Raw genomic sequence first — 57,671 nt, 5'->3', positions numbered from 1 at the left:
TCGGCGCTGATGGCGATCGTCATGACCTTCTTCGAGCTGCTGGTCATCTTCCTGCAGGCCTACGTCTTCACCGTGCTGATGGGGACCTACCTCAACGGCTCGATCGAGGCCGAGCACTGACCGGCTGAGCAGGCACAGCCCGGACCGCACCACCCCCCCAAGACCCCCGCAAGCCGCCCGGAGACACCGGGCGACGACACAGGAGGAACACCCCGTCATGGATCTTCTGGCTGAGCTGTCCGGCAGCATCGGCTCCGTGGGCTACGGCCTCGCCGCCATCGGCCCGGGCATCGGCGTCGGCATCGTGTGGGCGGCCTACATCCAGGCCACCGCGCGGCAGCCCGAGTCGGCCGGCCTGACCCGTACCTACGCGTTCCTCGGGTTCGCGCTCTCCGAGGCGCTCGCGCTCATCGGCTTCGTCGTCCCCTTCGTCTTCGGCACCTGATCCGCGCCCGCGGGCCGGTACCGACTGAGACAGGGACACTGAGACCATGAACATCCTCGCAGCGGAGAGCGCGAACCCGCTCCTCCCGCCCCTCGGCGAGATCGTCATCGGGCTGATCGCGTTCGCGGTCGTCATGCTGGTCTTCTTCAAGTTCATCGCGCCCCGCTTCGAGCAGGTCTTCCGGGCCCGCCGCGAGGCGATCGAGGGCGGGATCGAGCGCGCCGAGGCCATGCAGGCCGAGGCGAAGGCCGCGCTGGAGCAGTACCGCGCCCAGCTGGCCGAGGCACGCACCGAGGCCGCGCAGATCCGGGACCAGGCCCGCGCCGAGGGCCAGCAGATCCTCGAGGAGCTGCGCGCCCAGGCGCAGGAGGAGTCGGCCCGCATCGTCGCCCGCGGCGAGGAGCAGCTGGCCGCCAACCGGCAGTCGGTGGTCAACGAGCTGCGCGGCCAGATCGGCACGCTGGCCGTCGACCTCGCCGGCCGTGTGGTCGGGGAGTCCCTGGAGGACGAGGCCCGGCGCCGCGGCACCGTCGACCGGTTCCTCGACCAGCTCGACGGCATGGCCGGCGGTGCGGCGGGCAACGGCCGCACCGGCAGCACGGTGTTCGTCCCCGGCGGCGACCGCTGATGGACGCCTCCAGCCGCGAGGCGCTCGTGGTCAGCCGCGAGCGCCTCGCCGCGACGACGGCCGGTGCCGCCGGCCCGGGCCTGCTGGCCCTGGCCGACGAGCTGTTCGCCGTCGCGCGGCTGCTCGACGGCACCGTGGCGCTGCGCCGGGCCCTGTCCGACCCGGCGGCCAAGCCGGCCGACCGGGCCGGGCTGGCCCGCCGGATCCTCGGCGGGCGGGTCTCCGAGGCCACCGTCGACCTGGTCGAGACCGCCGCCCGCCAGCGGTGGTCGCGGCCGCTGGACCTCGTCGAGGCCGCCGAGATCCTCGCCACCGAGGCCTCGCTGGACGCCGCCGAGGCGCGCGGGGAGCTCGAGGGCGTCGAGGACGAGCTGTTCCGGTTCGGCCGGATCGTCGGCGGCGACCCGGAGCTGTCCCGCATCCTCTCCGACGACTCGGCACCGGCCGAGGGACGCGCGGCGCTGCTCGACCGGCTCCTGTCGGGCCGGGTCAGCCCGGTCACCGAGCAGCTGCTGCGGAACTCGCTGACCGCCCGGCACGTCGGTAACGCGGAGAACCGTGTCGAACGGCTGTCCGTGGCGGCCTCCGCCCGGCGCGGCCGCTCGGTCGCCCACGTGACGACGGCGGTGCCGCTGACCGTGACGCAGGAGCAGCGGCTGCGCGACGTGCTCGGCCGGATCTACGGGCGGACGATCGGCCTGCAGGTGACGGTCGACCCCGAGGTGCTCGGCGGCCTGGTCGTGCGCGTCGGCGACGAGGTCATCGACGGCAGCATCGCCAACCGGCTCGAGTCCGCCGGCCGCCGGCTCGCCGGCTGACCCGCCCCACCCCAGACCACAGACAGCACGACCCAGCAGGGAAGAGGACGCGCGCCATGGCCGAGCTGACGATCTCCGCAGACGAGATCCGCAGTGCCATCCAGAACTACGTCACCGAGTACTCCCCGGACGTGTCCCGGGAAGAGGTCGGGATCGTCACCGAGGCCGGCGACGGCATCGCCCGGGTCGAGGGCCTGCCCTCGGTCATGACCAACGAGCTGCTCGAGTTCGAGAGCGGCGTCCGCGGCCTCGCGCTGAACCTCGACGTCCGCGAGGTCGGCGTCGTCATCCTCGGTGACTTCGCCGGCATCGAGGAGGGCCAGCAGGTCCGCCGCACCGGCGAGGTCCTGTCGGTGCCGGTCGGCGACGGCTACCTCGGCCGCGTCGTCGACCCGCTCGGCAACCCGATCGACGGCGGCGGCGAGATCGCCACCACCGGCCGCCGCGCGCTGGAGCTGCAGGCCCCCACCGTCGTGCAGCGCAAGTCGGTGCACGAGCCGCTGCAGACCGGGATCAAGGCCATCGACGCCATGACCCCGATCGGCCGCGGCCAGCGCCAGCTGGTCATCGGCGACCGCCAGACCGGCAAGACGGCGATCGTGCTCGACACGATCATCAACCAGAAGCAGGCCTGGGCCACCGGCGACCCGAAGCAGCAGGTGCGCTGCATCTACGTCGCCGTCGGCCAGAAGGGCTCGACGATCGCGGCGATCCGCGCCTCGCTCGAGGAGGCCGGCGCGATGGAGTACACGACCATCGTCGCCGCTCCCGCCTCGGAGGCCGCCGGCTTCAAGTACATCGCCCCCTACACCGGCTCGGCCATCGGCCAGCACTGGATGTACGAGGGCAAGCACGTCCTGATCGTGTTCGACGACCTGTCCAAGCAGGCCGAGGCCTACCGCGCCGTCTCGCTGCTGCTGCGCCGCCCGCCGGGCCGCGAGGCCTACCCGGGCGACGTCTTCTACCTCCACTCCCGGCTGCTGGAGCGCTGCGCCAAGCTCTCCGACGACCTGGGCGCCGGGTCGATGACGGGTCTCCCGCTCATCGAGACCAAGGGCAACGACGTGTCGGCCTACATCCCGACCAACGTCATCTCGATCACCGACGGGCAGATCTTCCTCGAGACCGGTCTGTTCAACTCCGGTGTCCGCCCGGCCATCAACGTCGGCATCTCGGTGTCCCGCGTCGGCGGCTCGGCGCAGATCAAGGCGATGAAGTCGGTCGCGGGCCGCCTCCGCCTGGACCTCGCCCAGTACCGCGAGCTCGAGGCCTTCGCCTCGTTCGCCTCGGACCTGGACGCCTCCAGCCGGGCGACCCTCGACCGCGGCCAGCGCCTGGTGGAGCTGCTCAAGCAGGGCCAGTACCAGCCGTACCCGGTCGAGCGCGAGGTCGTCTCGCTGTGGCTGGGCACCACCGGCAAGCTCGACCGCGTGCCGGTGTCCGACGTCCGCCGGTTCGAGTCGGAGTTCCTCGACTACATCGGCCGCAGCGAGAGCGGCGTCTTCGACGAGATCCGCACCTCGCGGGCCCTCGGCGACGACGCGGTGAGCAGCCTCGAGCGCGCCGTCGAGAGCTTCTACCAGCAGTTCACGACGTCGGACGGCACCTCGCTGGTCAACGAGCCCGAGGCCGAGGCCATGGACGCGTCCGAGCGTGGCCAGGAGCGCGTCCAGGTCAAGAAGGCCTGACCGGTGGCCGGTTCCCTTCGCGCGCTGCGGCGCCGCATCCGCTCCACCCAGTCGACGAAGAAGATCTTCTCGGCCCAGGAGCTGATCGCCGGCGCCCGCATCGTGCGCGCCCAGGCCCGGGTGGAGGCGTCCAAGCCGTACGCCCGGGAGATCACCCGGGTCCTGTCCGCGCTGGCGTCGTCCGCCTCGCTCGAGCACCCGCTGCTCACCGAGCGGCAGTCGACGCGGCGGGCCGCGGTCCTGGTGGTCACCTCCGACCGCGGGTTCGCCGGCTCGTACAACGTCAACGTGCTGCGGCGGACCGAGGAGCTGCTGTCGCTGCTGCGGCAGGAGGGCAAGGAGCCGCAGGTCTACGTCATCGGCCGCAAGGGGGAGACCTACTACTCCTTCCGCAACCGGCCGGTGGTGCAGACCTTCACCGGGTTCTCCGAGCAGCCGGCCTATCCCGACGCCCAGGAGGTCGGGCGCGTCCTCATCGACGCGTTCACCGCCGGTGCCGACGACGCGGACGGCGGCCCGGGTGCCGACGGCGTGGCCGGCGTGGACGAGCTGCACATCGTCTACACCGAGTTCCGGTCGCTGCTCGCCCAGGTCCCGGTCGCCAAGCGGCTGGCCCCGTTGGAGGTCGAGGAGGTCGAGGAGTTCGACTTCGAGCGGGAGGACCGCGAGGCCGGCCGCACCGGCGACTCCGGCGTCCCCACCTCGTACGAGTTCGAGCCCTCGGCCGACGCGCTGCTCGACGCGCTGCTGCCGAAGTACGTCACCACCCGCATCTACGCGGCGCTGCTCGAGGCCGCGGCCTCCGAGTCGGCGTCGCGGCGGCGGGCGATGAAGTCGGCCTCGGACAACGCCGAGGAGCTGGCGAAGAACCTCTCCCGCCAGGCCAACCAGGCGCGCCAGGCCGAGATCACCCAGGAGATCAGCGAGATCGTCGGTGGCGCCGACGCGCTGGTCGCAGCCAACGCCGACGACTGACCACCCCGGTCCCCGCCCGAGGCGGGGGCCGCAGGATCTCCGATCCACCTGACCGAGGAGCCCCCTCATGACCGTCACCGAGGACCGTCCGACCACCCAGACGACCGGCCGCGTCGTCCGGGTCACCGGGCCGGTCGTCGACGTCGAGTTCCCGCGCGACGCGATGCCCGACCTGTTCAACGCCCTGCACGTCGACGTGACCCTCGCCGACCTGGGCAAGACGCTGACCCTCGAGGTCGCCCAGCACCTGGGCGACAACGTGGTCCGCACCATCTCCATGGCCCCGACCGACGGTCTGGTCCGTGGCGCCGAGGTCCGGGACACCGGAGGCTCGATCAGCGTCCCGGTGGGCAACGAGGTCACCGGGCACGTGTTCAACGCCCTCGGTGAGTGCCTCGACAAGCCCGGCTACGGCCAGGACCTGCCGCGCTGGTCGATCCACCGGCACGCGCCGCGGTTCGACCAGCTCGAGGGCCGCACCGAGCTGCTCGAGACCGGCATCAAGGTCATCGACCTGCTCACCCCGTACGTGGCCGGCGGGAAGATCGGCCTGTTCGGCGGTGCCGGCGTGGGCAAGACCGTGCTGATCCAGGAGATGATCCGCCGGGTCGCCCAGGAGTTCGGTGGCGTGTCGGTGTTCGCCGGCGTCGGCGAGCGCACCCGCGAGGGCAACGACCTCATCACCGAGATGACCGAGTCCGGCGTCATCGAGTCCACCGCGCTGGTCTTCGGCCAGATGGACGAGCCGCCGGGCACCCGGCTGCGGGTGGCGCTGTCGGCGCTGACGATGGCGGAGTACTTCCGCGACGAGCAGAACCAGGACGTGCTGCTCTTCATCGACAACATCTTCCGGTTCACCCAGGCCGGGTCCGAGGTGTCCACGCTGCTGGGCCGCATGCCCTCCGCCGTGGGGTACCAGCCGACCCTCGCCGACGAGATGGGCGAGCTGCAGGAGCGGATCACCTCGACGCGGGGTCACTCGATCACCTCGCTGCAGGCGATCTACGTGCCCGCCGACGACATCACCGACCCGGCGCCGCACACCACCTTCGCGCACCTCGACGCGACGACGGTGCTCTCCCGGCCGATCTCGGAGAAGGGCATCTACCCGGCCGTCGACCCGCTGGACTCCACCAGCCGGATCCTCGACCCGCAGTACGTCGGGCAGGAGCACTACCAGGTCGCGCAGACGGTGAAGCAGATCCTCCAGCGCTACCAGGAGCTGCAGGACATCATCGCGATCCTCGGCATCGACGAGCTCTCCGAGGAGGACAAGGTCACCGTGCAGCGCGCACGGCGGATCGAGCGGTTCCTCTCGCAGAACATGTTCGTGGCCGAGGCCTTCACCGGTCAGCCCGGCTCGTTCGTGCCGCTGTCGGAGACCCTCGAGGCCTTCAAGGCGCTCACCGAGGGCAACTACGACCACGTGCCCGAGCAGGCCTTCTTCATGTGCGGTGGGCTCGAGGACCTCGAGCGCAACGCGGAGAAGCTCAAGCGCGGCTGATCCCGGGCTGCGCCGTCGATGGCCGGGTGTCCCGCTGGGGCACCCGGCCATCGTGCTTCCCGGGTCTCGTCGTCCGCGGCTGGCAGGATGCCCCGGCCGGTCGCGGGAGCCGGGAACGGGGAGCGTGTCAGTGCAGGAGCAGGAGGTCGTCCGAGGGGACGACGAGTCGTCGGCGACGGTGACGACGGAGCACGAGGGGCGCGACGCCGCTGCTCCAGGTGTGACGGCGGTGCTCGAGCCGCTGCCGGGCTCCGGGCCGGCGGTGCCCGGACTGCTGGCACCGGCAACCCCGGAACCGGCGCCGCGACGGTCACGCCGGTGGGTCGCGCCGGTCCTTGCAGGGGTGGTCGCACTGCTCGCCGGTGGAGTCGGTGGCGGGCTCACGGGGGCCGACGCGGCCGACGACCAGGTCCGCGTCGACGCCCTGACTGCCGAGGTGGGTGATCTGCGCCAGCAGGTGAACGGGCTGCAGACCGAGGTCGAGGACACCCGCGACCAGGCGGAGCGGGACGTCGCCGGTGCCCGTGCGGCGGCCGAGTCGGCGGCGGCCGCGGACTACGCGGCTCGGCAGGCCGAACTCGACGCCCGCTCCGCGGCACTCGACGGACGGGAGGCGGATCTCGTCGCACGGGAGGACGCCGTCTCGGTCCTCGAGCAGCAGGCCGCCGACAACCGGATCTCGGGAAGTGGTGTGCACCTCGTCGGGACAGAGGTCGCGCCGGGCACCTACCGTGCGACCGACCCGGGGGAGTGCTACTGGGAGCGGCTCTCGGGCCTGTCCGGCGACTTCGACGAGATCATCGCGAACGGCATCGGAGCCGGGGACGCCACCGTCACCATCCGGGCCGGCGACCTCGCCTTCTCCTCCGAGCGTTGCGGCTCCTGGGAGCGCATCGGCTGAGGTCCGGCCGCGACGGCCCGGTGTCCCTTGCGGGGGACACCCAGCCGTCGTGCGTCCGGGGTGCCACGTACGTGAAGAAACCGTCACGGACGGTCGGGACGGGCCAGGGCGTGGCGCGGCACGGGGTTGACGTCCCCGGCGTCGTGGGCAGGTGCCTTCCGGGCGCACCTCAAGAGCGGGAGCCTTGCTGCCGATCGGAGAGGGTGGCGCCCGGAGGGACCGGACGCGTCGTGTGGGAGAAGACCATGGAGTGGCTGGACGCGACCAGCACCGACGGCACGGTGACCCGCCTGCCGGCCGGGACCGCCGATCCAGGGTGGACCTGGCCGTCGACGTCCGTACCGCACGTGCACGACATCGCCTACGACACCGAGGAGTGGGCGCCCGCCTCGACGGTGCGTCACCCGTGGGTCCGCGTCGGTCGCTGGACCCTCCTCTACCGCCGCGCCGCCTGAGGAACGGCCACCCTTCCCTCCACGCCTCGCCAGCCCGGCGCGGGCCCCTGACGGGTGGCCGATCCAGCACCTCACCCGGCCCGCGCCGGGTGCCGCGGGTCCCGCGGCTAGAGTGGGTCCGTCCGTCGCCGTGCCCGCTTCCCGGCCGGCGTCCCAGCACCGCCCGTCGGTGGACCCGGAGGAGTGTCGTGGCGACCCTGCAGGTCGAGTTGGTGGCCGTCGAGCGGACCATCTGGTCGGGCGAGGCGAGCATGGTCATCGCCCGCACCACCGAGGGCGAGATCGGCGTCCTGCCCGGCCACGCCCCGCTGCTCGGCGAGCTCGCTCCCGGTGGCGTCGTCACCGTCCGGACGACCGAGGGTCCGGACATGGTCGTCGCCGCCCACGGTGGCTTCCTGTCGGTGACGCCGAAGGGCGTGTCCATCCTCGCCGAGACCGCGGAGATCTCCTCCGAGATCGACGTCGAGCGGGCCCGCGAGGCACTGCGCCGCGCCGAGTCCGCCGGCGACGACCCCGAGGCCCTCGCCGCCGCCCGCCGCGCCCAGTCCCGCCTGCGGGCCGCCGGGCAGGCCGACTGAACCGACCGGACCGCGCCCGTCCCAGCCGCCGGTGACCACCGCCCTGCTCGTCCTCGCCGGGCTGCTGGTCCTCGTCCTGGTGGTCGCCTTCCTCATCCGCCGCCGGCTGCTGCTGTCCGGCCTCGGCGCGGTGACGATGTGGCTGCGTCCGGCGGGCAGCTCCCGGTGGTCGGTGGGCGTCGCCTGGTACGGGGGAGAGGCGCTGCTCTGGTACCGCGCGCTGTCCCTGTCGGTCCGCCCGCAGCAGCGGCTGTGCCGCACGGAGGTGGCGGTCGAGGGCCGGCGGGCCCCCGGGCCGGACGACGTCGCCCTGCCCGACGACGCCGTCGTCCTGACCTGCGTCACCGGCAGCGGCCGCAAGGAGCTGGCCATGGACCCCTCCACGGTGACGGGGTTCCTCTCCTGGGTGGAGTCGGCCCCGCCCGTGCACTGACGCCCGGCGTCAGCCCCGCGCGGCCCGCTGGGCGTGGACGCCGCTGTGCGCCCCGGGCTCCCACAGCACGTCGCCGTCGGGGTTGGCCGCGCGGGCGAGGATGAACAGCAGGTCCGAGAGCCGGTTGAGGTAGCGCGCGGTCTCCGGGTTGGTGCGCTCGCCGTCGGCCTCGAGCAGCGCCCACACGCTGCGCTCGGCCCGCCGGACGACCACCCGCGCCTGGTGCAGCAGCGCCGCCAGCGGCGTCCCGCCGGGCAGCACGAAGCTGGTGAGCTTCGGCAGCGCCTCGTTGTGCTCGTCGCAGGCCGCCTCCAGCCGCTCGGTGTAGGCGGCGGTCACCCGCAGCGGTGGGTGCGCGGGGTCGGGCACCACGGGCGTGGACAGGTCGGCGCCGACGTCGAACAGGTCGTTCTGCACGCTGCGCACCAGCTCCACCAGCCCCTGCGACGGCGACCCCAGCGCCAGCGCCACGCCGAGCACGCTGTTGGCCTCGTCGACGTCGGCGTAGGCGGCCAGCCGCGGGTCGGTCTTGGCCACCCGGCTCATGTCGCCCAGGTGGGTCTGCCCGGCGTCACCGGTCTTCGTGTAGATGCGGGTGAGCCGGACGGTCATGGGGCGAGCGTAGGACGCTGCCCGGAGCCGCCCGCGCACCCGCCGTAGGGTGGTCGGGTGCAGTGCTTCGAGGTGACCGGCGGCACCGCCCTCAGGGGCCAGGTTCGGGTCACGGGGGCGAAGAACAGCGCCCTCAAGCTCATGGCCGCCGCGCTCCTGGCCTCCGGGCGGACGACGATCGACGAGGTCCCCGACATCCTCGACGTCGCGATCATGAGCGAGGTGCTGCGCCGCCTCGGCTGCGACGTCGGCTACGAGCGCTCGGGGCACCCCGGGGGCGGCGGCCGGGTCGTCGTCGACGTGCCGGAGGACCCCACCACCGAGACCGACTACGACCTGGTCCGCAAGATGCGCGCCTCGATCAGCGTGCTCGGCCCGCTGGTCGCGCGCTGCGGCAGCGCCCGGGTGGCGCTGCCCGGCGGCGACGCGATCGGCTCCCGCGGGCTGGACATGCACATCTCCGGCCTCGAGCGGCTCGGCGCCTCGATCCACAGCGAGCACGGCTTCCTCGTCGCCTCCGCGCCGCGGCTGGTGGGCACCTCGATCTGGCTGGACTTCCCGTCGGTCGGGGCCACCGAGAACCTGCTCATGGCCGCGGTGCTCGCCGAGGGGACGACGGTCATCGACAACGCCGCCCGCGAGCCGGAGATCGTCGACATCTGCTCGATGCTCACCGCGATGGGCGCCCGCATCGACGGCGCGGGCACGTCCACGCTCACCGTCGAGGGCGTGGACGTGCTGTCGCCGGTGACCTACTCGACGGTGCCCGACCGGATCGTCGCCGGGACGTGGGCGATCGGCGCGGTGATGACCCGCGGCGACGTCGTCGTCGAGCGGGCCGTCCCCGACCACCTCGCCGTCCCGCTGGACAAGCTGGTGAGCGCCGGCGCCACCGTGGAGGTCGTCGAGAACGGCGTCCGGGTCGCCATGGACGAGCGCCCGCGCGGGGTCGACGTCGTCACGCTGCCGTTCCCCGGGTTCCCGACCGACCTGCAGCCGATGGCGGTCGCGCTGGCCGCGGTGTCCACCGGCACGGCGCTGATCACCGAGAACGTGTTCGAGGGCCGGTTCATGTTCGTCAACGAGCTGGTCCGCCTGGGCGCCGACGTGCGCATCGACGGCCACCACGCCGTCGTCCGCGGGCGGGAGCGGCTGTCCTCGGCACCCGTGCTGGCCACCGACATCCGCGCCGGCGCCGGGCTGGTGCTCGCCGGCCTGCTGTCCGACGGCGTCACCGAGGTGCAGGACGTGCACCACGTCGACCGCGGCTACCCGGACTTCGTCGAGCAGCTGCGCGGCCTGGGCGTGGAGATCCAGCGGGTCGAGCGCCCGGACTGACTCAGGCCGCGGGGAAGGAGGACGCCAGCGCGCGGGCGCGGGCCGCGTCCTCCGGGAAGACCAGCACGTCGGCGCGGTGCGCCTCGGGGAAGCGGACGGTCGAGCGGATCCCCGCGTCGGAGAGCACCGCGCGCAGCGCCAGCGCCGACTCGCGGCGGGACAGGGTGGCGACCCGGGTGAGCAGGCCGTCGTCGGCAGGCGAGGGGCGGCGCCGGCGCATGCCGCCGGTGGAGCTCCCGCCGAAGGCCCAGCGCATGAAGAGGGCGAGCAGCACCATGACGACGATCGCGATGACCGGTCCGGCGATGTAGCTCAGACTGCCCGGCTGCAGCACGGCGCCTCCCCTCGGCGGGTGGCGTCCGGGCCTCTCCCGGCCCGGTCGCACACGACCGAGTGTGCCACCGCGGGGCTCCCGGACCGGTGCTGCTACTGGTCGGTAACACCCTTACACTCCGCTGGCATGCCGTTCCCTTCATCGCCGAAGGAGCGCGACCGCCCCTGGGTCATGCGCACCTACGCCGGCCACTCCTCGCCGGCCGAGTCCAACGCGCTCTACCGCCGGAACCTGGCGAAGGGGCAGACCGGCCTGTCGGTCGCCTTCGACCTGCCGACGCAGACCGGTTACGACCCCGACGACGAGCTCGCCGTCGGGGAGGTCGGCAAGGTCGGCGTCCCGGTCACGCACCTCGGCGACATGCGGGCGCTGTTCGACGGCATCCCGCTCGACGAGATGAACACGTCGATGACGATCAACGCCACCGCCATGTGGCTGCTCGCGCTCTACCAGGCGGTCGCCGAGGAGCACGGGCACGACGTCGCGGAGCTCGCCGGGACGACGCAGAACGACATCATCAAGGAGTACCTGTCGCGAGGGACCTACGTGTTCCCGCCCGGGCCCTCGATGCGGCTGATCACCGACACGGTCGCCTACACCGTGACGGCCATGCCCAAGTGGAACCCGATCAACATCTGCAGTTACCACCTGCAGGAGGCCGGCGCGACGCCGGTGCAGGAGATCGCCTACGCGATGAGCACCGCGATCGCCGTCCTGGACTCGGTGCGCGACTCCGGCCAGGTGCCGCAGGAGCGCTTCGGCGAGGTGGTCGCGCGCATCTCCTTCTTCGTCAACGCGGGCGTCCGCTTCGTCGAGGAGATGTGCAAGATGCGCGCCTTCACCCAGCTCTGGGACGAGCTGACGCAGGAGCGCTACGGCGTGCAGGACCCCAAGCACCGCCGGTTCCGCTACGGCGTGCAGGTCAACTCCCTGGGCCTCACCGAGGCCCAGCCGGAGAACAACGTGCAGCGGATCGTGCTCGAGATGCTCGCGGTCACGCTGTCCAAGGACGCCCGCGCCCGCGCGGTGCAGCTGCCGGCGTGGAACGAGGCGCTGGGCCTGCCCCGGCCGTGGGACCAGCAGTGGTCGCTGCGGCTGCAGCAGGTGCTCGCCTACGAGACCGACCTGCTCGAGTACGACGACCTGTTCACCGGGTCGGTCGTGGTGGAGCGGAAGGTCGCCGAGCTGGTCGAGGGCGCCCGTGCCGAGATCGCCCGGGTGCAGGAGATGGGCGGGGCGGTGGCCGCCGTCGAGTCCGGCTACATGAAGGGGCAGCTCGTCGCCTCGCTGGCCGAGCGGCGGCGCCGGATGGAGAACGGCGAGGACGTCGTCGTCGGGGTCAACCGGTTCGAGGGCACCGAGCCCAACCCGCTGCTGGCCGACCTCGACGCCGCCATCCAGGTCGTCGACCCCGCCGTCGAGAGCGCCGCCCGGGAGGCGGTGCGGAAGTGGCGGGCCGAGCGCGACCCGGCGCCGGTGGAGGCCGCGCTGGCCGCCCTGCGGGAGGCCGCCGGCAGCGACGTCAACCTCATGGAGGCGACCCTGCGGTGCGCCCGGGCGGGCGTGACGACGGGGGAGTGGGCCGGCGTCCTGCGCGAGGTGTTCGGCGAGTACCGCGCCCCCACCGGCGTCGCCGCGGCCACCGGCGGCGGCGAGGCCGACGAGACGCTGAGTCGGGTCCGCGAGCGGGTGCGGGCCACCGGCGAGGAGCTCGGCGGGCGGCTGCGGTTCCTGGTCGGCAAGCCGGGGCTGGACGGGCACTCCAACGGCGCCGAGCAGATCGCCGTCCGCGCCCGCGACGCCGGGTTCGAGGTGGTCTACCAGGGCATCCGGCTCACGCCTGCGCAGATCGTGTCGGCCGCGATCGAGGAGGACGTGCACGTCGTCGGGCTGTCGGTGCTGTCCGGCTCGCACCTGCAGGTGGTCCCGGCGGTGCTGCAGGGCCTGCGGGAGGCCGGCCTGGACGACGTCCCGGTCGTCGTCGGCGGGATCATCCCCGACAGCGACGCGCGCCGGCTGCGCGAGCAGGGCGTGGCCCGGGTGTTCACGCCCAAGGACTTCGGGCTCACCGACATCATGGGCCAGGTCGTCGACGTCGTCCGCGAGGCGAACGGCCTGGACGAGAAGGTGCCGGCCTCCGTCTGAGCCGCCGGCCGGCGCCGCTCACGCGATCGGCGCCGGCCGGCCGAACAGGTGGCCCTGCCCGTAGCGGACGCCGCGGGTGAGCAGGGCGTCGCGCTCGGCGGTGGTCTCGATGCCCTCGGCCACGAGCGTGGCACCGGTGTCGGCGGCGAAGGCCACCATCGCCGCGGTCATCGCCTGCCGGGCCGGGTCGACGTCGACCCCGCTGACCAGCGCGATGTCGAGCTTGATGGTGTCCGGCCGCAGCCGCAGGATGTGCCGCAGGCTGGCGTAGCCGGCACCGGCGTCGTCGATGCTGAGCCGGATCCCGGCCGCCCGCAGCGGCGCCAGGGCGCCCAGGACCGGCCCGTAGTCCGCGATCGGGCTGTGCTCGGTGATCTCCACGGTCAGCGCCGTCCGCCGGACGCCGGCGAGCAGCGCCTCGCCGACCTGGGGGGACAGCAGCGCCTCGGGGGAGAGGTTGACCGCCATCCGCCGGCCCCGCGGCAGCCGGTCCCCGGCCTCCAGGGCGGCGTGCACGGCCAGCAGCTCCAGGTCCACGCCCAGGCCGACGACCGCGGCGTCGGCGAACAGCGTCGCCGGGCCGCCCTCGCTGCCGGGGAAGCGGGACAGCGCCTCGTGGGCGACGACGGTGCCGCTGTGCATGTCGACGACCGGCTGGACGTGCACCTCCAGCGCCCGACGCTCCAGGACGTCGCAGACCCGCGCGCGCCGGGTGGCCAGCTCGGCCTCGGCGGCCTCCTCGGCGGTCAGCCGCTCGCCGATCAGCTCGGCGAGCAGCTCCACCGTCCGCACCGACGAGCCGTCCAGCTGCTCGCCGGCGTCCCGGCTGATGCAGCACAGCATCCCGAGCGGGCGCCGGTCGTCGCCGCGCACCGGGGCGCCGACGTAGGAACCGATCCCCAGTTGGTGGGTGACGGCGAGCTCGCGGGTGACCGGGTTGCGGTCGGCGCCGGTGACCACCGGCGGCAGCTGACCGGAGAGCACCCGCACGCAGAAGGACTCCTCGAGCGGCATCGACATGCCCTCGGAGACGTTCATGGCACCGAGCGCGCCGGTGGCCGAGGCGATCTCCTGGCGGTCCTGGGTGAACACCGACAGCCAGGCGACGTCCATGCCGAGCCGGGCGCGCGCGAGGTCGAGCAGGCGGTGCACCCAGTCCCCGCCGGCGTCGTCGGTCGTCGGGTCGGCGGTCGCGACGGGCTGCGGTGCTCCCACCCGGGCAGTGTCGCCGCTGTGCGCCGTCTTGCCCAGGGGGTTGCGGAACGGCTCCGTGCGTCAGACGCGGGGGCCGAAGCGGACGTCGACGCCGGGGGAGAACAGCACGCTGTCCGGCGGGCCGCCGACGCCGGGCAGCCCGGCCGCGGCGAGCAGGTCGCCGTCCCAGGCCAGGAGCTCGGCGCGGTGCAGCGGCCAGGCGGGGTGCTCGTTGGGCCAGTACCGCGGGCGGCCCCGGCTCGTCTGGTGCAGCCCCCAGCGGCCGGTGAGGAAGCGCTCCAGCGGACCGGGCCGCTCCAGCCGTGGGCCGACCCGCACCTGGACGCGGCCGCCGGCGCCGCGCGGGCCGGGCCAGCGCCGCCGGGAGGTGTAGGTCAGCAGGTCGCCGTCGCGGCTCAGGCGCATCCGCGACCAGAGGTAGGGCAGCCCGGCGGCGCGGGCGACCAGGACCGGGAGCAGCCGGTCGGCGTCGAGGGACCGGAAGACGACGCCGCGCCGGCCCCGCCCGTCCACGGAGTACAGCCGCACGTTGGTCTCGAGGAAGGAGCCGACGTAGGGGAGGCCGGGCGAGCCGAGGACGCCGGTGCGGCGCATGCGGAAGGGCACCAGCCCGACCCAGCTGCGCCCGTCCGGGGTGGTGTCCGGCCGGGTGCCCGGCGGCAGCAGCGGCGCGACGACGTCCGGGTCGACCGCCCAGTGGAGGAACGCGACGTCCCGCCAGCCCTGGCTGAACAGCGTCCGCCCGGCGGCGCGCGGCGCGGTGTCGGTGACCTCCTCGACGTCCCTCCCGGTGTCCACCCCTCCAGCGTCCCAGCCGCGTTGCCGCCGACCGGCCGCCCGTGGTGAGGTCGGTCACGTGACCGCCGAGGGAGCTCCCCGCGTCGAGCGCGACGAGGACGTCGTCCGCATCACCATGTGCCGGCCGCAGCGGCGCAACGCGCTGTCCCGCGACCACCTGACCCTGCTGCTGGCCGCCGTCACCGAGGCCGGCGGCACCGACGCGGCAGGCATCGTCCTGGGCGCGGAGGGGCCGGTGTTCAGCGCCGGGCACGACTTCCGGGACGTCGTGGACCGGCCGGTGACCGAGGTGCGCAGCCTGCTCGCCCTGTGCACCGAGCTGGTGCAGACGCTGCAGGACGTGCCGCAGGTCGTCGTCGCGCGGGTGCACGCCCTGGCCACCGCCGCGGGCTGCCAGCTCGTGGCCTCCTGCGACCTCGCGGTGGCCGCGGAGTCGGCCGGCTTCGCCGCCCCGGGCGGCAAGGGCGGCTGGTTCTGCCACACGCCGATGGTGGCGATCGCCCGCAACGTCGGCCGCAAGCGGGCGATGGAGCTCGCGCTCACCGGCGACGTCATCGACGCGCGGACCGCGCTGGACTGGGGCCTGGTCAACCGCGTGGTGCCCGACGGCGAGCTCGACGCCGCCGTCGACGAGCTCATGGCGCGGGCCACCCGCGGCTCCCGGGCCAGCAAGGCGTGGGGCAAGCAGACGATGTACGCCCAGCTCGACCGGCCCGAGCGGGACGCCTACGGCGTCGCCGTCGAGGTGATGGCGTCGGCCAGCCAGATCGACGGCGCCCGCGAGGGCATGCGGTCGTTCCTGGAGAAGCGCCCACCGGTCTGGGAGGACTGAGAGGACCCCGTCCTCCCCACCCTCCGCAGGCTCAGGGCGGCCCCCGGGACGGGGCCGGACCGAGCGGAAGAGACTCAGTCCAGGTCCGCGCAGCCGGTCTCGTGCGGCAGCACCGGCCGGAACGCGATCGACCAGCGGGTGCCGTCCGGCGTGGTCCACGGCGTGAGCACGTTCGCCGGGGCGGCCGCCGCGAGCACGTCGGCCGCCTGCTGCCCGGTGGCGCTCACGCAGGTCAGGCCGGCGCCGATCGGGGTGCCGGGCAGCCCGGGCCCGGGCCAGGCGACGTCGGGCTGGGGGAACTCCGGGTCGCCGCCGGCGAACGGCTGGACCACCACGGCCACCGTCTGCGGCACGTAGGACTCCGCCGGGCCCGCGGCGGCCAGACCGGTGAGCTCGTCCACCAGGTCGTGGAGCCGGCCGCGGGCCTCGGCCTGCTCCGGGGTCAGCGACTCGTCGGGGGTCTCGGCCAGCGCGTAGACCTCGCGGACCGCGGTGCCCTCGGCGGTGGTCAGGGTGATGCGGGTGGTGGGCGCGTCGGCCACCGGCGGCTCGCCGAGGTCGGCGTCGTCGGTCACCCCGGCGTCGACGGCGCGGTCGAGCAGGTCGCGGACGGTGGCCTCGTCGACCTCGGTCACCTGCACGTTCGGCAGCGCGGGGGAGGGCCAGATCTCGATCTGCGGGCCCTCGGTGAACACCCGGCCGTCGCCGTACACGGTGACCAGCGGCAGCCGGGTGGCCAGGTCCTCCGGGGGCACGAAGCCGCCGGTGTGCTCGACCTGCAGCACGGGCCCCGCGGGCAGGGGGTCGGGCGACGGCGCCGCGGCGTCGGTCCCGTCCCGCGCACACCCCGCCAGCGCCAGCGCACCGGCCAGCAGGGCGGCCGCGCGCACCGTCGACGTCGTCGTCACGGTCCTGCGACGCGCGACCCGGCGCCGCGGTTCCCGTCGTGACCGGACCGGTACCGTCGGCCCCCGTGCGTCTGGTCATCGCCCGCTGCTCGGTCGACTACATCGGGCGGCTGACCGCCCACCTGCCCATGGCCTCGCGGCTGCTGCTGGTCAAGGCCGACGGGTCGGTGTCGGTGCACGCCGACGACCGCGCCTACAAGCCGCTGAACTGGATGAGCCCGCCGTGCACCCTGAAGGACGAGCTGGTCGACGGGTCCGGCACCTGGACGGTCACCAACAAGGCCGGTGAGCAGCTGGTCATCACCATCGAGTCGGTCGAGCACGACTCCGCGCACGAGCTGGGCGTGGACCCCGGCCTGCAGAAGGACGGCGTCGAGGCCGAGCTGCAGCGGCTGCTCGCGCTGCACGTGGAGACCTTCGGGCAGGGCTGGTCGCTGGTCCGCCGCGAGTACCCGACGGCGATCGGCCCGGTCGACCTGCTCTGCCGCGACGCCGACGGGCGCACCGTCGCCGTGGAGGTCAAGCGGCGCGGCGAGATCGACGGCGTCGAGCAGCTGACCCGCTACCTCGAGCTGCTCAACCGCGACCCGCTGCTGGCCCCGGTCAAGGGCGTGTTCGCCGCGCAGGAGATCAAGCCGCAGGCGCGGGTGCTGGCCGGCGACCGCGGCATCGAGTGCGTGACGGTCGACTACGCCGTCCTCAAGGGCACCGACGACCCCACCCAGCGGCTGTTCTAGGGCGCTACCCGCCGGTAGGCCGGCCTCCCGCGGGGTGGGAGACTGCCCCGGTCAACGCACGGGAGGAGATGGCAGCGTGGCCAGAGAACTGACCGAGGTCGGCGTGGTGGGCCTGGGCACCATGGGTGCGGGCATCGCCGAGGTGCTGGCCCGCGCGGGCCTGTCGGTGACCGCCGTGGAGGTCGGGGACGAGGCGCTGGCCCGCGGCCGCGGGCACGTCGAGCAGTCCACCGGGAAGGCGGTCGCGCGCGGCAAGCTCGACGACGCCGAGCGCGAGGCGATCCTCGGCCGCATCCGCTTCACCACCTCACTCGAGGACCTCGCCGCCGCGGAGCTGGTCATCGAGGCCGTCCCGGAGCGGATGGAGCTCAAGACCGAGCTGTTCGCGAAGCTGGACAAGATCTGCCCGCCGGACACCATCCTCGCGACCAACACCTCCAGCCTGTCGGTGACCGAGCTGTCGGTGGCCACCGGCCGGCCGAGCAAGGTCATCGGGATGCACTTCTTCAACCCGGCGCCGGTCATGAAGCTGGTCGAGGTCGTGCGCACCGTCGTCACCGAGCCCTCGGTCATCGAGGACGTCGAGGCCCTGGCCGAGCGGCTGGGCAAGGTCGACGTGACCATCGGCGACAAGGCCGGCTTCATCGCCAACGCGCTGCTGTTCGGCTACCTCAACCACGCGGTCTCGATGTACGAGAACCGCTACGCCAGCCGCGAGGACATCGACGCCGCCATGCGGCTGGGCTGCGGCCTGCCGATGGGCCCGCTCGCGCTCATGGACCTCATCGGCATCGACACCGCCTACGAGATCCTCGACACGATGTACAAGCAGTCGCGCAACCGGCTGCACGCGCCCAGCCCGGTCATCAAGCAGATGATGACCGCGGGCCTGCTGGGCCGGAAGTCCGGGCGCGGCTTCTACACCTACGCCGAGCCCGGCTCCGCCGAGGTCGTGCCCGACGAGCGCACCCCGGCCGCCGGCGGTGCCGCCCAGGGCGCCCGCCCGGTGTCGAAGGTCGGCGTCGTCGGCTCCGGGACGATGGCCACCGGCATCGTCGAGGTCGCCGCCAAGGGCGGCTACGAGGTCGTCTTCGTCGCCCGCACCCTCGACAAGGTCGAGGCCGTGCACACCGCGCTGCAGAAGTCGCTGGACAAGCAGGTCGCCCGCGGCCGGCTCGACGAGGCCGGCCGGGACGAGGTCCTCACCCGGGTCACCGGCACCGCGTCGCTGGACGATCTCGCCGACGTCGACCTGGTCGTCGAGGCCGTCGTCGAGCACCTGGCCACCAAGCAGGCGCTGTTCGCCAACCTCGGCGAGATCTGCAAGCCCGGCGCGGTGCTGGCCACGACGACGTCGAGCCTGCCGGTCATCGAGTGCGCCAAGGCCAGCGAGCGCCCCGCCGACGTCGTCGGCCTGCACTTCTTCAACCCCGCACCGGTGATGAAGCTGGTCGAGGTGGTCAGCACGATCGCCACCGCTCCCGACGTCGCGGCCACCGCGCACGCGGTCTGCGCCCGGCTGGGCAAGCACGCGGTGTCCTGCACCGACCGGGCGGGGTTCATCGTCAACGCGCTGCTGTTCCCCTACCTCAACGACGCGGTGAAGATGCTCGAGGCGCACTACGCGACCGCCGACGACATCGACGCCGCCATGAAGGTCGGCTGCGGCTACCCGATGGGCCCGTTCGAGCTGCTCGACGTCGTCGGTCTCGACGTCTCGCTGGCCATCGAGCGGGAGCTGTACACCGAGTTCCGCGAGCCCGGGTTCGCGCCGGCCCCGCTGCTCGAGCACCTGGTCACCGCCGGCTACCTGGGCCGCAAGACCGGCCGCGGGTTCCGGGACTACTCCCGGCGCTGAGGTGCCCCGCAGGGGACGACGCAGCGGGGGGCGGTCGGCCGGCCGCCCCCCGCTCCCGCGCCGGGGCGAGGACGTCGAGGAGGCCGCCGACGGCGACTGGGTCGTCCGCCGGCTGACCGGGGCGGCGAGCACCAAGCCCTACCGCTGCCCGGGCTGCGACCAGGAGATCCGGCCGGGCACGCCGCACGTGGTCAGCTGGCCGGCCTACGCCCGCGACTCGGACCTCGAGCCCTGGGACACCGACTCCGCCGCCGACCGGCGCCGGCACTGGCACACCGCCTGCTGGCAGGCCCGCGATCGCCGCCGCTGATCGAAGGACCAGCCCGCCCCTCGCGAGCTCGCGGCGGGCCCCTGCGGGGAGGCCGCGCCGATCGGGCGAGTCATCCCGTCTGCGCGAACACCACCACGTTGTCCTCGTAGCTGCGCACCGCGCGGTCGAAGTCGCCGCCGCAGGTCACCAGCCGCAGCTGGGCGTCGGCGGTCGGCCGGTACACCGCGTCGGTCGGGAACGCGTCCTTCGGGTGCCGCTCGACCCGGGTGACGGTGAACCGGGCGGTGCTGCCGTCGGCGCGGTCGACGAGCACCTCGTCGCCGGAGGTGAGCTCGCGCAGGCGCCAGAAGACCGCCGGGCCGCTGCGGGAGTCGACGTGCCCGGCCAGCACCGCCGGCCCGACGTCGCCCGGTGCCGGGCCGCCGGTGTACCACCCCGCCGTCGCGGGGTCGGCCGGGGCCGCCAGCGCGCCGGTGGCGTCGAGGCCCAGGTCGACCAGCCCGCTGTCGAGACCGATGGCCGGCGCCCGCACCCGGACGGGCGCCGCGGCCGCGGGGGCGGACCGCTGCGCCAGCACGACCGGCCCCGGCACGGCCGCGGTGCCCGTCCCGGCGGTGGCCGGCGGGGGAGCGGCCGGCCCCAGCAGCGCGACCGCCGCCGCGACGAGCGCGAGGACGGCCAGCGCGGGCCGCAGCAGGCCCGCCCGGCTCCGTGGCGCGCGGTGCCGGGACCGGCGCCCGGGCGCTCGGTGGCGGGCGGCCGGCCCGGTCACCGGCGCCGGCGGCCCGCGGCGTGCCGGCCCGGCGCGGCGCCGGCCGCCGTCCGCCGCGGGGCGAGCAGGACCAGGCCCGCGCCGGCGGCGAGGACGGCGGCACCGGCCACGGCCAGGACGGGCGGCGACGCGGTGCCCGCCGCGCCGCCGGCGCCGGCCTCCACCCCGCCCGTGGGGACGACCCCGGGGCCGGCGGCGTCGAGGGCGGTCCGGACGGTCAGCCCGCCGCCGGCCCGGTCGAGCACCAGCACGCTGTACACCGACCCCGCGTCGACGTGCACCGGCAGGTCCGTGGCCTGGCCGCCCTGCGGCGTCACCGTGACCGCCGTGGCGCCCGCGGGCACGTCGACGTAGCCGGTCGTGTCGGCGAAGGCCAGGCCGGTGGCCAGCGACGGCCCGCCGGGGACGGCGACGTCGAGGGTCTGCGCGCCCGCCGCCGCGGCGACGACCCGCATCCGCGCGGTACCCGGCGGCGGCGGGGTGAGGTCGTCGTCGAGCACCTCGAGGCCGAGGTCGGCGAAGGGGCCGACGCCGGCCACGGTGTGCGCGCTGTCCGCGCCGACCTGCACCGTCGTCGACAGCACCGGCGGGCTCTCCGGGTCCGCACCGGCGGCCCGCATGCTGACCGCGTAGGTGCCGGCCGGGACCGACCGGTAGTCCGACACCGTGCCGTAGCCGACCGCGGGGAACACCTGGCCGGCCGTGGGGTCGGCCACCGAGTCGACGTAGACGTCGACGGCGGGGGTGTCGGGCGACAGGTGCGCCAGCCGGAGCAGGCCGCCGTCGTCCGCGGCCGCCGGGCCGGCGGGCAACCCCGCCACGGCCGCGGTCAGGGCCACCACTGCCAGGACCCGGCTCGTCCTGCTCACTCACGCCTCCCGGTGCAGGGTCGGACCCCGCCGTCGTCAGGGGATGACTCCACGTCTACCTCGTCCGCCCGGGGGCCACACCCGCGGGGGTCCGCCGGGCGCGCCGTCAGCCGGTGGCGGCCGTCACCAGGGCCTCCGGGGCGGAGACGTAGCGGAAGGACACGAGCACCCCGGCGTCGGTCACCTCGACGTCGTCGGGCGCGAACGGCGCGAGCTGGGCGGCGAGCCACGCCCGGAGCCGCTCGGTGGCCTCCGGGTCCCCGGGCACCGGCGCGCCGCCGACGGCGTCGACGAGCGCCCGGCGGGCCGGCGCCTCGGCGCCCTCCTCGCGCGGCAGCGCGGGGAACGACGCGATGCCGACGCCCTCGGTGGCGGCGACGGCGGCCAGCACGGTGAGCAGCCGCTCGTCGACGGCGGCGTCCTGGAGGACGGCGGCCGCCGCGCCCACGGCCCGGGTGGTCGGGTTGGCGAGCAGCGCCCGGGCGAGGTCCTGCCGGCGGGCCAGCTCCCCGGCGGTGGGCTCGCCGGGCGCGGGGTCGACGACGAGCAGCTCGCTGCCGTCCCCGTGCCGGTCGAAGCGGGCCACCACGCGCGAGCCGGCCGGCGCGGCGCCGACGACGGCGAGCAGCGTGCCGGGCGGGACGCCGCCCTCGGCCGGACGCAGCCGGTCGGCCGGGACGCCGGCGTCGGTGAGCTCCTGCCGGACGGCGGCCGTGGCGGCCAGGTCGGTCTGCGGCGGGAGCGCGGCACCGAGCCAGCCGGCCACCGGCTCGGCGCCGTCCGGGGGCGTCGCGTCGTCCCCCGGCGCCGAGGCGCTCGCGGCGGACGGGCGGGCCGCCGGGCCGGCGTCGTCGCGGCCGGCCTGCACCAGCCCCATGCCGCCCAGGAGGGCGGCCAGGCCCGTGGCGAGCAGGGTGCCGCGGACGGCGGGACGCCGCAGGCCCGAGGGCTGCGCGCGGTGCCGGTGCCGGTCGCGCCGCCGGCGGGGGATGGCGGGCGGGGCGTCCGGACCGGGGGCACCCGGTCCGGACGCGTCTGCCACGTGCCCTGCCTACCTCGCCGCGGGCCGCGGCGCGCGGGCAGGAGTCAGTGACGCCCGGGGACGGCGGGCTGGCCGCCGGTGTCGCCGCTGCGGACGGCAGGCTGCACCGCGGTCTGCGGGCCCTGGGACTCCGGGGCGCCCTCGGGGGACGGCTGCTCGGCGCGGCTCGACCCGCCGACCTGCCGGCCCTCCTCCTGGCCCGCGGTGTGCACCGGGCGGATCTGCTGGGTCTCGGCCACCGAGGGCCGGCCGGGCTCCTGCGCGGCCGGCGGCTGCACGGCGGGCATCGTCTGCGGCGACGACGGCCGGGTGGGCTGCCGGGCGGCGGCGGCCTCGCCGGCCGGGGCTTCGGCGGGCCGGGTGTGCGGCGTCGGGCGCGGCGCCGCCGGCTGCCCGCCGCTCTGCGGGCCGACGGCGCGCTGCACGGCCGTCTGCGGCCCGACGGCGGGCTGCACGAGCGTCTGCGGCTCCCCGGCGGGGCGGCCGACGGCCGGCTGCACCGCGGTCTGCGGGCCGTCGACGTCGCGGCGGGCGGCGGGCTGCTGCTCCTGCGGCGGCTGCGGGGCCGGGGGCGCCGGCTGGGGCGCCTGCGCGGCGGGCTGCGGGGCCTGCGCCGCGGGCTGGGGCGCCGGGGCGGCGGGCTGACGGTCCTGCGGCGCGGCCGGTGGGCGGGCGGCCTGCTGCGGCTGCGCACCCGGGCGCTGCGGCTGGGGCTGGGGCCGGTCGGCCAGGTCCGGCAGGGTGGCCAGCACCCGCCGGGCCTCGTTGAGCCGGGCGGTGAGCTCGTCGCGCACCCGGCGGACGGCGGCGGCGGAGGCCTCGGCGTCGGCGACGACGCCGGTCGCGTGCGCTTCGGCGGCGGCGACGCGCTCCTGCGCGGCCCGCACCGACTGCTGGTCACGCTCCTCCTCGATCCGCGCGGCCTCGGCGCGGCGGGCGCGCTGCGCGATCTCGAAGTCCTCCTCGATCTTCGCGCGGCGGGCCTGCGACTCGGCGTCGAGCCGGGCGACCTTCTCCTGCGCCTTGGCCACCAGCTCGTCGGCGCGGATCTGCGCCTTGCTGGCGATCTGCTCGGCGTTCTGGCGGGCCTCGGCGAGCATCCGCTCCACCTCGGCCCGGCCCGCCGCGTGCCGCTCGAGCATCGCGCGCTCCTCGGCGGCGGTCTGCTCGCGCAGCGCCCGGGCCTCCTGCTCGGCGGCCGCGCGGATGTCGGCGGCCTCCTCCTCGGCCAGGCGGAGCATGTGCGAGATGCGCTCGCTCATGTTCTCGAAGGTGGCCGGGCCGGAGGTGGCGGCCTTGCGGCGCAGCTGGTCGATCTCCGCGTGCATCGCCGACAGCTGGCCGGCCAGGTCGCTGACGCGGGCGGCCGCGGCGTCCCGGTCGGCGAGCGCGACCCGGATGTCGGCCTCGAGGCGCTCGATGGTCTCGGCCACCTGGTGGCGGTCGTAACCCCGCAGCACCACGTCGAACGAGTGCTGGGCCTCGCGCATCGGCAGCAGGTCGCGGCGGGGATCGGTCATGCGGGTCATCCTCGCAGAGTCGGGGGAGGGTCGTCAGCGTGTCGAGGCGGTCCGGCCGTTCGGCGTGTGGCGCCCCGGGTGGTGCCGGTGGGGCCCCCGGACCGCGCCCCGTCGGACAACGAGGCGGCTCCCCCCAGGGTGCCCGGACGCCGCGGTGGCGTCCGGGCACCCCCGTCCGGGGACCCGTCGGATCAGATCCCGCGGAAGCGGTTGATCGCGGGCAGGTGCTTCTCCCGCTTCTCGGTGTCCTTGACGCCGAGGCCCTCCCCGGGGGCGAGGGTCAGCACGCCGACCTTGCCCTGGTGGAGGTTGTGGTGGACGTCGTAGGCGGCCTGGCCCACCTCGTCCATCGCGTAGGTCTTCGACAGCGTCGGGTGGATCAGCCCCTTGTCGATGAGCCGGTTGGCCTCCCACGCCTCCTTGTAGTTGGCGAAGTGCGACCCGACGATCCGCTTGAGGTTCATCCACAGGTAGCGGTTGTCGTAGGAGTGCATGTAGCCGCTGGTGGAGGCGCAGGTGACGATCGTGCCGCCCTTCTTGGCGACGTAGACGCTGGCGCCGAAGGTCTCCCGGCCGGGGTGCTCGAAGACGATGTCGACGTCGTCCCCGCCGGTCAGCTCGCGGATCCGCTTGCCGAACCGCTGCCACTCCCGGGGGTCCTGGGTCTGCTCGTCCTTCCAGAACCGGTAGCCCTCGGCGGAGCGGTCGATGACCAGCTCGGCGCCCATCCGCCGGACGATGTCGGCCTTCTCCGGGCTGGACACCACGCACACCGGGATGGCGCCGCCGTTGAGGGCCATCTGGGTGGCGTAGGAGCCCAGCCCACCCGACGCCCCCCAGATCAGGACGACGTCGCCCTGCTTCATGTCCGCGCCGTTGCGGGACACGAGCTGCCGGTAGGCGGTGGAGTTGACCAGCCCGGGGGCGGCCGCCTCCTCCCAGGACAGGTGCGCGGGCTTGGGCATGAGCTGGTTGCTCTTGACCAGCGCCAGCTCGGCGAGGCCGCCGAAGTTGGTCTCGAAGCCCCAGATCCGCTGCTGGGGGTCCATCATCGTGTCGTCGTGACCGGCCGGGTCCTCGAGCTCGACCGACAGGCAGTGCGCGACGACCTCGTCGCCGGGCTTCCACTTGTTCACGCCGGGGCCCACCCGGAGCACGACGCCGGCCAGGTCGGAGCCGACCACGTGGTAGGGCAGGTCGTGCCGCTTGGTCAGCTCGGAGACCCGGCCGTAGCGCTCGAGGAACCCGAAGGTCGAGACCGGCTCGAAGATCGACGTCCAGACGGTGTTGTAGTTCACCGACGACGCCATGACGGCGACGATCGCCTCGCCCGGGCCGAGCTCCGGGGTGGCGACCTCCTCCACGTGCAGCGACTTGCGCGGGTCCTTCTCCTTGGTCGGCATCCCCGCGAACATGTCCTGCTCGTCCTTGCGGACGAGGACCGCCCGGTAGGACTCCGGCACCGGCAGACCGCCGATGTCGCTGAGCTGGTCGGCGAGGATGGCGTCCCTGATCTCGTCCACGTGTCTCTCCCGGGTCTTCGTCGGCTCGGAGGGGTGGTAGCGCGGTGCGCGGCAGGTTACCGGCCGGTAACCCACGGGTCGTGCGCAGGTCGGGGTGGTCCTCCCCGGGTGAGTCAGTGCGGGGTGCGGGCGGGCTCGACCAGCTCGACCAGCACGCCGCCGGCGTCCTTGGGGTGCACGAAGTTGACGCGGCTGTCCGACGTGCCGCGCTTCGGGGTGTCGTAGAGCAGCCGCAGACCGCGCTCGCGCAGGGTGGCGCTGACCGCCTCGACGTCGTCGACGCGGAAGGCGAGCTGCTGCAGGCCCGGGCCCGACCGGCCGATGAACCTGGCGATCGTCGACTCCGGCGTCAGCGGGGCGAGCAGCTGGATGCGGGTGTCGCCGGAGCCGACGGCGAGCATCGCCTCGCGGACGCCCTGCTCCTCGTTGATCTCCTCGTGCACGGAGCGCACGCCGAAGGCCTGTGCGTAGAAGGCGATCGCCTCGTCCAGGTCGGGGACGGCGATGCCCACGTGGTCGATGGTGGTGAACAGCTCGGCGGGCAGGCCCGCGGGAGCAGTCGCGTCGGCGGTCACCGCGTCATCCTGACGCAAGACGTCTGAGACGACTCCCCGGTGTGGCGACCATCACGTCACCGGTTCGCCGAGCGCGACAGGCCCGTGTCGCACCCCGCCCGGCACCGGAGCGGGCCGTCGACCCCGGTTGGAGAACCGATCTATCCTGTCCGGCAGCCCGACCGCCGCGACCCGCCCGCCCGGCGCGGCCCGACCCGCGGTCGCCAGCGTCGGCGACCCGCACTGGAGGCAGCATGTCCCGCTCGGTCATCGTCAGCGGCGCCCGGACCCCGATGGGCCGGCTCCTCGGCTCCCTCAAGGACTTCTCCGCCGCCGACCTCGGCGGCATCGCCATCAAGGCCGCCCTCGAGCGCGCCGGCATCTCCGGCGACCAGGTCGACTACGTGATCATGGGTCAGGTCATCCAGGCCGGCGCCGGCCAGAACCCGGCCCGCCCGGCGGCGGTCGCGGGCGGCATCCCGATGTCGGTGCCGTCGTTCACCCTCAACAAGGTGTGCCTGTCGGGCATCGACGCGATCGCCCTGGCCGACCAGCTCATCCGCGCCGGCGAGTTCGACGTCGTCGTCGCCGGGGGCATGGAGTCGATGACCCAGGCGCCGCACCTGCTGCCCAGCTCGCGCACCGGCACCAAGTACGGCGACGCCACGCTGGTCGACGCCATGGCCCACGACGGTCTGTCCGACACCTTCGACCAGGTCGCCATGGGCGCGCTGACCGAGCAGGCCAACGCCCGCTACGACCTGACCCGCGAGGAGCAGGACGCCTTCGCCGCGGCCAGCCACCAGCGCGCGGCCGCCGCGGCCAAGAACGGCCTGTTCGACGACGAGGTCACGCCCGTGTCCATCCCGCAGCGCAAGGGCGACCCGATCGAGTTCCGCGACGACGAGGGCATCCGCGCCGACACCACGGTCGAGACCCTCGCCAAGCTCCGGCCGGCCTTCGCCAAGGACGGCACGATCACCGCCGGCACCGCCTCGCAGATCTCCGACGGTGCCTGCGCGGTCGTCGTCATGTCCGCCGAGAAGGCCGCCGAGCTGGGCCTGACCCCGATCGCCGAGATCGGCGCGCACGGCGTCGTCGCCGGTCCCGACGCCACGCTGCAGCAGCAGCCGTCGCGGGCGATCGCCCGGGCCTGCGAGCGCGAGGGCATCTCCCCGGCCGACCTCGACCTGGTCGAGATCAACGAGGCGTTCGCCGCGGTGGGCATCGTGTCCACCCGCGAGCTCGGCCTGGACCCGGAGAAGGTCAACGTGAACGGCGGCGCGATCGCGCTGGGCCACCCGATCGGCATGAGCGGCGCCCGGATCGTGCTGCACCTGGCCCTCGAGCTCGGCCGCCGCGGCGGCGGCGTGGGTGCCGCGGCCCTCTGCGGCGGCGGCGGCCAGGGTGACGCGCTGATCCTGCACGTGCCCGCGAAGGCGTGATCCCGGAGGGCATCGCCGTCCGGACCGCCGCCCCCGCCGCCCCCCGCGGGCGGCGGGGGCGGCGCGCCGTCGACGTCCCCGACCTGGTCGCCCGCGCCCGCGACGGCGAGGCCCGCGCGGTGGCGCGGCTGATCTCGCTGGTCGAGGACGCGAGCCCGGTGCTGCGCGAGGTCGCCGCCGCGCTGGCCCCGCACACCGGGCACGCGCAGGTCATCGGCCTGACCGGCGCCCCAGGGGTGGGCAAGTCCACGACGACGACGGCGCTGGTGCGCGCGCTGCGGGCGGCCGGCCGGCGGGTGGGCGTGCTCGCCGTCGACCCGTCGTCGCCGTTCTCCGGCGGGGCACTGCTCGGCGACCGGGTGCGGATGCAGGACCACGCCGGCGACCCCGGCGTCTACATCCGCTCGATGGCCTCGCGCGGGCACCTGGGCGGCCTGGCCTGGGCGACGCCGCAGGCGCTGCGGGTGCTCGACGCGGCCGGCTGCGACGTCGTGCTGGTCGAGACGGTCGGCGTCGGGCAGTCGGAGCTGGAGATCGCCTCGCTGGCCGACACCACGCTGGTGCTCGTGGCGCCGGGCATGGGCGACGGCATCCAGGCGGCCAAGGCGGGGATCCTCGAGGTGGCCGACGTCCTCGTCGTCAACAAGGCCGACCGCGACGGCGCCGACCGCACCGTCCGCGACCTGCGGTACGCGCAGTCGCTGGGCGGGCGGCACACCGGGCCCGGCGCCTGGAAGCCGCCGATCGTGCGGACCGTGGCCGCCCGCGGCGAGGGGGTCGACCGGCTCCTCGCCGAGGTCGAGGCGCACCGCCGCTGGCTCGACGACTCCGGGGAGGGCACCCGGCGCCGCGCCGAGCGGGCCGCCCGCGAGATCGAGGCGATCACGCTGGCCGGGCTGCGCGAGCGGATCGGCGAGGTGCGCGGGTCCGCGGCGCTGGCCGCGCTCGCCGACGAGGTGGTGGCGGGGGAGACCGACCCCTACCGCGCGGCCGACCGGCTCCTCGCGCAGCTCTGACCTGCCCCGGGCAGACTGGCCCGGTGAACGGACTGTGCCCATGAACGGCAGAGCGGACGCCGTCGTCGTGGGGGCCGGGCCGAACGGCCTGGCCGCCGCCCTCCGGCTGGCCGCCGCCGGCCTGCGCGTGCAGGTGGTCGAGGCGGCGGAGAAGCCCGGCGGCGGGATGCGCACCGAGGAGCTCATGCGGCCGGGGTACCGGCACGACGTCTGCTCGATCGTGCAGCCGATGGCCGCCGCGGCGCCGTTCTTCCGCGAGTTCGACCTGCCCAGCCGGGGCGTGCGGCTGGTGCAGCCGGAGGTCAACTTCGCGCACCCGCTCGACGGCGGGCGGGCCGCGGTCCAGTACCGCTCGCTGGAGGAGACCGCGGACGCGCTCGGGCCCGACGGGGCGGCCTACCGCCGGCTGTTCGAGCCGCTGGTGGCGCACGGGCAGGACGTCGTCGACTTCTTCCTGACCAGCCGGCTGCGACGGCTGCCGACCCGCAGCGTGCCGCAGATCGTGCACTTCGGGCTCAACGGGCTGCCCAACGTGAGCTGGCTGGCGCGCCGCTACTTCGACACCGAGGAGGCCCGCGCGCTGCTGGGCGGGGCCGCCGCGCACGGCATGCTCGACCTCAGCCAGCCGCTGACCTCCGCGCTCGGGATGCTGCTGACGATGCTCGGCCACCACGTCGGCTGGCCGCTGGTCGAGGGCGGGTCGCAGAACCTGGCCGACGCGATGGTCACCGCGCTGGAACAGCAGGGCGGTGAGGTGGTCACCGGGCACCTGGTGACCGACCTGCGCGAGTTCGACGGCGTCCCGGCGGTGCTGCTGGACACCTCGCCCGAGGCGTTCGTGGCGATGGCCGGCGACCGGGTGAACGAGGGCTACCGGCGGTGGGTGCGGCGGTACAAGCACGGCGCCGGGGTGTTCAAGATCGACTGGATCCTGTCCGAGCCGGTGCCGTGGACCCACCCCGACGTCCGGCGGGCCGGGACGCTGCACATCGCGGGGACGCTGGAGGAGACGATCGCCGGCGAGCGGGCCCCGAACCAGGGGAGGGCCGCCGAGCGCCCGTACGTGCTCGCCGTCCAGCCGACCGTGCCCGACCCGACCCGCGCGCCCGAGGGCGGGCACGTGTTCTGGGCCTACGTGCACGTGCCGCACGGCTCCGACGTCGACATGACCGCGGCCATCGAGGACCAGGTCGAGCGGTTCGCGCCGGGCTTCAAGGACACGATCGTCGACCGGGTCACCAAGAACGCCGTGCAGATGGAGGCGTGGAACCCGATGTACGTCGGCGGGGACATCTCCAACGGCCAGGCGACGCTGCGGCAGATGCTGTTCCGCCCGGTGCCGCGGTGGAACACGTACAAGACGCCGGTCGACGGCGTGTACCTCGCGTCCTCGGCCACCCCGCCCGGGCCCGCGGTGCACGGCGCCTGCGGGGACAACGCCGCGCAGGTGGCGCTGCGCGAGGTGTTCGGCGTCCGCGAGGTGCCCCGCCTGCGCCCGGCTGCAGCGACTTCAGCGCCGGGATCCGCCTGAGGGTCATCCGCCGTCGGCTGACGACCCTCAAGAGGTCCCGGTGAGGCGAGAAGCGGCTGCAGGCGGTCGAGCAGGGCCTCGGGTCGCTGCAGGTCCGCAGCGGTGACGAAGACGACGCGCCAGCCGGCCGCGGTGAGGCGGTTGAGCCGCTGCCGGTCGGCGCGGAACTGCGCGGGGGCGGCGTGCCAGACGCCGTCGTACTCGACCGCGATGCGCCGGTCGGGCCGGGCGAGGTCGACCCGGGCGACGAACCGCGAGCCGTCACGGACGACGTACTGGGCGACGGGCGGCGCCAGTCCCGAGCGGAGCAGGAGCAGCCGCAACCTGGTCTCCTGGGGTGACTCGGCCATCCCGTCGGCCAGCGCCAGGACGCGCCGGACGTGGCGGCAGTCCCGGCCGGTGAGGGTGCCCGCCGCCTCCCGCACCGACCCGAGGTCGACCAGACCACTGCTGAGGAACCGGTCGACGTCGACGACCGCGTCCTCGAGCGGGCGGGTGCGGGCCAGGTCCAGGGCCGTGCGCAGAGGCGTGGCGACCCGGGTGCCTCGCCGGGTCGTCGACTCGTCCGCGCGGAGGCTCCGCCGGGTGAGGACGACACCGGGCACCTCACCCGCGCGGACGGTGGGCACGACGGTGCAGGTGACGTCGTCGTCGGCGTCCGCCAGGGCCGCACCCCACAGGACCGCGGCACTGCGTCCGCTCACGACGGCGCCCGGGAGCAGCAGTCGGCTGACCGCCAGTGCACGGACGGCGTGGTCGACCTGCACGGTGGTACAGGCGTAGACGTCCGGGAACAGGCGACGCCAGGCCGAGGTCCTCAGCTGCGAGCGCGTGAGGAGCCCCGCCCGGACGACCGTGGAGCCGCGGAAGACCCGGTCCGCCAACTGAGGCGGACGGACCGGCGGTCGGGACACGGGCGGGCATGCTGCCGGAGCCGGCCGCCGTGGCGCTCGGGCTGTCCACAGCCGGCGCCGAGATGCGCTCCAGGGCGGTCATCCGGGGCTCGGTGCCGACCCTGAGCCGCATCTCACCGGGGTACGGACGCCGGGGCAGGTAGCGTCGGGCGCATGGTCCGGGCGCTGGGGCTGCCGTTCGACCCGATCGAGCGGGCGGGGGAGACCTGGGAGCACCGCTTCGGTCCCGCCGCGGCGATGCGCGCGGCGACGTCGGTGTTCCGGGTCCAGCAGATCCTGCTCGCCCGCTTCGATGAGGTGCTGCGCCCGCACGGGCTGACCTTCGCCCGCTACGAGGTCCTCGTGCTGCTCACCTTCAGCCGCACGGGGCAGCTGCCGCTCAAGGTGATCGGCAGCCGGCTGATGGTGCACCCGACCAGCGTCACCAACGCCATCGACCGGCTGGTCGCGGCCGGGTTCGTCGACCGCCGGCCCAACCCCGCCGACGGCCGCGGCGTCCTGGCCGGCATCACCGACCGCGGCCGCGAGGTCGTCGAGGTGGCCACCCGCCAGCTCATGGCCCTCGACTTCGGCCTCGGCGACCTGCCCGAGGCCGAGCAGGCGCAGCTGTTCGACCTGCTGCGACGGGTCCGCCTCGGCGCCGGCGACGTCGCGGACGTCGACCCGGCCCCGTCCGCCGAGGGCTGACACCACACCCGCCCGCCGGTGGGATCATGGGGGCATGCAGCCCACCCGTCCCGGACGTCCCGACCCGCGCGCGCAGGCCCAGCAGGCGCAGCTGGCCGCCTCCCTGGCCGGTGCGGTCGACCTCGCCGCCGTCAAGGCGCGCTCCGAGGCCGCCGCTCGGGCCCAGGCCGCCCCGCCGCCGAGCGCCGCCGCGCCGGCGGGTGCCCCCGGCTCGGCCGTCGTGGACGTCACCGAGGCCACCTTCCAGACCGAGGTCCTCGACCGCTCCTTCCAGGTGCCGGTCGTCCTCGACCTGTGGGCCGAGTGGTGCGGGCCGTGCAAGCAGCTGTCCCCGGTCCTCGAGCGGCTGGCCGCCGAGGGCGGCGGCTCGTGGGTGCTGGCGAAGGTCGACGTCGACGCCAACCCGGCGCTGGCCCAGGGCCTGCGGGTGCAGGGCATCCCGGCGGTCAAGGCCGTCTGGCAGGGGCAGCTGGTCGCCGAGTTCACCGGCGCCATCCCCGAGGAGCAGGCCCGCCAGTTCGTCACCGAGCTGGTGCGCGCCACCACCGGCGGCGCGGTGCCCGGCGCGGAGGGCGCCGAGGACGAGGGCCTCGACGACCCGCGCCTGGACGCCGCCGAGGCCGCCCTCGAGCGCGGGGACCTCGAGGCCGCCGAGGCCGCCTACCGGGCCATCGTCGACGCCGAGCCCGACCACCCGGTCGCCGGCCTCGCGCTGCGTCAGGTGCAGCTGTTCCGCCGCGCCGACGCCGCCGGCCCCGACGCGCTCGCCGCGGCCGACGCCGCCCCCGACGACGTCGCCGCCCAGACCCGGGCTGCCGACTTCCTGCTCGGCACCGGTGACGTCGAGGGCGCCTTCACCCGGCTGGTCGACGTCGTCCGCCGCACCGCCGGCGATGACCGCGACGCGGCGCGGAAGCACCTGGTCGAGCTGTTCGACGTCGTGGGCGCCGAGGACCCGCGGGTGATCGCCGCCCGCCGCCAGCTGATGGCCGCGCTCTACTGAGGTCGTCTTCCTCTCAGGAGGCCCCGTCCAGAGGCTCGCCGCGAGCTCGCGAGCGGTGAGGGGGACGGGGTCCTTCGTCTAGGCCCCGACGTCGCAGGCGGCGGCGCCCTGCAGGAACCCGGCGCGGAACACGTCGACGAGCTGGAAGCCGGTCAGCTCGACGTCGGCCAGCACGTCGGGGTCGTTGCCGTACTCGAGCAGGAACTGCACGCTCTCGTCGATGTCGCCCGGTGAGATCCGCACCGACTCGAGCTGGTTGTTGTAGACCTGCGCGGAGTACCAGCCGGTCAGGCACACCGCCGACTGCAGGGCCGCGGTGTCCTCGGTGGACAGGTCCAGCTGGTCGCGCGCCGCCAGGGCATAGGGGATGGCCACCCCGGTGACGACGGCGAAGTCGCCGAGCTCGTAGACCTGCTGGGCGAAGTCCCCGTCGTAGGCGACCAGCCCGGAGCTGCCGCCGTCGGGGCAGTAGACGAGCGCGACGTCCTCCGGGGCGCAGTCCGGCGGGCTCGAGGTGGTCTCCAGCTGCGGCTCGCTGAAGTCGGCGTCCAGCACCTCGGTGAACGCGCGGCCCCAGAACTCCGGCAGGGACTGCTCGATGATCCGCAAGGTGGTCGCGAAGTCCTCGTTGCCGCCGGAGGCGAAGTCCTCGTCGGAGGTGAACTCGCCCTGGGTGAAGACGCGGTCGGGGCCGTAGTTGTCCCGGCACGCCTCGGCGCCGTCGTCGAACCCCTCCTGGAACGCGGACACCCGGTCGAAGTAGGAGCCGTGCGCCTGTTGTGCACCCGTCCCCCTGCCCACCGGGTCGCGCAGCAGGAAGTAGCCGCGCAGCAGCTGGTCGAGGTCGTCGGTGTCCACGGAGGAGTACTCGGCGTTGCCGTCGGCCACCCACGCGGTCCACGCGCCCGCGAGGCAGTCGGCCTGGGTCTCGATGGCGATGGACAGCTGCTGCGGATCCCCGACCCGGGCCTGGACGGCGTGACCGAACTCGTGCGCCATGACCAGCTGCGGCAGCACCTCGCCGTACTGCGCGGCCAGCTCGCCGAGGAAGGCGCGGTCGTAGCTGATCGAGTCGGAGTTGGGGACGCCCGGCGCGGCGCAGTAGAAGGCGTTGTTCTCCAGGTTCCGCGGGTCCTCGCCGCAGCCGATGCCCTGGGGGTAGGCGGCCGGGTCGACGTCGTCCGGGTCGACGCTGAAGTAGCCGCCGGCCAGCGGCACGAACTGCTCCCCGAAGACGGCCGGGAAGGTGTCCGACCAGAACGTCTGCAGGTCGGCCAGGGCGTTGCGGGCGAGGGTGTCGATCGGCCCGTCGGTGGCGCCGACGACGCGCAGGGTGTCGTCGCCGACCGACTGCGACGGCTGGCCCTGCGAGCGGGCCTGCCCGATGACGACGTACGAGCACCCCGACGTCAGGAGGACGCCGAGCGCCACGACGACGGCGAGTGCGCCCCGGGAGCGCGTGCGGAGGTCCATCGGGGGAGCCTCTACCCGCCGTCGGCCTGCGTGAACGCGGACGGCGCCCGCCCCCCGGGGGGAGGCGGGCGCCGTCACGGGTGGTGCGTCGTCAGAGACCGATCTCGCAGCCGGCGCCGCCGTTGAGGAAGCCGTCGCGGAAGGCGTCGACCATCTCGAAGCCGGACAGGTCGGTGTTCGGGAAGACGCTCTCCTGCTGGCCGTAGGTGAGCAGGAAGATCGCCGCCTCGTCGACGTCGCCGGGGGACAGGGCGCCGACGTCCTGGAAGTCGCCGGTCCAGAACCGCCCGGCGTACCAGCCAGTCAGGCAGACCGCCGAGCTGACGGCGGTGGCGTCGTCGATGGACAGGCCGAGCTCGGCGCGCGCGGCCTGGGCGTAGGCGAGGGAGACGGCGGTGGCGACCGCGAAGTCGCCGATGCCCTCGTACGCCGGGCCGAGCAGGTCGGTCTCGTCGACGTACACGGTGCCGTCGGCCTCGCAGAACCCGAGGTCGCGGTCCTCGGCGCCCATGTCGCCGCAGTCGGGCGCGGTGCCGTCGAAGACCTGGACGGTCGGCGCGGTGAAGTCCTCGCCGAGGCCGGGGAAGACCTGGTCGTAGAACAGCGGCAGCGTCTGCTCGGTCAGCCCGGAGATGTCCTCGTACGGGGCGTTGCCCTCGTTGTCGAGGTCGTCCTGGGTGGTGAACTCCGTGGCGACGAACAGCCGCTGCTCGGTGAAGTCGTCGCGGCAGGTGCCCACGCCGCCGTCGTAGCCGGCGTAGAAGCCCGACAGCCGGTCGAAGCCCGAGCCGTGCGCCCGGTCGTCGTCGGGGGAGGACCCGACCGGGTCGCGCAGGCCGATGAACCCGAGCACGACCTGGTCGAGCTCGGAGACGCGCAGCGCGATGTGCTCGGCGTTGCCGTCGATCACCCACCGGGTGAAGGCGCCGGCCAGGCAGTCGGCCTGCGTCTCGACGACGATCGTCGAGTCGGCGAAGCCGAACCGGCCCTGCATGGCGTGGCCGATCTCGTGCGCCATGACGGCGGGGCCGAGGTAGGGCCCGAACTCGGCGCTGAGCTGGTCGAGCAGCGCGCGGTCGTAGGCGACGACGTCGCAGTTGGGGTCGTAGTGGGCGTTGTTCGCCACGCCGTCGGGGTCCTCGGGCGCCCGTTCGCAGCCGATGCCGGTGCTCGGGTAGGCGGACTCGTCGATGTCCGTCGAGTCGACCGAGAAGTAGCCGCCGGTGATCGGCTGGTACTCCTCGCCGAAGAACTCGGGGTAGGCCTCGCTCCAGAAGGTGTCGAGGTCGGCCAGGGCGTTGCGCGCCAGCCGGTCGGCCTCGGTGTCCGCGGACCCGGTGATGGGGAACTCGCCGTCGGACACGTCGACCGGGACGCTCGCGCCGCGGGAGGCGACGCCGACGACGGTGCTCGAGCAACCGGTGAGCAGCACGCTGCCCGCCGCTGCCGCGACGATCGCGCGGCGCAGACCATGCCTCATGGAGCTGGGGTTCCTTCTCTGCCGGGGTGCGGGCGCCCGAGGGAGCCGGGGCCGGCCCGCGCCACCGGGGCGCGGAGCCGGGCCATGATGCACGGGCGGGCAGCGGCTGGGAACGGGTCCGCGCGCGACGACGGCCGGGCCGCTCCACCGTGGGAGCGACCCGGCCGTCGCAGGTCAGGGCCGGGGGATCAGCCCTCGGGATCAGCCCTCGTGGAGCAGCCAGAGGGTGCCCAGCGGCGGGGCAGAGACGGTGGCCGAGAACGGCTGGCCGTGCCAGGGCTCCTCGACCGCGTCGACCCCGCCGTAGTTGCCGACCCCGGAGCCGCCGTAGCCCTCGGCGTCGGTGTTGAGCACCTCGCGCCAGCGGCCGCCGCGCGGCAGGCCGATCCGGTAACCGTGGTGCGGGGTGCCGGAGAAGTTGCAGACGACGGCGAGCACCTGGCCCGGCGTCTGCCCGCCGCCCTCGACGACGGCGGCCTCGGTGCCGCTCTCGGCGGCCTCGGTCGGCGTCGGGACGTCGGCGACCTTCGGCCGGCCGTAGCGCAGGAAGGTGATGACGTTGCCCGACGCGTCGTTGGCGTCGATCCACTGGAACCCGGCCGGGTCGACGTCGAGCGACCACAGCGCCTCGGTCTCCCGGTACCGGGCGTTGAGGTCGGTGACCAGCTGCAGGACGCCGCGGTGCGCGGGGTCGTCGAGGTGCCACCAGTCCAGCGAGCGGCTCTCGGCCCATTCGCCGTCCTGGGCGAACTCCGAGCCCATGAACAGCAGCTGCTTGCCGGGGTGGGCCCACATGTAGGCGAGGTAGCCGCGCACGCCGGCCAGCTGCTGCCACCGGTCGCCCGGCATCTTCCGCAGCAGCGAACCCTTGCCGTAGACGACCTCGTCGTGGCTGATCGGCAGCACGTAGTTCTCGGAGTAGGCGTACATCATCGAGAACGTCAGCTGGTTGTGGTGGTAGCTGCGGTGCACCGGCTGGCGCTGGACGTAGGCCAGCGAGTCGTGCATCCAGCCCATGTTCCACTTGAAGCCGAAGCCCAGGCCGCCGAGGTAGGTGGGCCGGGTGACGCCGGGCCAGGCGGTCGACTCCTCGGCGATGGTCACCACGCCCGGCACCTCGCGGTAGACGGTGGCGTTGACCTCCTGGAGGAACGACACCGCCTCGAGGTTCTCCCGCCCGCCGTGGACGTTGGGGATCCACTCGCCGTCCTCGCGCGAGTAGTCGAGGTAGAGCATCGAGGCGACGGCGTCGACCCGCAGCCCGTCGACGTGGAACTCCCGGGCCCAGAACAGCGCGTTGGCGACCAGGAAGTTGCGCACCTCGGTGCGGCCGAAGTTGAACACGAACGTGCCCCAGTCCGGCTGCTCGCCGCGGCGCGGGTCGTCGTGCTCGTACAGCGCGGTGCCGTCGAACCGGCCCAGCGCCCAGGCGTCCTTGGGGAAGTGCGCCGGCACCCAGTCGACGATGACGCCCAGGCCGGCCTGGTGCGCCCGGTCGACGAGGTACCGGAAGTCGTCGGGGCTGCCGAACCGCGACGTCGGGGCGTAGTAACTGGTGACCTGGTAGCCCCACGAGCCGCCGAAGGGGTGCTCGGCGACCGGCAGGAACTCCAGGTGGGTGAACCCGGCGGCGACGGCGTAGTCGACGAGCTCCTCGGCCAGCTGGCGGTAGGACAGGCCCTGCCGCCACGAGCCCAGGTGCACCTCGTAGACGCTCATCGGCCGCTCGTGCCAGTTGCCGCGCTCGCGCTCGGCCAGCCAGGCGTCGTCGTTCCACTCGTGGGTGGACTCGACGACGACGGAGGCGTTGGCCGGCGGCACCTCGGTGGCGAAGGCCATCGGGTCGGACTTCTCCCGCCAGACGCCGTCGGCGCCCAGGACGTGGAAGCGGTACCGGGTGCCGGCCTGCACGCCCGGGATGTAGATCTCCCAGACGCCGATCGAGCCGAGCTGGCGCATCGGGTAGGCGCGGGCCTCCCAGTAGTCGAAGTCGCCGGTGACCTTCACGCCCTGCGCGTTGGGCGCCCAGACGGCGAAGGAGACGCCCTCGACGGTGCCGCGCGGGGTCTCGTAGCGCCGCACGTGCGCGCCGAGCGCCTCCCACAGCCGCTCGTGCCGGCCCTCGCCGATCAGGTACATGTCCAGGTCGCCGAGCGTGGGCATCCAGCGGTAGGGGTCGTCGACGGTGAAGGTGTCCCCGCCGTAGGTCACCTCGACCCGGTAGTCGCCGGGCTGCTGCGGCAGCGTGGCCTCGTAGATGCCGCCGCCGTGGATCCGCCGGGCCTCGTAGCGGGAGTCGTCCTGGTCGACGACGACCACCGCGGACGCGTCGGGCCGCAGCGTGCGCACCACCCAGCCCGTGGCGGTGGCGTGCGCGCCGAGCACCCGGTGCGGGTCGCGGGACCAGCCGTCGACGATCGCCCGCAGGTCCTCCTCGGTGACCTCCTCGGGGGCGTCGTGCTCGCCCCCGCCGCCGGCGCCGCTGGTCAGACCGCCCTCCTCGGCGCCCGGCGGCGTCGGCTCGGGGGCCTGCGCGACGGCGGTCCCGGCGACGTCGGTCGACGGTTCAGCGGCCGGCTCCTGCTCGGGCGCCTGCGGCGTCGAGGGCTCGGCCGGGTCCGGCGAGGGCGGCTCCGGCTGCCCGGCGGGCGCCCCCGAGGGAGAGCCGGGCTCGGCGATCGGCGCGGGCGCGACCACCGGCGTCGCGGTGCCGCCCTGCTCGGCGACCACCTCGGCGGCGGGCTGGGCGGCGCTCTCCGCGGCCGTCTTGCGCGGTGCGCGCTTGCGGGTGGCCTTGACCGGCGCCTCGCCGTCGGCGGTGGCCGGTGCGGCCTTCCTGGCGGCCCGCTTCGTGGTCTTCTTCGCCGCCGCGGGCTCCGCGGCGCCGTCGCCGCCGGCCGCCGCGGCGGTGGTCGCGTCCGCGGCGGGGGCCTTCTCCGCCGCGGCCTTCTTGGCCGGGGCCTTCTTCGCGGCGGCCTTCTTGGCCGGGGCCCGCTTGCGCGCCGGGGTGGGGTTCACGACCGGCTCGCTCTCGGCGGCCTCGGCCTGCGCGGTCATCGCCTCGACCGCCTGCTGCAGCTGCTCCTTGGTGGCCGGCGAGTCAGCGGTCTCGGCGGCCGCCCCGCTCGCGGGTGTCGGGTCGCTCGTCGTCATCGTCGCGTTGCCGTCCTCTTCGTCGTCTGCTGCGTCGTCTGCTGCGTCGTCGTCTGGTGGGGGGTCAGGTGTTCGCGGCGGTGAGCCGGGACAGCGAGTGCAGCGGGATCATCAGCCAGTTCGGCCGGTTGCGCGCCTCGTAGACGCACTCGTAGACCGCCTTGTCCGCCTCGAAGGCCCGCAGGAGGGGGGAGTCCCCACAGGGGTCGATCCCGCTCGCCGCCGAGTAGCCCGCACAGAAGGCACCGCGGTTGCGCTCGGCCCACTCCTGCGCCCGGTACGCGCGCTGGGGGTCGTCGGGCTGCTCCACGAGCATGTGCCGGGCGGCGTAGTCGAAGCTGCGCAGCATCCCCGCGACGTCGCGCAGCGGGCTGTCGAGCTGCCGCCGCTCGGCCAGCGGCCGGGCCGGCTCGCCCTCGAAGTCGAGCACCACCCAGCCGGTCGCCGTCCGCAGCACCTGGCCGAGGTGGAAGTCGCCGTGCACCCGCTGGCGCACCACCTCCTCCGGGCTGTCGGCCACCGCGGCGTACACCGCGCGCAGGCTCTCGAGGTGCTCCTCCAGCTGCGGGACGACGGCCAGCGCCGCCTCCAGCCGGTCGGTCATCGCCCGCGCGGTCGCGGCGAACCACTCGCGGTCGGCCGGCTCGGTGGCCAGGACCCGGGCGAGGTCGGCGTGCACCGAGGCGGTCGCCGCGCCCAGCCGCTCGCTGTCGGCGGCGAAGTCGCCGCCCACCTCGTCGGCGTGCAGGTCGCCCTCGGCGTAGAGGTCGCGGACGCTGGCGGTGGCCAGCCGCCACCCGTCGCTGGCGCCGCGGACGAACGTCTGCAGCATCGCCGCCGTGGCCGGCTCGCCGCCGTCGGGGTCGTCGATCTCGATGTAGCCGAGCAGCGGTGCGATGTGCGGGTTCTCCGTCCTGCGCAGCGCCTGGCCGATCTCGACGTCGGGGTTGAGCCCGGGCTCGAGCCGGCGGAACAGCTTGAAGATGGCGTCCTGGCCGTAGACCAGCGAGGTGTTGCTCTGCTCGGTCGAGACGACGTCGCCGGGCACGCCCTCGGGGATCGGCGCGAGGCCGGCGGGGTGGAAGTGCATCGGCCCCACCGTCGAGGCGGCCACCAGGTGCGTGAGCCACGGTGGGGTGGCGTCGCGGTCGCGCAGCGCGTCGTAGGCGTAGTTCTCGCGGTCGGTCCCGTCCGCGCCCTTGGCCGGGACGGCGCCCACGAGCGCCGCGGACAGGTCCTCCTCCGGGTGCGCCCGCCACGACAGCGGCACCAGGTAGGTCTCGACGGCGCCGTCGGCGTAGGTCACCCGCACGCGGTGCACCGACAGGACCGGCTCGGACCGCGAGAGGAAGAAGCCCTCCTCGGCGACGTCGGCCCACTCCCGGCCCTTGCCGCCGAACCAGCGCTGGTGCGGCATCCACTCGCGCAGGACGTCGGCCAGGGCCTTGCTCATCGGGGTCCTCCGGTGCTGGGCGGGACGTCGTCGCCGGTCCTCGTGTCGCTGTCGCCGGGGATCTCCTCGGCCTCGCTGACCAGGCCGGCGGCCAGCAGCGAGTCGGCGACCGGACTGGTGGCGGTCTCCGGCTCCGCGGCCGGCTCCTCGACCGGCTCCACCGGCTTGGCCAGCTCGAACCAGTAGAAGCCGTGCCCGGCCAGGGTGAGCATGTAGGGCAGCACGCCGATCTGCGGGAACTCGACCCGGCCGGTGAGCTCGATGGGGGTGTACCCCTCGAACCGGCGCAGGTCCAGCTCCACCGGCTGCGGGAAGCGGGACAGGTTGTTGACGCACAGCACCACGTCGTCGCCGAACTCGCGGACGAACGACAGCACCGTGGGGTTGCGCGACCCGACCTCCTCGTAGCTGCCCAGGCCGAAGGTGGGGTGCTCCTTGCGGACGGCGATCATCCGGCGGATCCACTGCAGCATCGAGTTGGTGTTGCGCAGCTGCGCCTCGACGTTGGTGGTCTGGTAGCCGTAGACCGGGTCCTGGTTCAGCGGCAGGTACATCCGCTGCGGGTCGGCGGTGGAGAAGCCGCCGTTGCGGTCGGGCGTCCACTGCATCGGCGTGCGGACGCCGTCGCGGTCACCGAGCCAGATGTTGTCGCCCATGCCGATCTCGTCGCCGTAGTAGAGGACCGGCGAGCCGGGCAGCGAGAGCAGCAGCGCGTTGAACAGCTCGAGGGTGTTGGTGTCGTTCTCCAGCAGCGGCGCCAGCCGGCGGCGGATGCCGATGTTGGCCTTCATGCGGGGGTCCTTGGCGTACTCCGCCCACATGTAGTCGCGCTCCTCGTCGGTGACCATCTCGAGGGTCAACTCGTCGTGGTTGCGCAGGAAGATGCCCCACTGGCAGTTGTCGGGGATCGGCGGCGTCTGGGCCATGATCTCCGAGATCGGGAACCGCTGCTCCCGGCGGGCGGCCATGAACAGGCGCGGCATCACCGGGAAGTGGAAGGCCATCTGGCACTCGTCGCCGTCCTCGCCGAAGTACTCGACGACGTCGGCCGGCCACTGGTTGGCCTCGCACAGCAGTACGCGGTCGGGGTAGTCGGCGTCGACGACCTTGCGGACGTGCTTGAGGAACTCGTGGGTGCGGGGGAGGTTCTCGCCGTTGGTCCCCTCTTCCTCGAACAGGTAGGGGACCGCGTCCAGCCGGAAGCCGTCGATGCCCAGGTCCAGCCAGAAGCGCAGGGCGTCGATGATCGCCTCCTGCACCTTCGGGTTCTCGAAGTTGAGGTCCGGCTGGTGCGAGAAGAAGCGGTGCCAGAAGTACTGCTTGCGCACCGGGTCGAACGTCCAGTTGGACGACTCGGTGTCGACGAAGATGATCCGCGCGTCCGCGTAGCCGGTGTCGTCGTCGGCCCACACGTAGAAGTCGCCGTAGGGGCCCTCGGGGTCGCTGCGGCTGGCCTGGAACCAGGGGTGCTGGTCCGAGGTGTGGTTCATGACGAAGTCGATGATCACGCGGATGCCGCGGGCGTGGGCGGCGTGCAGCAGGGCGCGGAAGTCCTCGATGTCGCCGAACTCCGGCAGCACCGCGGTGTAGTCGCTGACGTCGTACCCGCCGTCGCGCAGCGGCGAGGCGAAGAACGGCGGCAGCCAGAGGCAGTCGACGCCGAGCCACTGCAGGTAGTCGAGCTTGTCGAGCATGCCGCGGAGGTCGCCCACGCCGTCGGCGTTGCTGTCGGCGAAGCCGCGGACGAGCACCTCGTAGAAGACGGCGCGCTTGTACCAGAGCGGGTCGGAGCCCCGCGGTGGCAGCGCGGAGCCCGCGTCGGGGGAGTCGGGCACGGGGAGCGTCATCGGTGCGGGGAGCCTCGCTGGTCGTCGTGGGTGGGGGATCAGCTGACCGGCGGCGGCCAGGTCACCGGCCGGGGCAGGTGGACCGAGAACACGTGCGCCGGCTCCCAGTAGGGGTCCAGCTCGACGTAGTTGAACTGGCCCCAGTCGTAGCGGGCGCCGGTGATCTCGTCGGTGACGCCGAACCGCTCGTGCCAGTCCAGCCCGAGGGTCGGCATGTCCAGCGCCGTCGTCCCGATCTGCCGGTTCTGGCTGTCGAGGGCGCAGACCACCAGGACGGCGTCCTGCGAGCCCGGGTCGGTCTTGGAGAAGCAGATGAGGTTCGGGTTGTCGACCGGGTGGAACCGCAGCGTCCGCAGCTGCTGCAGCGCCGGGTGCCGGCGGCGGATCTCGTTGAGCGTGCGCAGGTAGGGCGCCAGGCTCCGGCCGGCCGCCTCGGCACCGGCCCAGTCGCGCGGGCGCAGCCGGTACTTCTCGCTGTCGAGGTACTCCTCGCTGCCCGGCCGCACCGCCACGTGCTCGTAGAGCTCGTACCCGGAGTAGACGCCCCAGGTCGGGCTCATCATGGACGCGAGCACCGCGCGGATCTTGAACATCGGCGGCCCGCCGTACTGCAGGCTCGCGTGCAGGATGTCCGGGGTGTTCACGAAGAAGTTCGGCCGCATGTAGTGCGCGCTGGTGGCGAGCTCGCGGCCGTAGTCCTCGATCTCGCCGCGCGCGGTCCGCCACGTGAAGTACGTGTAGGACTGGGTGAACCCGAGCCGCGCCAGCTGGTGCATCATCGCCGGCCGGGTGAAGGCCTCGGCGAGGAAGAGCACGTCCGGGTCGGTCTCCTTGACCTTCCAGATCAGCCAGTGCCAGAAGTCCAGCGGCTTGGTGTGCGGGTTGTCGACCCGGAAGATCCGCACGCCGGCGTCCATCCAGACCCGCACCACCCGCAGCACCTCGGCGTAGATGCCCTCGGGGTCGTTGTCGAAGTTGACCGGGTAGATGTCCTGGTACTTCTTCGGCGGGTTCTCCGCGTAGGCGATGGTCCCGTCGGGCTTGGTGGTGAACCACTCCGGGTGCTCCTTGACCCACGGGTGGTCCGGCGCCGCCTGCAGCGCGAGGTCCAGCGCCACCTCCATGCCCAGGCCGCGGGTGCGGGTGACGAAGGCGCGGAAGTCCTCCATCGTGCCCAGCTGCGGGTGGACGGCGTCGTGGCCGCCCTCCTCGCTGCCGATGGCCCACGGCGAGCCGACGTCGTCGGGCCCGACCTCGTGCGGGTTGCCGCCGGGGAACTGCGGCGTGTTCGGGCCCTTGCGGTTGACCTTGCCGATCGGGTGGATCGGCGGCAGGTAGACCACGTCGAAGCCCATCTCGGCGACCGCCGGCAGCCGGTCGCCCGCCGTCTGGAACGTCCCGTGCGCGGGGACGCCGCCGACGACGGGGCCCTCGGAGCGGGGGAAGAACTCGTACCAGGAGCCGTAGAGCGCGCGCGGCCGGTCGACCCACACCTCGTACTCCGGCGTCGGGGTGACCAGCTCGCGGACCGGGTGCTCGTCGAGGTAGCGCTGCACCGCGGCGGCCAGCGCCGGCGCGACCCGGTCGGGCAGCGTGCGGGAGGTGTCGCGCAGCGCCGCGACGGCGTCGCCGAGGCGGCCGCGCCACTCGTCGTCGGCGTCCTCGGCCACCCGCTCGAGCAGCCGGGCGCCCTCCTCGAGGTCGTTGGCCAGCTCCCCGGGGCCCTGGCCGGCCTCGATCTTCACCTCGACGGCGTGGTGCCAGGTGGCCAGCGGGTCGCTCCACGCCTCGACCCGGAACGTCCAGCGCCCCTCCCGGTCGGGCACCACGGTGGTGATCCACCGGTCGGGCTCCGCGCCGAAGCGGCGCATGCGGTTGAGGGGACCCCGGGTGCCGTCCGGAGCGGTCCAGACGACGTCGGCCGCGACGGCGTCGTGGCCCTCCCGGAAGACGGTGGCGGTGACCGGCAGGTGCTCGCCGACCACGGCGCGGGCCGAGAACGACCCGCAGGACACGACGGGGGCGACATCGGTGATGCCGAGGCGGAGGTCAGCGCGGCGAGTCATCCCGGCCACGCTATCCAGGTCCGGGACCGGTCACACCTCGGCCGCCGAGACGCCCCCGGCCGGGTGCACCGCCCCCGACCGGGTGGTGCACCCGACCTGTCCGGACGCGCCCCGCTGGCTAGGCTCCCCGCGTGCGAGCTCTGCGTCGGTTCACCGTCCGGGCGGCCCTCCCCGAGGCCCTGATGCCCCTGTCCCAGCTGGTCATGAACCTGCGCTGGTCCTGGCACCCCGAGACCCGCGACCTGTTCGAGGCGCTGGACCCCGAACTGTGGCGGACCTGCAACAACGACCCGGTGAAGGTCCTGGGCGAGGTGTCGGCCGAGCGGCTGGCCACGCTGTCGACCGACCGCCGGTTCCTCCGCCGCCTCCAGGACGTCGTCGACGACCTCGACGACTACCTGTCCTCCGAGCACTGGTACCAGTCGCTGGGGCCGGAGGCGCCGCGCAGCATCGCCTACTTCTCCGCCGAGTTCGGCATCACCGAGGTGCTGCCCCAGTACTCCGGCGGCCTGGGCATCCTCGCCGGCGACCACCTCAAGGCCGCCTCCGACCTCGGGGTGCCGCTGATCGGCGTCGGCCTGCTCTACCGGGCCGGCTACTTCGAGCAGGGGCTGTCGGCCGACGGCTGGCAGCTGGAGCACTACCCGTCGCTGGACCCGCACGGCCTGCCGGTCAAGCTGCTGCGCCAGCCCGACGGGTCCGCCGTCGTCATCACCGTGCCGCTGCCCGAGGGCCGCACCCTGCACGCGCACGTGTGGCGGGCGCAGGTGGGCCGGGTGTCGCTGCTGCTGCTCGACAGCGACATCGAGGAGAACGCCCCGGCCGAGCGCGGGGTGACCGACCGGCTCTACGGCGGCGACGAGGACCACCGGCTGCGCCAGGAGATGCTGCTCGGCATCGGCGGGGTCCGGGCGCTGCGCGCCTGGTGCCAGCTCACCGGCACCCCGCAGCCGGAGGTGTTCCACGCCAACGAGGGCCACGCCGGCTTCCAGGGGGTCGAGCGGATCCGCGAGCTCACCGAGTCGCACGGGCTGACCTTCGCCGAGGCGCTGCAGGCCGTCCGCGCCGGCACGGTGTTCACCACGCACACGCCGGTGCCCGCCGGCATCGACCGGTTCCCGCGCGCGCTGATCGAGCGGTACTTCGCCGGGTTCGGCGTCCCGCTCGAGCACCTCATCCCGCTCGGCGCCGAGGACGACCCGACGAAGTTCAACATGGCGCACATGGGCCTGCGGCTGGGGCAGCGGGCCAACGGCGTCAGCGAGCTGCACGGGCACGTCAGCCGGTCGATGTTCAACCCGCTGTGGCCGGGCTTCGACGAGGCCGACGTCCCGATCACCTCGATCACCAACGGCGTGCACGCGCCGACCTGGACCGCGCGGGAGCTGGTGGAGCTGGGCACCCAGGCCTCCAGCGACGGCGACCCGTTCGAGGGCACCGGGCCGGCGTCCTTCGACGGCGTCGACCGGATCCCGGCGCTGGAGCTGTGGAACACCCGCCGGATGCTGCGCGGCCGGCTGGTCGAGGAGGTGCGCCGCCGGCTGCGGGAGACGGCGCGCTCGCGCGGCGCGGCCGAGGCCGAGGTGCGCTGGACCGACACCGCCTTCGACCCCGACGTCCTCACCATCGGCTTCGCCCGCCGGGTGCCGTCCTACAAGCGGCTGACGCTCATGCTGCGCGACCCGGACCGGCTGCGGGCCCTGCTGCTGGACGAGGAGCGGCCGGTCCAGCTGGTCATCGCCGGCAAGAGCCACCCGGCCGACGACGGCGGCAAGCAGCTGATCCAGCAGATGGTGAAGTTCGCCGACGACCCGGCGATCCGGCACCGCATCGCGTTCCTGCCCGGCTACGACATCGGGATGGCCCGCTACCTGTACTGGGGCTGCGACGTCTGGCTGAACAACCCGCTGCGGCCGCTGGAGGCCTGCGGCACCTCGGGGATGAAGGCCGCGCTCAACGGCGGGCTCAACCTCTCCATCCGCGACGGCTGGTGGGACGAGTGGTTCGACGGCCAGAACGGCTGGGCGATCCCCACCGCCGACGGCGTCACCGACCCCGAGCGGCGCGACGACGTCGAGGCGCGGGCCATCTACGACCTGCTGTCCACCCAGGTGCTGCCGCGGTTCTACGAGACCGACCGCGACGGCATCCCCACCCGCTGGGTCGAGATGGTGCGGCACACGCTGCGCGAGACCGGCCCGAAGGTGCTCGCCACCCGGATGGTGCGCGACTACGTCGAGCGGCTGTACGTGCCGGCGGCGGGCTCCTCGCGGACGATGGCCGACGGCGGGTACGGGCCGGCGCGGGCCGAGGCGCAGTGGCGGGCGCACCTGCTGGAGAACTGGTCGGGCGTGCGGGTGGCGCACGTCGAGGCCACCGGCGCCGGCGACACCCCGGAGATCGGCTCGACCCTGGCGCTGCGCGCGGAGGTGGAGCTGCCGCACCTCGCCCCGGCCGACGTCGAGGTGCAGGCCGCCTACGGGCGGGTCGACGACGCCGACGGCCTGCACGAGGTGACGACGGTGCCGATGCGGCACGAGCACACCGAGGGCTCCCGGCACTGGTTCACCGCCACCCTGCCGCTGGAGCGCACCGGCGCGTTCGGGTACACGGTGCGCGTGCTGCCGCACTCCGAGCACCTGGCCGATCCCGCGGAGCTCGGGCTGGTCCGCTCGGCGTAGCCGCAGGCTCACCAGTCACGCCGGTCGCAGCGTCCCCACCGGCGGCGTGGCGGTGCGGCCGGACCACGCACAGCGGCGCGCGGTCACTAGGCTGGCGCGCATGCCCGACCGCTGTGAAGTCCTGCCCGGAGACGCCCTCGTGGCCCGTCGCGGCGGGGGACTGCTCTGGGTCGACGCTCCCGGCTCGCCGGCCCTGGTCGCCGCGCTGCACGCCTGCCTGGGCGTGTCCGGCCCCGGCGCCGACCGCGTCCTCGCGGCGGTCGCCGCCCAGGTGCCCGCGCTGGGGGGCGGCTCGGCCTCCTTCGCGCTCGTCCTCGTCGACACCAGCGGCGGCACGGGCACCGGCGTCGCGCTGTGGTCCGGCAAGGGCCAGCCGGCCGTCGACGGCGTCCCCGTCTCCGGCCAGCCGGCCGACGGGTGCAGCCTGGCCGCCGGGTTCCCGCTCGGCGCCACCCTCTACGTCGGCCCGGGCCAGGCCACGCCGCAGATGCCGCCGGGTGTCGCGTACGACCTCGTCGAGGGGGCGGTCCCCGGGGCCGGTGCGCTGCTGCAGCTCGCGGCGGCCTCCTCCGCCCCGGCTGCGGTCCCGCCGGCCACCCACACCCCGGCGTCGTCGTTCAGCGCCGGCTCGGACGCCGGCTTCGCCGCCGCGCCGTCCTACGGCGCCTCCGTGGGGTCCTCGCCGTCGGGCCAGGGGTCCACCCGCGTCGACGACGGCGGCGAGGAGACGGCGTTCTGGAAGCCCGACGCCGCCGCCGCGCCGGTGCTGCGCTTCGACGACGGCCTGGTCGTCACCGTCGACGAGGACCTCGTCCTCGGCCGCCGCCCCGACAGCCACGAGCTGGTGACCGCCGGCAACGCCCGGCCGGTGCCGATCGCCGACACGCAGAACGTGCTCTCCTCGGCGCACGCGGCCATCCAGCGCTCCGGCCGCGAGGTCACGCTCACCGACCTCGGCTCGCTCAACGGCACCCACGTCGCGGGGCCCGAGGCCACCGAGTGGACGCAGCTCGAGCCCGGCGTCGCCCACCCGCTCTCCGACGGCGACCGCCTCCTGCTCGGCTGGACGGTCATCACCTACGAGCAGCCCCAGGACTGAACGACACGGCGAGAGCCCCGGCCCCCCAGGGACCGGGGCTCTCGCCGTTCCCGGGGGCGGGGCACGGGAAGCGATGCGCACGCCCGGAAGGCCGGGACGTGCGCATCGCTTCCTCCACCCTTCAGGGGCGGCGCAGGACGCGCAGCAGCCAGACGGTCCGCGGCGGCACCTCGATCGGCCCCGGCGCGACGACGCTCGGCCGCGGCGGCGCCCCCGTCGGGTACTCGGTGCTCAGCACGAACTCGTAGCCGTCGGACCAGGGCGCGCCGGGCAGCTGCACCGTCACCGGCTCCGGCCCGGCGTGCAGCTGCACGAGGTAGGAGTCGTCGACGACCGGGCGGCCGCGCTCGTCGCGGTGCCGGATGCCGCGGCCGTCGAGGTACATGCCGACCGTCTGCAGGCCGGTGTCGAACCAGTCCGCGGTGGTCAGCTGCCCGCCGTCGGGCGCGAACCAGGCCAGGTCGCGGGTGCCGCCGGTGCCCGGGATCTCGTGGCCCTCGAAGAACGCCTCCTGGCGCAGCACCGGCGCGTCGCGGCGCAGCCGCACCAGCCGGCGGACGAAGGCGAGCAGGTCCCCGTCGACGGCGTCCCAGTCGATCCAGGACACCTCGCCGTCCTGGCAGTAGGCGTTGTTGTTGCCGCCCTGGGTGCGGCCGAGCTCGTCGCCGGCGGTGAGCATCGGCACGCCGGTCGACAGCAGCAGCGTCGTCAGCAGGTTGCGCACCTGGCGGCCGCGCAGGGCCTGCACCTCCGGGTCGTCGGTGGGCCCCTCGACGCCGCAGTTCCAGTTGCGGTTGTGGCTCTCGCCGTCCCGGTTGTCCTCGCCGTTGGCCTCGTTGCGCTTGTGCTCGTAGGTGACCAGGTCGGCGAGGGTGAACCCGTCGTGGGCGGTGACGAAGTTGACGCTGGCGAACGGGCGGCGGCCGTCGGAGCGGTAGAGGTCCGAGGAGCCGGTCAGCCGGTAGGCCAGGTCGCGGACGCCGACGTGCGAGCCGGCCCACACGTCCCGCACGGTGTCGCGGTAGCGGCCGTTCCACTCGGTCCACAGCGGCGGGAAGTTGCCCACCTGGTAGCCGCCCTCGCCGACGTCCCACGGCTCGGCGATGAGCTTCACCTGGCTGATCACCGGGTCCTGGTGCACGACGTCGAAGAAGGCCGAGAGCCGGTCGACGTCGTGGAAGGAGCGGGCCAGCGCCGCGGCGAGGTCGAACCGGAAGCCGTCGACGTGCATCTCGGTGACCCAGTACCGCAGCGAGTCCATGAGCATCGCGAGCACCTGCGGCCGGCGGACGTCGAGGGTGTTCCCGCAGCCGGTGTAGTCGGTGTAGCGGGCCCGGTTCTCGCCGTCGAGCCGGTAGTAGCCGGGGTTGTCGATGCCCTTGAGCGACAGTGACGGCCCGGTGTGGTCACCCTCGGCGGTGTGGTTGTAGACGACGTCGAGGACCACCTCGATGCCGGCCGCGTGCAGCGCCTTGACCATCGCCTTGAACTCGGTGACCTGCGCCCCGCCGGACCCGGCCGAGCTGTAGGCGGCGTGCGGCGCGAAGTAGCCGAGGGTGTTGTAGCCCCAGTAGTTGGTCAGCCCGCGGCGCAGCAGGTGCGGCTCGCTGACGAAGTGGTGCACCGGCAGCAGCTCGACGGCGGTGACGCCCAGGGACACCAGGTGCTCGACGAACGCCGGGTGGGCCAGCCCCGCGTAGGTGCCGCGCAGCGCCGGCGGGATGTCCGGGTGGCGCATGGTCGCGCCCTTGACGTGCACCTCGTAGACGACGGTGTCCGACCACGAGGTGGCCGGCCGCCGGTCGCCGTCCCAGGGGAAGGAGTCGTGGACGACGACGCCGCGCGGCACGTACGGCGCGGAGTCCCGCGGGTCGGCCGGTCCGGTGTCGGGGCCGTCGGCGCGGTAGGCGAACAGCGCGGGGTGCAGCGCCAGGTCGCCGTCGACGGCGCGGGCGTACGGGTCCAGCAGCAGTTTCGCCGGGTTCCACCGGTGCCCGGCGCCGGGGTCCCACGGCCCGTGCACCCGGTAGCCGTAGCGCTGGCCGGGGCCGACGCCGGGCAGCCGCCCGTGCCAGACCTGGTGGGTGGTCTCCTGCAGCCGGTGCCGGTGCTCGAAGCCGTCGTCGTCGAACAGGCACAGGTCGACGGCGGTGGCGCCGGCCGACCACAGCGCGAAGTTCGTGCCGGTGCCGTCCCAGTGCGCGCCCAGGGGAGCGGGGGAGCCCGGCCAGACCTCGACGTCCTCGCTGGTGGTCCTCACCGGGCGATCGTGCCAAGACCGCCACCTCCCCGGGTGCAGGCGGGCGGGTTGGTTGGATGGGGTCGTGTCGAGCAGTGCCGCCGTCGGCGGAGCAGAACCGGTCGTCGAGATGAGCGGCGTGGACGTCGTCCGCGGGCAGTCGCACCTGCTGCGGGGGGTCGACTGGACCGTCCTGCCCGACCAGCGCTGGGTGGTGCTCGGCCCCAACGGCGCCGGGAAGACGACGCTGCTGCAGTTGGCCGGGGCGCACATGCACCCGACGCGCGGCGAGGTGCGGCTGCTCGGCGAGACGATGGGCGCGGTCGACGTCTTCGAGCTGCGCCCGCGGATCGGCCTGACCAGCGCGGCGCTGGCGCAGCGGATCGAGGCGGGGGAGCGGACCGGTGACGTCGTCCTGTCCGCCGGGTACGCGATCGTCGGCCGCGCCAAGGAACGCTACGACATCCACGACCTCACCCGGGCCGCGACGCTCATGCAGCAGTGGGGCGTGCAGCGGATCGCGCACCGGCCCTTCGGCACGCTCAGCGAGGGGGAGCGCAAGCGGGTCCAGATCGCCCGCGCGCTCATGCCCGACCCGGAGCTGCTGCTGCTCGACGAGCCCGGCGCGGGCCTGGACCTCGGCGGCCGCGAGGACCTGGTGGGCCGGCTGGCGGACCTCGCCACCTACCTCTACGCCCCGGCGCAGGTGCTGGTCACCCACCACGTCGAGGAGATCCCGCCGGGCTACACGCACGCGCTGCTGCTCCGCCAGGGCGCGGTGGTCGCCGCGGGTCCGCTGGGTGAGGTGGTCACCGCCGAGCTGCTGTCGGAGACCTTCGGCCTGCCGCTGGCGCTCGAGCGCTCCGACGGCCGCTACACCGCCCGTCGCCGGGGGTGACCTGCGGCCTCTGGTTAGGGTCCAGGCGACGACGTCGTCCCCTCGCTGGAGGCCGTGCATGGCAGCGCCCGAGTTCGTGACCCTGTCGGTGGAGGACGGGGTGGGCACGATCCGCCTCGACCGGCCCAAGATGAACGCGATCGACGAGCAGCTGCACACCGAGGTGCGGGCCGCGGCGATCGAGGCGACCGAGCGCGCGGACGTGCGCGCCGTCGTCCTCTACGGCGGCGAGCGGGTGTTCGCCGCCGGCGCCGACATCAAGGCCATGTCGCAGCTGACCGGCAGCTCGATGGTCGCCTGGGGCCGCGAGCTCACGCACAGCTTCACCACGGTCGCCCGCATCCCCAAGCCGGTCATCGCCGCGATCACCGGCTACGCCCTCGGCGGCGGCTACGAGCTCGCGCTGTGCGCCGACTTCCGGGTCATGGGCGCGGGCGCGAAGGTCGGGCAGCCGGAGATCCTGCTCGGCGTCATCCCCGGTGCCGGCGGCACCCAGCGGCTGGCCCGCCTGGTCGGCCCGGCGAAGGCCAAGGAGCTGGTGTTCACCGGCCGGCACGTGGGCGCCGAGGAGGCGCTGGAGACGGGCCTGGCCGACGCCGTCGTCCCGGACGCCGAGGTGTACGACACCGCCGTCGCCATGGCGCGGAAGTTCGCCGCCGGTCCCCCGCTCGCGCTGGCCGCGGCGAAGCAGGCGATCGACGAGGGCCTCGACGGGCCGATCGAGCAGGGCCTGGCGCTGGAGAGCCGGCTGTTCGCCGGGCTGTTCGACACCGAGGACCAGAAGACCGGGATGCGCTCCTTCCTCGAGAACGGGCCCGGCAAGGCGACCTTCACCGGGCGCTGACCTCCGGCGTCCCCCGGACGTTCTCCGGACCGTCACCGGAACCGGCCCTCCGGACCGTCCGGTTCTGTCACCATCTGCGAGCCCTCCCGGACGGCGTCCCGCCGGGACCCGGAGGGCGGCCGACCGCTCCCGAGGAGGACCCGTGCGCTCCACCCCCACCCTGAGGACCGCGACCGTGCTGGCGGCCGCGACCCTCGTGCTGACCGCCTGCGGCGGCGGCGACGACGGCGGCTCCGGAGGGGGAGGTGGCGGCTCGGACGCGGCCAGCGCCCGCTCCGCCGAGGACCTCGGCGGCATGGACGCCCTCGTCGAGGCGGCGCAGGCCGAGGGCGAGCTCAACGTCATCGCGTTGCCGCCGGACTGGGCGAACTACGGCGAGATCATCTCCGCCTTCGAGGAGGAGTACGGGATCACCGTCAACAGCGCCTCGCCCGACGGCACCAGCCAGGACGAGCTCAACGCCGTCGAGAGCCAGCGCGGCCAGGACCGGGCGCCCGACGTCCTCGACCTGGGCACCGCCTTCGCCCGCCAGGGCCAGGCGCAGGACCTGCTCGCGCCCTACCGGGTGGAGACCTGGGACGACATCCCCGAGGGCCAGAAGGACCCCGAGGGGTACTGGTACAACGACTACGGCGGCTACATCTCCATCGGCTGCAACGCCACGGCGATCGCCGAGTGCCCGACCAGCTTCGAGGACCTGCTCGACCCGCAGTACGCCGGCCAGGTCGCGCTCAACGGCAACCCGACGCAGGCCGCGGCCGCCTTCGCCGGCGTCTGGGCGGCGTCGCTGGCCAACGGCGGCAGCCTCGACGACATCGGCCCGGGCATCGACTTCTTCGCCCAGGTCAAGGAAGTCGGCAACTTCAACCCGGTCGAGATCACCCCGGCCACCATCCAGAGCGGCGAGACGCCGCTGGCCATCGACTGGGACTACCTCAATGCCGGCCTCACGGGGACCCTCGCCGAGCAGGGCGTCGAGTGGCAGGTCGCCGTCCCCTCCGACGGGCTGTTCGGCGGCTACTACAGCCAGGCGATCAGCGCCTACGCCCCGCACCCGGCCGCCGCGCGGCTGTGGCAGGAGTTCCTGTACAGCGACCGCGGCCAGAACCTGTACCTGGCCGGCGGCGCCCGGCCGGTCCGGCTGCCGGCGATGCAGGAGGCCGGGACCGCCGACGCCGAGGCGCTGGCCGCCCTGCCGCCGGTCGAGGGCACCGCGGACTTCCCGACCCAGGAGCAGGAGAGCGCCGCCCAGCAGGTGGTCGCCACCCGGTGGAACCAGGAGATCTCCGGCTGAGCACCGCACCCGCCCCCGCCGCGCCGGCGTCCCGCAGGGGACGCCGGCGCGGTGCGCTGCTGCCCGCGCTGGGCGTCCTGCCGTTCCTGCTCTACGTCGCGGTCTTCCTGCTGCTGCCGGTCGGCGTGCTCGCCGCGGAGGCCTTCCGCGCCACCGACCCGGTCACCTTCGAGGAGACCTGGTCGACGGCGAACATCGGCACGGTCACCGGCGGCGCCTACGCCCGCGCCTACCTCGGCAGCCTGCAGCTGTCGGCCGTCACCGCGGTGCTGGGCGCGGTGCTCGGCCTGGCGCTGGCCTTCGCCGTCGTCGGCACCCGCCGCGGCCGGGTGCTGCGCCGCCTGGTGCTCACCGCCTCGGGCGTGCTGGCCAACTTCGGCGGCGTCCCGCTGGCGTTCGCGTTCATCGCCACCATCGGCACCTCCGGCGTCGTCACCGCCCTGCTGACCGACGCGCTCGGCCTCGACGGCTTCTCGCTGTACTCGATGACCGGCCTGGCGCTGGTCTACCTGTACTTCCTGGTGCCGCTGATGGTGCTGACCATCGTGCCGGCGGTCGAGGCGCTGCGACCGCAGTGGCGGGAGGCCTCCGACGTCCTCGGCGCCAGCCGCCGGCAGTACTGGCGTCACGTCGGCGGTCCGGTCCTCCTCCCGCCGGTGCTGGGCGCCACGATGCTGCTGTTCGCCTCCGCGTTCGCCGCCTACGCCACGGCCAAGGCGCTGGTCGGCTCGAGCCTGCCGCTGGTGACGCTGCAGATCGCCGACTCGCTGTCGAGCAACGTCGTCGTCGGCGCGGAGAACCTGGGCAAGGCGCTGGCCCTGGGGATGGTCGTCCTCGTCGGGCTGGTGATGGTCTTCTACACCTGGGTGCAGCGACGCACGTCGCGGTGGCTGGCGTGAGCGCCACCGCGACCGGCCTGTCCACCGCGGCCGTGACCGGCGGCGTCGAGCCGGAGACCCCGGTCCGGGCCCGCCGGCGGAGCCGTGGGGGGTGGCGGTGGGCCGTCTTCGCCGTCCTCGGCCTGTACTTCCTCGTGCCGCTGGGCGCCTCGGTGTGGTTCACCGTCCGGGGCCGCGACGGGGTCACCGCCGACGCCTACACCGGCATCCCGGGCGCCGAGGGGTTCGCCGAGAACTTCGGCCGCTCGCTGCTGCTCGGGGTGCTCACCGTCGCGATCGCGCTGCTGCTCGTGGTGCCCACGGTGGTGCTCGTCGAGCTGCGGCTGCCGCGGCTGCGCCCGCTGGTCGAGTTCCTCACCCTGGTGCCGCTGCTGCTGCCGCCGATCGCGCTGGTCGTCGGCGTGCGCAGCGTGCTGGCCTGGGCGCCCGACCACTTCTACGGCACCCCGCTCGCCGAGGCGTTCTTCGCCCTCCAGGAGCCGGCGCTGCCGTGGATCCTGGTGCTCGTCTACGCCGTGCTGGCGCTGCCGTTCGTCTACCGGGCGCTCGACGCCGGCGTCCGCGGCGCCCAGCTGCGCACGCTCACCGAGGCCGCGCGGGTGCTCGGCGCCTCCTGGCCGCGGGTGATGACCTCGGTCGTCCTGCCCGTGCTGCGGACGTCGGTGCTCAACGCCGCCTTCCTCACCCTGGCGCTGGTGCTGGGCGAGTTCACCGTCGCCAACATCCTCGGCTTCGAGACCTTCCCCACCTGGATCGTGCGCATCTCCGGCTCGCAGACGCGGCTGTCGGTGGCGGTCTCGGTGCTCTCGCTGCTGCTCACCTGGGTGCTGCTGCTGCTCATCTCCGCGCTGGACCGCCGGCGCCGCGAGGAGGACCCCGCATGACCGCCGTCCCCACGGCCGCCCGCGCGGCCGCGCCCGCCGACCTGCGCGAGCAGGCGCCGGTCGCGGTCCGCCTGGAGGGGCTGACCCGCCGCTACGGCTCGCTGCTCGCGCTCGACGGGCTCGACCTGGAGATCGGGGGAGGGGAGTTCCTCGCCCTGCTCGGGCCGTCGGGCTGCGGCAAGACGACGGCGCTGCGCGCGATCGCCGGCTTCGAGGTGCCGGACGCCGGCCGGGTCTGGTTCGACCGCCGCGACGTCACCGGGATCCCGCCGTCGAAGCGCGACGTCGGCATGGTGTTCCAGGCCTACAGCCTCTTCCCGAACATGACCGTGGCCGAGAACGTCGCGTACGGGCTGCGGGTGCGCCGCCGGGGCAGGGAGGAGCGCGCCGGGCGGGCCGCGGAGCTGCTGGAGCTGGTCGGGCTCGCCGACCGCGGGCAGCGCTACCCGCACCAGCTCTCCGGCGGCCAGCAGCAGCGGGTGGCGCTGGCCCGCGCGCTCGCCGTCGCGCCACAGGTGCTGCTGCTCGACGAGCCGCTGTCGGCGCTGGACGCCCAGGTGCGCGTGCAGCTGCGCGAGGAGATCCGCCGCATCCAGCTCGAGCTGGGCACCACCACGGTGTTCGTCACCCACGACCAGTCCGAGGCGCTGTCGGTGGCCGACCGGGTCGGCGTCATGCGCGCCGGCCGGCTCGAGCAGGTGGCCTCGCCCGACGAGCTCTACGAGCGCCCGGCGACGGCGTTCGTGGCGGGCTTCGTCGGCACGATGAACCGCATCCCGGCCGTCCTCGGCGACGGCGACGTCGAGTTCCTCGGCGTGCGCCGCGAGGTGCTCGGCGCCGCCCCGCCGTCCGGTCCCGCGTTCGCGTTGGTGCGGCCCGAGGCGCTGGAGGTCGTCGAGGACCCGCGCGGGGTGGGCCGCGTGGTCACCCGCACGTTCTCCGGCGCCACCACCCGCCTGGCGGTCGCGCTGCCCGACGGCGTCGAGGTGCAGGCCGACGTCCCCAGCGCCGGGAGCCAGGGCCTCACGCCGGGGACGGCGGTCACCGTCACCCCGGCCGAGCGCCCCGCCCTGGTCGAGCCCGCGGGGGAGGGCCCGGCGGCCGGCTGAGGTGCACGAGGATGGCCGGGTGAGCGAGCGCCCGCCCCCCGAGGTCACCGACGTCGACCGGTCCGACCCCGCCGGGCGGGCGTGGGTGGAGCGGGCGATCGCCGTCGTCGAGGCCGACGCCGTGCGCAGCGCCGACACCCACCTGCTCGTCTACCCGCTGCCGCCGGAGTGGGGCGTCGACCTCTACCTCAAGGACGAGTCGACCCACCCGACCGGCAGCCTCAAGCACCGGCTGGCCCGCTCGCTGTTCCTGCACGCGCTGTGCTCGGGCTGGATCACCGAGGGCAGCACCGTCGTCGAGGCCTCCAGCGGGTCGACGGCGGTCAGCGAGGCCTACTTCGCCCGGATGCTGGGCCTGCCGTTCGTCGCGGTCATGCCCGCCTCGACCAGCCCGGAGAAGGTGGCGCTCATCGAGTTCGCCGGCGGGCGCTGCCACTTCGTCGACCGCGCCCCGGACGTCTACGACGAGGCGCGCCGGCTGGCCGCCGAGTGCGGCGGGCACTACCTCGACCAGTTCAGCAACGCCGAGCGGGCCACCGACTGGCGGGGCAACAACACCATCGCCGAGTCGGTGTTCGAGCAGATGGCGCTGGAGCGCCACCCGGTGCCGGAGTGGGTCGTCGTCGGCGCGGGCACCGGCGGCACCAGCGCGACCTTCGGCCGCTACCTGCGCTACCGGCGGCACCCCACCCGGCTCGCCGTCGTCGACCCGGAGAACTCCGCGTTCTTCCCCGGCTGGGTGGAGGACGAGCCGGCCTGGACCACCGGGATGCCGTCGCGGATCGAGGGGATCGGCCGGCCGCGGGTCGAGCCGTCGTTCCTGCCCTCGGTGGTCGACCGGATGATCCGCGTCCCCGACGCCGCGTCGCTGGCGGCGGTGCGGCACCTGGAGCGGGTGACCGGCCGGCTGGCCGGCGGCTCGACCGGCACCAACCTGTGGGGCGCGTTCCGGCTGGTCGCGGAGATGGTCGCCGAGGGGCGGACCGGCAGCGTGGTCACCCTGCTCTGCGACGGCGGGGAGCGCTACGCGCACACCTACCACTCCGACGTCTGGGTGGCCGAGCACGGACTGGACCTCGAGCCCCACCGGGCGGTCCTCGAGGAGTTCACCGCCACCGGCCGCTGGACGGCGTGACGGGGCTCACCGGCACCCCGGTGAGCCGCCCCGTTACCCCGCAGTAACCTCCACTATCGGAGCCAGGCGGGCCGCGGCCCGCGTCCCCCATGACCGACTGCGGAGGTAGGTCTGGCGATGAACATCGTCGTTCTGGTCAAGCAGGTCCCCGACTCGGGCACCCAGCGCTCGCTGGACCCGTCGGACAACACCGTCGCCCGCGCGACCGCGGACAACGTCATCAACGAGATCGACGAGTACGCGATCGAGGAGGCGCTGCAGGTCAAGGAGGCGCAGGGCGGTGAGGTCACCGTGCTGACCGTCGGCCCGGGCAGCGCCACCGACGCGATCCGCAAGGCCCTGTCGATGGGCGCGGACAAGGCCGTCCACGTGCAGGACGACGCCATCCACGGCTCGTGTGCGATCCAGACCTCGGCGGTCCTCGCCGCGGCGCTGCAGCAGCTCGAGTACGACCTGGTCCTCATGGGCGCCACGTCGACCGACGGCCAGATGGGCGTCATGCCGGCGCTGCTGTCCGAGCGGCTGGGCATCCCGCAGGTCTCGGGCGCCCGCAAGCTCACCGTCGAGGGCTCGACGGTGAAGGTGGAGCGGCAGACCGACGGCGGCTACTGGGCCCTGGAGGCCCCGCTGCCGGCCATCGTGTCCACCTGGGACACCATCAACGAGCCGCGCTACCCCTCCTTCAAGGGGATCATGGCCGCGAAGAAGAAGCCGGTGGAGAGCCGGTCACTGGCCGACCTGGGCGTGGACGCCTCGGCCGTGGGCCTG

The 57,671-nt window shown here is 74.3% G+C and carries 50 protein-coding genes (2 of these 50 only partly in view); 32 read left to right on the top strand and 18 right to left on the bottom strand.

The window, feature by feature from the left end; translation table 11 throughout:
• The 11 genes from atpB to ACI798_RS05120 form a co-directional block, all read left to right on the top strand.
• On the top strand, positions 1-120 hold the 3' portion of the coding sequence (atpB, locus tag ACI798_RS05170) for a F0F1 ATP synthase subunit A (RefSeq protein ID WP_456940274.1). Its footprint begins 711 nt before the window's first position; the window shows 120 of its 831 coding nt (coding positions 712-831); its start codon lies beyond the left edge, outside the window; it ends in the stop codon at positions 118-120.
• A gap of 97 nt (positions 121-217) precedes the next feature.
• Positions 218-445, top strand: coding sequence for an ATP synthase F0 subunit C (atpE, locus tag ACI798_RS05165; RefSeq protein WP_387992453.1), 228 nt, complete (start codon positions 218-220; stop codon positions 443-445).
• Between the two features lie 46 nt (positions 446-491).
• Positions 492-1,073, top strand: a complete 582-nt coding sequence (locus tag ACI798_RS05160) for a F0F1 ATP synthase subunit B (protein WP_456940273.1) — start codon at positions 492-494, stop codon at positions 1,071-1,073.
• On the top strand, positions 1,073-1,891 hold the full coding sequence (locus ACI798_RS05155) for a F0F1 ATP synthase subunit delta (RefSeq protein ID WP_456940272.1): 819 nt from the start codon (positions 1,073-1,075) through the stop codon (positions 1,889-1,891). Before ACI798_RS05160 ends, ACI798_RS05155 begins: the two co-directional genes overlap by 1 nt.
• Before the next feature lie 56 nt (positions 1,892-1,947).
• Positions 1,948-3,579, top strand: a complete 1,632-nt coding sequence (gene atpA, locus ACI798_RS05150) for a F0F1 ATP synthase subunit alpha (protein ID WP_456929338.1) — start codon at positions 1,948-1,950, stop codon at positions 3,577-3,579.
• A 3-nt stretch (positions 3,580-3,582) separates the two neighbouring features.
• On the top strand, positions 3,583-4,554 hold the full coding sequence (locus tag ACI798_RS05145; protein WP_456940270.1) for a F0F1 ATP synthase subunit gamma: 972 nt from the start codon (positions 3,583-3,585) through the stop codon (positions 4,552-4,554).
• A 67-nt stretch (positions 4,555-4,621) separates the two neighbouring features.
• Entirely contained in the window at positions 4,622-6,058 is a 1,437-nt protein-coding gene (gene atpD / locus ACI798_RS05140; RefSeq protein WP_456929340.1) for a F0F1 ATP synthase subunit beta, read from the top strand.
• Positions 6,059-6,401: 343 nt separating this feature from the next.
• A complete protein-coding gene (locus tag ACI798_RS05135) occupies positions 6,402-6,959 on the top strand; it encodes a hypothetical protein (protein ID WP_457047396.1) in 558 nt (185 codons plus the stop codon).
• A gap of 245 nt (positions 6,960-7,204) precedes the next feature.
• The gene (locus ACI798_RS05130) at positions 7,205-7,414 is read left to right on the top strand and encodes a hypothetical protein (RefSeq protein ID WP_456940268.1); all 210 of its coding nucleotides are present in this window, start codon (positions 7,205-7,207) and stop codon (positions 7,412-7,414) included.
• Positions 7,415-7,602: 188 nt separating this feature from the next.
• A complete protein-coding gene (locus ACI798_RS05125) occupies positions 7,603-7,992 on the top strand; it encodes a F0F1 ATP synthase subunit epsilon (protein ID WP_387992473.1) in 390 nt (129 codons plus the stop codon).
• A 31-nt stretch (positions 7,993-8,023) separates the two neighbouring features.
• Positions 8,024-8,425 carry a DUF2550 domain-containing protein gene (locus ACI798_RS05120; RefSeq protein WP_457047395.1) on the top strand — a complete coding sequence of 134 codons (402 nt, stop codon included), beginning with the start codon at positions 8,024-8,026 and terminating at the stop codon, positions 8,423-8,425.
• Between the two features lie 9 nt (positions 8,426-8,434).
• On the opposite strand, the gene ACI798_RS05115 is transcribed toward ACI798_RS05120, so the two are convergent.
• Entirely contained in the window at positions 8,435-9,037 is a 603-nt protein-coding gene (locus tag ACI798_RS05115) for a cob(I)yrinic acid a,c-diamide adenosyltransferase (protein ID WP_457047394.1), read from the bottom strand.
• Between the two features lie 57 nt (positions 9,038-9,094).
• On the opposite strand from ACI798_RS05115, the gene murA reads away from it, so the two are divergent.
• Complete coding sequence (gene murA / locus ACI798_RS05110) at positions 9,095-10,375, top strand: UDP-N-acetylglucosamine 1-carboxyvinyltransferase (protein WP_456940265.1); 1,281 nt, start codon at positions 9,095-9,097, stop codon at positions 10,373-10,375.
• 1 nt (position 10,376) lies between these two features.
• Here the strand turns inward: murA and ACI798_RS05105 are convergent, their stop codons facing one another.
• Positions 10,377-10,709, bottom strand: coding sequence for a hypothetical protein (locus tag ACI798_RS05105; RefSeq protein WP_457047393.1), 333 nt, complete (start codon positions 10,707-10,709; stop codon positions 10,377-10,379).
• 126 nt (positions 10,710-10,835) lie between these two features.
• Here ACI798_RS05105 and ACI798_RS05100 point away from each other — a divergent pair, with 126 nt between their 5' ends.
• Positions 10,836-12,854: a protein meaA gene (locus ACI798_RS05100; protein WP_457047392.1), complete on the top strand. Its 2,019-nt coding sequence runs from the start codon at positions 10,836-10,838 to the stop codon at positions 12,852-12,854.
• An 18-nt stretch (positions 12,855-12,872) separates the two neighbouring features.
• Here ACI798_RS05100 and ACI798_RS05095 read toward each other — a convergent pair whose 3' ends face one another.
• Positions 12,873-14,069: a sensor domain-containing phosphodiesterase gene (locus ACI798_RS05095; RefSeq protein WP_456940262.1), complete on the bottom strand. Its 1,197-nt coding sequence runs from the start codon at positions 14,067-14,069 to the stop codon at positions 12,873-12,875.
• A gap of 60 nt (positions 14,070-14,129) precedes the next feature.
• Entirely contained in the window at positions 14,130-14,867 is a 738-nt protein-coding gene (locus tag ACI798_RS05090; protein ID WP_457047391.1) for a YqjF family protein, read from the bottom strand.
• A gap of 58 nt (positions 14,868-14,925) precedes the next feature.
• Between ACI798_RS05090 and ACI798_RS05085 the strand changes: the two genes are divergently transcribed.
• Positions 14,926-15,699: an enoyl-CoA hydratase-related protein gene (locus tag ACI798_RS05085; RefSeq protein ID WP_456940260.1), complete on the top strand. Its 774-nt coding sequence runs from the start codon at positions 14,926-14,928 to the stop codon at positions 15,697-15,699.
• A 74-nt stretch (positions 15,700-15,773) separates the two neighbouring features.
• On the opposite strand, the gene ACI798_RS05080 is transcribed toward ACI798_RS05085, so the two are convergent.
• On the bottom strand, positions 15,774-16,607 hold the full coding sequence (locus tag ACI798_RS05080) for a hypothetical protein (protein WP_457047390.1): 834 nt from the start codon (positions 16,605-16,607) through the stop codon (positions 15,774-15,776).
• Positions 16,608-16,672: 65 nt separating this feature from the next.
• Here ACI798_RS05080 and nucS point away from each other — a divergent pair, with 65 nt between their 5' ends.
• From nucS to ACI798_RS05065, 3 genes are all read left to right on the top strand, one after another.
• Entirely contained in the window at positions 16,673-17,344 is a 672-nt protein-coding gene (gene nucS, locus ACI798_RS05075) for an endonuclease NucS (protein ID WP_456940258.1), read from the top strand.
• A 76-nt stretch (positions 17,345-17,420) separates the two neighbouring features.
• Positions 17,421-19,202: a 3-hydroxyacyl-CoA dehydrogenase family protein gene (locus tag ACI798_RS05070; RefSeq protein ID WP_457047389.1), complete on the top strand. Its 1,782-nt coding sequence runs from the start codon at positions 17,421-17,423 to the stop codon at positions 19,200-19,202.
• Between the two features lies 1 nt (position 19,203).
• Positions 19,204-19,512, top strand: a complete 309-nt coding sequence (locus ACI798_RS05065; protein ID WP_457047388.1) for a hypothetical protein — start codon at positions 19,204-19,206, stop codon at positions 19,510-19,512.
• A gap of 70 nt (positions 19,513-19,582) precedes the next feature.
• On the opposite strand, the gene ACI798_RS05060 is transcribed toward ACI798_RS05065, so the two are convergent.
• The 6 genes from ACI798_RS05060 to mce all read right to left on the bottom strand — a co-directional run bounded on the left by ACI798_RS05060 (position 19,583) and on the right by mce (position 25,774).
• A complete protein-coding gene (locus ACI798_RS05060; RefSeq protein WP_457047387.1) occupies positions 19,583-20,245 on the bottom strand; it encodes a class F sortase in 663 nt (220 codons plus the stop codon).
• Complete coding sequence (locus ACI798_RS05055) at positions 20,242-21,114, bottom strand: DUF4397 domain-containing protein (protein WP_457047386.1); 873 nt, start codon at positions 21,112-21,114, stop codon at positions 20,242-20,244. Before ACI798_RS05055 ends, ACI798_RS05060 begins: the two co-directional genes overlap by 4 nt.
• Before the next feature lie 106 nt (positions 21,115-21,220).
• Positions 21,221-22,156, bottom strand: a complete 936-nt coding sequence (locus ACI798_RS05050) for a hypothetical protein (protein ID WP_457047385.1) — start codon at positions 22,154-22,156, stop codon at positions 21,221-21,223.
• Positions 22,157-22,200: 44 nt separating this feature from the next.
• Positions 22,201-23,676 carry a hypothetical protein gene (locus tag ACI798_RS05045; RefSeq protein ID WP_456940252.1) on the bottom strand — a complete coding sequence of 492 codons (1,476 nt, stop codon included), beginning with the start codon at positions 23,674-23,676 and terminating at the stop codon, positions 22,201-22,203.
• 191 nt (positions 23,677-23,867) lie between these two features.
• Entirely contained in the window at positions 23,868-25,199 is a 1,332-nt protein-coding gene (ccrA, locus tag ACI798_RS05040; RefSeq protein ID WP_457047384.1) for a crotonyl-CoA carboxylase/reductase, read from the bottom strand.
• Positions 25,200-25,312: 113 nt separating this feature from the next.
• Positions 25,313-25,774: a methylmalonyl-CoA epimerase gene (mce, locus tag ACI798_RS05035; protein ID WP_457047383.1), complete on the bottom strand. Its 462-nt coding sequence runs from the start codon at positions 25,772-25,774 to the stop codon at positions 25,313-25,315.
• 233 nt (positions 25,775-26,007) lie between these two features.
• Between mce and ACI798_RS05030 the strand changes: the two genes are divergently transcribed.
• From ACI798_RS05030 to ACI798_RS05010, 5 genes are all read left to right on the top strand, one after another.
• Entirely contained in the window at positions 26,008-27,198 is a 1,191-nt protein-coding gene (locus tag ACI798_RS05030; RefSeq protein WP_456940249.1) for an acetyl-CoA C-acetyltransferase, read from the top strand.
• Positions 27,195-28,214 (top strand): methylmalonyl Co-A mutase-associated GTPase MeaB, encoded by a 1,020-nt coding sequence (meaB, locus tag ACI798_RS05025; protein WP_457047382.1) that lies wholly within the window; start codon positions 27,195-27,197, stop codon positions 28,212-28,214. The genes ACI798_RS05030 and meaB overlap by 4 nt, the downstream gene beginning before the upstream one ends.
• Before the next feature lie 40 nt (positions 28,215-28,254).
• Positions 28,255-29,745, top strand: coding sequence for a phytoene desaturase family protein (locus ACI798_RS05020; RefSeq protein WP_456940247.1), 1,491 nt, complete (start codon positions 28,255-28,257; stop codon positions 29,743-29,745).
• Between the two features lie 1,067 nt (positions 29,746-30,812).
• Positions 30,813-31,346, top strand: coding sequence for a MarR family winged helix-turn-helix transcriptional regulator (locus ACI798_RS05015; RefSeq protein WP_456940246.1), 534 nt, complete (start codon positions 30,813-30,815; stop codon positions 31,344-31,346).
• A 34-nt stretch (positions 31,347-31,380) separates the two neighbouring features.
• The gene (locus tag ACI798_RS05010) at positions 31,381-32,349 is read left to right on the top strand and encodes a tetratricopeptide repeat protein (RefSeq protein ID WP_456940245.1); all 969 of its coding nucleotides are present in this window, start codon (positions 31,381-31,383) and stop codon (positions 32,347-32,349) included.
• Between the two features lie 78 nt (positions 32,350-32,427).
• Here ACI798_RS05010 and ACI798_RS05005 read toward each other — a convergent pair whose 3' ends face one another.
• From ACI798_RS05005 to ACI798_RS04980, 6 genes are all read right to left on the bottom strand, one after another.
• Entirely contained in the window at positions 32,428-33,822 is a 1,395-nt protein-coding gene (locus ACI798_RS05005) for a neutral zinc metallopeptidase (RefSeq protein WP_456940244.1), read from the bottom strand.
• A 91-nt stretch (positions 33,823-33,913) separates the two neighbouring features.
• On the bottom strand, positions 33,914-35,302 hold the full coding sequence (locus ACI798_RS05000) for a neutral zinc metallopeptidase (protein WP_457047381.1): 1,389 nt from the start codon (positions 35,300-35,302) through the stop codon (positions 33,914-33,916).
• 201 nt (positions 35,303-35,503) lie between these two features.
• The gene (glgB, locus tag ACI798_RS04995) at positions 35,504-38,455 is read right to left on the bottom strand and encodes a 1,4-alpha-glucan branching protein GlgB (protein ID WP_456940242.1); all 2,952 of its coding nucleotides are present in this window, start codon (positions 38,453-38,455) and stop codon (positions 35,504-35,506) included.
• A 64-nt stretch (positions 38,456-38,519) separates the two neighbouring features.
• Positions 38,520-39,908: a maltokinase N-terminal cap-like domain-containing protein gene (locus ACI798_RS04990; RefSeq protein ID WP_456940241.1), complete on the bottom strand. Its 1,389-nt coding sequence runs from the start codon at positions 39,906-39,908 to the stop codon at positions 38,520-38,522.
• The gene (gene treS, locus ACI798_RS04985; RefSeq protein ID WP_456940240.1) at positions 39,905-41,755 is read right to left on the bottom strand and encodes a maltose alpha-D-glucosyltransferase; all 1,851 of its coding nucleotides are present in this window, start codon (positions 41,753-41,755) and stop codon (positions 39,905-39,907) included. Before treS ends, ACI798_RS04990 begins: the two co-directional genes overlap by 4 nt.
• Before the next feature lie 38 nt (positions 41,756-41,793).
• Positions 41,794-43,821, bottom strand: a complete 2,028-nt coding sequence (locus ACI798_RS04980) for an alpha-1,4-glucan--maltose-1-phosphate maltosyltransferase (RefSeq protein WP_456940239.1) — start codon at positions 43,819-43,821, stop codon at positions 41,794-41,796.
• Between the two features lie 131 nt (positions 43,822-43,952).
• Between ACI798_RS04980 and glgP the strand changes: the two genes are divergently transcribed.
• On the top strand, positions 43,953-46,502 hold the full coding sequence (gene glgP / locus ACI798_RS04975) for an alpha-glucan family phosphorylase (protein ID WP_456940238.1): 2,550 nt from the start codon (positions 43,953-43,955) through the stop codon (positions 46,500-46,502).
• Positions 46,503-46,602: 100 nt separating this feature from the next.
• Positions 46,603-47,601 carry an FHA domain-containing protein gene (locus ACI798_RS04970; RefSeq protein ID WP_456940237.1) on the top strand — a complete coding sequence of 333 codons (999 nt, stop codon included), beginning with the start codon at positions 46,603-46,605 and terminating at the stop codon, positions 47,599-47,601.
• A gap of 121 nt (positions 47,602-47,722) precedes the next feature.
• Here ACI798_RS04970 and glgX read toward each other — a convergent pair whose 3' ends face one another.
• Complete coding sequence (glgX, locus tag ACI798_RS04965; protein WP_457047380.1) at positions 47,723-49,861, bottom strand: glycogen debranching protein GlgX; 2,139 nt, start codon at positions 49,859-49,861, stop codon at positions 47,723-47,725.
• Positions 49,862-49,925: 64 nt separating this feature from the next.
• Between glgX and ACI798_RS04960 the strand changes: the two genes are divergently transcribed.
• The 8 genes from ACI798_RS04960 to ACI798_RS04925 form a co-directional block, all read left to right on the top strand.
• Positions 49,926-50,738, top strand: coding sequence for an ABC transporter ATP-binding protein (locus ACI798_RS04960; protein WP_456940235.1), 813 nt, complete (start codon positions 49,926-49,928; stop codon positions 50,736-50,738).
• A 58-nt stretch (positions 50,739-50,796) separates the two neighbouring features.
• Complete coding sequence (locus ACI798_RS04955; protein ID WP_456940234.1) at positions 50,797-51,582, top strand: enoyl-CoA hydratase/isomerase family protein; 786 nt, start codon at positions 50,797-50,799, stop codon at positions 51,580-51,582.
• A gap of 142 nt (positions 51,583-51,724) precedes the next feature.
• The gene (locus tag ACI798_RS04950) at positions 51,725-52,876 is read left to right on the top strand and encodes an ABC transporter substrate-binding protein (protein WP_456940233.1); all 1,152 of its coding nucleotides are present in this window, start codon (positions 51,725-51,727) and stop codon (positions 52,874-52,876) included.
• Entirely contained in the window at positions 52,852-53,775 is a 924-nt protein-coding gene (locus tag ACI798_RS04945; protein ID WP_457047379.1) for an ABC transporter permease, read from the top strand. The genes ACI798_RS04950 and ACI798_RS04945 overlap by 25 nt, the downstream gene beginning before the upstream one ends.
• Entirely contained in the window at positions 53,772-54,659 is an 888-nt protein-coding gene (locus ACI798_RS04940) for an ABC transporter permease subunit (RefSeq protein WP_456940231.1), read from the top strand. The genes ACI798_RS04945 and ACI798_RS04940 overlap by 4 nt, the downstream gene beginning before the upstream one ends.
• A complete protein-coding gene (locus ACI798_RS04935; protein WP_457047378.1) occupies positions 54,656-55,768 on the top strand; it encodes an ABC transporter ATP-binding protein in 1,113 nt (370 codons plus the stop codon). The genes ACI798_RS04940 and ACI798_RS04935 overlap by 4 nt, the downstream gene beginning before the upstream one ends.
• Positions 55,769-55,787: 19 nt before the next feature.
• Entirely contained in the window at positions 55,788-56,903 is a 1,116-nt protein-coding gene (cds1, locus tag ACI798_RS04930; RefSeq protein WP_456940229.1) for an L-cysteine desulfhydrase Cds1, read from the top strand.
• Positions 56,904-57,020: 117 nt separating this feature from the next.
• Positions 57,021-57,671: the 5' portion of an electron transfer flavoprotein subunit beta/FixA family protein gene (locus ACI798_RS04925; protein WP_456940228.1), read on the top strand. 129 nt of this gene lie beyond the right edge of the window; 651 of the gene's 780 nt are visible here — the first part of the coding sequence; its start codon is at positions 57,021-57,023; the stop codon falls past the right edge of the window.

The sequence above is a fragment of the Geodermatophilus sp. SYSU D01045 genome (assembly GCF_054050295.1).
Note: the sequence above shows the minus strand (reverse complement) of the source record. Positions and strands in the feature narration are given on the sequence as shown.

What these genes read in the sequence shown, in the direction of transcription:
- glgB (WP_456940242.1), bottom strand. Translation starts at nt 38,455, where the DNA reads ATGACGACGAGCGACCCGACACCCGCGAGCGGGGCGGCCGCCGAGACC.
- ACI798_RS04935 (WP_457047378.1), top strand. Translation starts at nt 54,656, where the DNA reads ATGACCGCCGTCCCCACGGCCGCCCGCGCGGCCGCGCCCGCCGACCTG.
- ACI798_RS05160 (WP_456940273.1), top strand. Translation starts at nt 492, where the DNA reads ATGAACATCCTCGCAGCGGAGAGCGCGAACCCGCTCCTCCCGCCCCTC.
- ACI798_RS05115 (WP_457047394.1), bottom strand. Translation starts at nt 9,037, where the DNA reads ATGACCGTCCGGCTCACCCGCATCTACACGAAGACCGGTGACGCCGGG.
- atpA (WP_456929338.1), top strand. Translation starts at nt 1,948, where the DNA reads ATGGCCGAGCTGACGATCTCCGCAGACGAGATCCGCAGTGCCATCCAG.
- ACI798_RS05155 (WP_456940272.1), top strand. Translation starts at nt 1,073, where the DNA reads ATGGACGCCTCCAGCCGCGAGGCGCTCGTGGTCAGCCGCGAGCGCCTC.
- atpE (WP_387992453.1), top strand. Translation starts at nt 218, where the DNA reads ATGGATCTTCTGGCTGAGCTGTCCGGCAGCATCGGCTCCGTGGGCTAC.
- ACI798_RS05045 (WP_456940252.1), bottom strand. Translation starts at nt 23,676, where the DNA reads ATGACCGATCCCCGCCGCGACCTGCTGCCGATGCGCGAGGCCCAGCAC.
- ACI798_RS04955 (WP_456940234.1), top strand. Translation starts at nt 50,797, where the DNA reads ATGGCAGCGCCCGAGTTCGTGACCCTGTCGGTGGAGGACGGGGTGGGC.
- ACI798_RS05130 (WP_456940268.1), top strand. Translation starts at nt 7,205, where the DNA reads ATGGAGTGGCTGGACGCGACCAGCACCGACGGCACGGTGACCCGCCTG.
- ACI798_RS05015 (WP_456940246.1), top strand. Translation starts at nt 30,813, where the DNA reads ATGGTCCGGGCGCTGGGGCTGCCGTTCGACCCGATCGAGCGGGCGGGG.
- ACI798_RS05100 (WP_457047392.1), top strand. Translation starts at nt 10,836, where the DNA reads ATGCCGTTCCCTTCATCGCCGAAGGAGCGCGACCGCCCCTGGGTCATG.
- ACI798_RS05010 (WP_456940245.1), top strand. Translation starts at nt 31,381, where the DNA reads ATGCAGCCCACCCGTCCCGGACGTCCCGACCCGCGCGCGCAGGCCCAG.
- ACI798_RS05005 (WP_456940244.1), bottom strand. Translation starts at nt 33,822, where the DNA reads ATGGACCTCCGCACGCGCTCCCGGGGCGCACTCGCCGTCGTCGTGGCG.
- ACI798_RS05000 (WP_457047381.1), bottom strand. Translation starts at nt 35,302, where the DNA reads ATGAGGCATGGTCTGCGCCGCGCGATCGTCGCGGCAGCGGCGGGCAGC.
- ACI798_RS05020 (WP_456940247.1), top strand. Translation starts at nt 28,255, where the DNA reads ATGAACGGCAGAGCGGACGCCGTCGTCGTGGGGGCCGGGCCGAACGGC.
- atpD (WP_456929340.1), top strand. Translation starts at nt 4,622, where the DNA reads ATGACCGTCACCGAGGACCGTCCGACCACCCAGACGACCGGCCGCGTC.
- ACI798_RS05030 (WP_456940249.1), top strand. Translation starts at nt 26,008, where the DNA reads ATGTCCCGCTCGGTCATCGTCAGCGGCGCCCGGACCCCGATGGGCCGG.
- ACI798_RS04970 (WP_456940237.1), top strand. Translation starts at nt 46,603, where the DNA reads ATGCCCGACCGCTGTGAAGTCCTGCCCGGAGACGCCCTCGTGGCCCGT.
- ACI798_RS04980 (WP_456940239.1), bottom strand. Translation starts at nt 43,821, where the DNA reads ATGACTCGCCGCGCTGACCTCCGCCTCGGCATCACCGATGTCGCCCCC.
- treS (WP_456940240.1), bottom strand. Translation starts at nt 41,755, where the DNA reads ATGACGCTCCCCGTGCCCGACTCCCCCGACGCGGGCTCCGCGCTGCCA.
- ACI798_RS04990 (WP_456940241.1), bottom strand. Translation starts at nt 39,908, where the DNA reads ATGAGCAAGGCCCTGGCCGACGTCCTGCGCGAGTGGATGCCGCACCAG.